At 41.7% G+C, this 57,671-nt stretch carries 54 protein-coding genes, 1 tRNA gene and 1 other RNA gene (1 of these 56 running past the window's edge); 23 read left to right on the top strand and 33 right to left on the bottom strand.

The annotated features are described in order from the left end of the window. Together BB781_RS07675 and BB781_RS07670 are read left to right on the top strand one after the other, a co-directional pair. A protein-coding gene (locus BB781_RS07675; RefSeq protein WP_094227909.1) for a lectin like domain-containing protein crosses the window boundary here: on the top strand, positions 1-3,629 show its 3' portion. Its footprint begins 103 nt before the window's first position; the window shows 3,629 of its 3,732 coding nt (coding positions 104-3,732); the start codon falls outside the window, past its left edge; its stop codon occupies positions 3,627-3,629. 301 nt (positions 3,630-3,930) lie between these two features. Beyond that, a complete protein-coding gene (locus tag BB781_RS07670) occupies positions 3,931-4,329 on the top strand; it encodes a cupin domain-containing protein (RefSeq protein WP_094227908.1) in 399 nt (132 codons plus the stop codon). 124 nt (positions 4,330-4,453) lie between these two features. Here BB781_RS07670 and BB781_RS07665 read toward each other — a convergent pair whose 3' ends face one another. The 5 genes from BB781_RS07665 to BB781_RS07645 all read right to left on the bottom strand — a co-directional run bounded on the left by BB781_RS07665 (position 4,454) and on the right by BB781_RS07645 (position 9,115). Continuing rightward, positions 4,454-5,746, bottom strand: coding sequence for a hypothetical protein (locus tag BB781_RS07665; protein ID WP_129582660.1), 1,293 nt, complete (start codon positions 5,744-5,746; stop codon positions 4,454-4,456). Positions 5,747-5,836: 90 nt separating this feature from the next. Then, complete coding sequence (locus BB781_RS07660; protein ID WP_094227906.1) at positions 5,837-6,955, bottom strand: ABC transporter ATP-binding protein; 1,119 nt, start codon at positions 6,953-6,955, stop codon at positions 5,837-5,839. Between the two features lie 9 nt (positions 6,956-6,964). Continuing rightward, a complete protein-coding gene (modB, locus tag BB781_RS07655; RefSeq protein ID WP_094227924.1) occupies positions 6,965-7,633 on the bottom strand; it encodes a molybdate ABC transporter permease subunit in 669 nt (222 codons plus the stop codon). A gap of 7 nt (positions 7,634-7,640) precedes the next feature. After that, positions 7,641-8,441 carry a molybdate ABC transporter substrate-binding protein gene (gene modA, locus BB781_RS07650; protein WP_094227905.1) on the bottom strand — a complete coding sequence of 267 codons (801 nt, stop codon included), beginning with the start codon at positions 8,439-8,441 and terminating at the stop codon, positions 7,641-7,643. Between the two features lie 242 nt (positions 8,442-8,683). After that, complete coding sequence (locus BB781_RS07645; protein ID WP_094227904.1) at positions 8,684-9,115, bottom strand: peptidylprolyl isomerase; 432 nt, start codon at positions 9,113-9,115, stop codon at positions 8,684-8,686. Positions 9,116-9,327: 212 nt separating this feature from the next. Between BB781_RS07645 and BB781_RS07640 the strand changes: the two genes are divergently transcribed. Next, the gene (locus tag BB781_RS07640) at positions 9,328-15,267 is read left to right on the top strand and encodes a VWA domain-containing protein (RefSeq protein WP_094227903.1); all 5,940 of its coding nucleotides are present in this window, start codon (positions 9,328-9,330) and stop codon (positions 15,265-15,267) included. 370 nt (positions 15,268-15,637) lie between these two features. Here BB781_RS07640 and BB781_RS07635 read toward each other — a convergent pair whose 3' ends face one another. The 11 genes from BB781_RS07635 to BB781_RS07585 form a co-directional block, all read right to left on the bottom strand. Further along, on the bottom strand, positions 15,638-16,378 hold the full coding sequence (locus BB781_RS07635; protein ID WP_094227902.1) for a DUF7289 family protein: 741 nt from the start codon (positions 16,376-16,378) through the stop codon (positions 15,638-15,640). Next, positions 16,362-16,805, bottom strand: a complete 444-nt coding sequence (locus BB781_RS07630; protein WP_094227901.1) for a hypothetical protein — start codon at positions 16,803-16,805, stop codon at positions 16,362-16,364. The genes BB781_RS07635 and BB781_RS07630 overlap by 17 nt, the downstream gene beginning before the upstream one ends. Further along, positions 16,805-17,266 carry a hypothetical protein gene (locus tag BB781_RS07625; RefSeq protein WP_094227900.1) on the bottom strand — a complete coding sequence of 154 codons (462 nt, stop codon included), beginning with the start codon at positions 17,264-17,266 and terminating at the stop codon, positions 16,805-16,807. Before BB781_RS07625 ends, BB781_RS07630 begins: the two co-directional genes overlap by 1 nt. Continuing rightward, the gene (locus BB781_RS07620) at positions 17,254-17,766 is read right to left on the bottom strand and encodes a DUF7288 family protein (protein ID WP_094227899.1); all 513 of its coding nucleotides are present in this window, start codon (positions 17,764-17,766) and stop codon (positions 17,254-17,256) included. Before BB781_RS07620 ends, BB781_RS07625 begins: the two co-directional genes overlap by 13 nt. Then, positions 17,763-18,710: a DUF7287 family protein gene (locus tag BB781_RS07615; protein ID WP_094227898.1), complete on the bottom strand. Its 948-nt coding sequence runs from the start codon at positions 18,708-18,710 to the stop codon at positions 17,763-17,765. The genes BB781_RS07620 and BB781_RS07615 overlap by 4 nt, the downstream gene beginning before the upstream one ends. A gap of 107 nt (positions 18,711-18,817) precedes the next feature. After that, positions 18,818-20,269, bottom strand: coding sequence for a DUF7289 family protein (locus tag BB781_RS07610; protein WP_242492578.1), 1,452 nt, complete (start codon positions 20,267-20,269; stop codon positions 18,818-18,820). A 17-nt stretch (positions 20,270-20,286) separates the two neighbouring features. Further along, a complete protein-coding gene (locus BB781_RS07605) occupies positions 20,287-21,063 on the bottom strand; it encodes a DUF7289 family protein (protein WP_094227897.1) in 777 nt (258 codons plus the stop codon). An 18-nt stretch (positions 21,064-21,081) separates the two neighbouring features. Further along, on the bottom strand, positions 21,082-21,561 hold the full coding sequence (locus tag BB781_RS07600; protein ID WP_094227896.1) for a DUF7266 family protein: 480 nt from the start codon (positions 21,559-21,561) through the stop codon (positions 21,082-21,084). Continuing rightward, entirely contained in the window at positions 21,558-22,442 is an 885-nt protein-coding gene (locus tag BB781_RS07595) for a hypothetical protein (RefSeq protein WP_129582659.1), read from the bottom strand. Before BB781_RS07595 ends, BB781_RS07600 begins: the two co-directional genes overlap by 4 nt. Beyond that, positions 22,439-23,047: a DUF7288 family protein gene (locus BB781_RS07590; protein ID WP_094227894.1), complete on the bottom strand. Its 609-nt coding sequence runs from the start codon at positions 23,045-23,047 to the stop codon at positions 22,439-22,441. Before BB781_RS07590 ends, BB781_RS07595 begins: the two co-directional genes overlap by 4 nt. Before the next feature lie 7 nt (positions 23,048-23,054). Beyond that, on the bottom strand, positions 23,055-23,522 hold the full coding sequence (locus tag BB781_RS07585) for a DUF7287 family protein (protein ID WP_094227893.1): 468 nt from the start codon (positions 23,520-23,522) through the stop codon (positions 23,055-23,057). Positions 23,523-23,673: 151 nt separating this feature from the next. Between BB781_RS07585 and BB781_RS07580 the strand changes: the two genes are divergently transcribed. From BB781_RS07580 to BB781_RS07535, 10 genes are all read left to right on the top strand, one after another. After that, on the top strand, positions 23,674-25,179 hold the full coding sequence (locus BB781_RS07580) for a metallophosphoesterase family protein (protein ID WP_242492577.1): 1,506 nt from the start codon (positions 23,674-23,676) through the stop codon (positions 25,177-25,179). Further along, positions 25,179-27,839, top strand: a complete 2,661-nt coding sequence (locus tag BB781_RS07575) for an AAA family ATPase (protein ID WP_094227892.1) — start codon at positions 25,179-25,181, stop codon at positions 27,837-27,839. The genes BB781_RS07580 and BB781_RS07575 overlap by 1 nt, the downstream gene beginning before the upstream one ends. A 137-nt stretch (positions 27,840-27,976) precedes the next feature. Next, positions 27,977-28,789, top strand: coding sequence for a hypothetical protein (locus BB781_RS07570; protein WP_094227891.1), 813 nt, complete (start codon positions 27,977-27,979; stop codon positions 28,787-28,789). A 27-nt stretch (positions 28,790-28,816) separates the two neighbouring features. Further along, complete coding sequence (gene smc, locus BB781_RS07565) at positions 28,817-32,341, top strand: chromosome segregation protein SMC (protein WP_094227890.1); 3,525 nt, start codon at positions 28,817-28,819, stop codon at positions 32,339-32,341. After that, on the top strand, positions 32,338-33,171 hold the full coding sequence (locus tag BB781_RS07560) for a segregation and condensation protein A (protein WP_094227889.1): 834 nt from the start codon (positions 32,338-32,340) through the stop codon (positions 33,169-33,171). The genes smc and BB781_RS07560 overlap by 4 nt, the downstream gene beginning before the upstream one ends. Before the next feature lie 15 nt (positions 33,172-33,186). Beyond that, entirely contained in the window at positions 33,187-34,299 is a 1,113-nt protein-coding gene (gene scpB / locus BB781_RS07555; RefSeq protein ID WP_094227888.1) for an SMC-Scp complex subunit ScpB, read from the top strand. A 135-nt stretch (positions 34,300-34,434) separates the two neighbouring features. Further along, positions 34,435-34,986, top strand: coding sequence for a TATA-box-binding protein (locus BB781_RS07550; protein WP_094227887.1), 552 nt, complete (start codon positions 34,435-34,437; stop codon positions 34,984-34,986). A 26-nt stretch (positions 34,987-35,012) separates the two neighbouring features. Then, the gene (aglJ, locus tag BB781_RS07545; RefSeq protein ID WP_094227886.1) at positions 35,013-35,933 is read left to right on the top strand and encodes an S-layer glycoprotein N-glycosyltransferase AglJ; all 921 of its coding nucleotides are present in this window, start codon (positions 35,013-35,015) and stop codon (positions 35,931-35,933) included. A gap of 302 nt (positions 35,934-36,235) precedes the next feature. Then, positions 36,236-37,522 carry a phosphomethylpyrimidine synthase ThiC gene (thiC, locus tag BB781_RS07540; RefSeq protein WP_094227885.1) on the top strand — a complete coding sequence of 429 codons (1,287 nt, stop codon included), beginning with the start codon at positions 36,236-36,238 and terminating at the stop codon, positions 37,520-37,522. A 129-nt stretch (positions 37,523-37,651) separates the two neighbouring features. Continuing rightward, positions 37,652-38,431: an SAM hydrolase/SAM-dependent halogenase family protein gene (locus BB781_RS07535; protein ID WP_094227884.1), complete on the top strand. Its 780-nt coding sequence runs from the start codon at positions 37,652-37,654 to the stop codon at positions 38,429-38,431. A gap of 24 nt (positions 38,432-38,455) precedes the next feature. Here the strand turns inward: BB781_RS07535 and BB781_RS07530 are convergent, their stop codons facing one another. Next, entirely contained in the window at positions 38,456-39,040 is a 585-nt protein-coding gene (locus BB781_RS07530) for a cohesin domain-containing protein (protein ID WP_164997814.1), read from the bottom strand. A 118-nt stretch (positions 39,041-39,158) separates the two neighbouring features. After that, positions 39,159-40,133 carry a radical SAM protein gene (locus BB781_RS07525; RefSeq protein WP_094227882.1) on the bottom strand — a complete coding sequence of 325 codons (975 nt, stop codon included), beginning with the start codon at positions 40,131-40,133 and terminating at the stop codon, positions 39,159-39,161. Between the two features lie 192 nt (positions 40,134-40,325). Between BB781_RS07525 and cbiM the strand changes: the two genes are divergently transcribed. Then, positions 40,326-40,976 carry a cobalt transporter CbiM gene (gene cbiM / locus BB781_RS07520; protein WP_094227881.1) on the top strand — a complete coding sequence of 217 codons (651 nt, stop codon included), beginning with the start codon at positions 40,326-40,328 and terminating at the stop codon, positions 40,974-40,976. Next, positions 40,973-41,287, top strand: a complete 315-nt coding sequence (locus BB781_RS07515) for a PDGLE domain-containing protein (RefSeq protein WP_242492576.1) — start codon at positions 40,973-40,975, stop codon at positions 41,285-41,287. The genes cbiM and BB781_RS07515 overlap by 4 nt, the downstream gene beginning before the upstream one ends. 25 nt (positions 41,288-41,312) lie before the next feature. Here the strand turns inward: BB781_RS07515 and cbiQ are convergent, their stop codons facing one another. Both cbiQ and BB781_RS07505 read right to left on the bottom strand, forming a co-directional pair. Beyond that, positions 41,313-42,119, bottom strand: a complete 807-nt coding sequence (cbiQ, locus tag BB781_RS07510) for a cobalt ECF transporter T component CbiQ (RefSeq protein WP_094227880.1) — start codon at positions 42,117-42,119, stop codon at positions 41,313-41,315. Between the two features lie 11 nt (positions 42,120-42,130). After that, positions 42,131-42,976 (bottom strand): energy-coupling factor ABC transporter ATP-binding protein, encoded by an 846-nt coding sequence (locus BB781_RS07505; RefSeq protein ID WP_094227879.1) that lies wholly within the window; start codon positions 42,974-42,976, stop codon positions 42,131-42,133. A gap of 238 nt (positions 42,977-43,214) precedes the next feature. On the opposite strand from BB781_RS07505, the gene BB781_RS07500 reads away from it, so the two are divergent. From BB781_RS07500 to BB781_RS07495, 3 genes are all read left to right on the top strand, one after another. Beyond that, positions 43,215-44,846: an ABC1 kinase family protein gene (locus tag BB781_RS07500; protein WP_094227920.1), complete on the top strand. Its 1,632-nt coding sequence runs from the start codon at positions 43,215-43,217 to the stop codon at positions 44,844-44,846. 188 nt (positions 44,847-45,034) lie between these two features. Next, positions 45,035-45,187 carry a class I SAM-dependent methyltransferase gene (locus BB781_RS15335; protein ID WP_129582657.1) on the top strand — a complete coding sequence of 51 codons (153 nt, stop codon included), beginning with the start codon at positions 45,035-45,037 and terminating at the stop codon, positions 45,185-45,187. A 15-nt stretch (positions 45,188-45,202) separates the two neighbouring features. Beyond that, the gene (locus tag BB781_RS07495) at positions 45,203-45,520 is read left to right on the top strand and encodes a class I SAM-dependent methyltransferase (RefSeq protein ID WP_094227878.1); all 318 of its coding nucleotides are present in this window, start codon (positions 45,203-45,205) and stop codon (positions 45,518-45,520) included. A gap of 71 nt (positions 45,521-45,591) precedes the next feature. Here BB781_RS07495 and rpl12p read toward each other — a convergent pair whose 3' ends face one another. The 8 genes from rpl12p to BB781_RS07455 form a co-directional block, all read right to left on the bottom strand. Then, entirely contained in the window at positions 45,592-45,894 is a 303-nt protein-coding gene (gene rpl12p / locus BB781_RS07490) for a 50S ribosomal protein P1 (protein ID WP_094227877.1), read from the bottom strand. A gap of 53 nt (positions 45,895-45,947) precedes the next feature. Further along, positions 45,948-46,976 (bottom strand): 50S ribosomal protein L10, encoded by a 1,029-nt coding sequence (locus tag BB781_RS07485; protein ID WP_094227876.1) that lies wholly within the window; start codon positions 46,974-46,976, stop codon positions 45,948-45,950. Further along, positions 46,973-47,614: a 50S ribosomal protein L1 gene (locus tag BB781_RS07480; RefSeq protein WP_094227875.1), complete on the bottom strand. Its 642-nt coding sequence runs from the start codon at positions 47,612-47,614 to the stop codon at positions 46,973-46,975. Before BB781_RS07480 ends, BB781_RS07485 begins: the two co-directional genes overlap by 4 nt. A gap of 158 nt (positions 47,615-47,772) precedes the next feature. Further along, positions 47,773-48,258, bottom strand: a complete 486-nt coding sequence (locus BB781_RS07475; protein WP_094227874.1) for a 50S ribosomal protein L11 — start codon at positions 48,256-48,258, stop codon at positions 47,773-47,775. Positions 48,259-48,294: 36 nt separating this feature from the next. Continuing rightward, the gene (locus tag BB781_RS07470; RefSeq protein ID WP_094227919.1) at positions 48,295-48,762 is read right to left on the bottom strand and encodes a transcription elongation factor Spt5; all 468 of its coding nucleotides are present in this window, start codon (positions 48,760-48,762) and stop codon (positions 48,295-48,297) included. 2 nt (positions 48,763-48,764) lie between these two features. Continuing rightward, positions 48,765-48,947, bottom strand: coding sequence for a protein translocase SEC61 complex subunit gamma (locus tag BB781_RS07465; RefSeq protein WP_394335330.1), 183 nt, complete (start codon positions 48,945-48,947; stop codon positions 48,765-48,767). A gap of 203 nt (positions 48,948-49,150) precedes the next feature. Next, entirely contained in the window at positions 49,151-50,260 is a 1,110-nt protein-coding gene (ftsZ, locus tag BB781_RS07460) for a cell division protein FtsZ (protein WP_094227872.1), read from the bottom strand. A 57-nt stretch (positions 50,261-50,317) separates the two neighbouring features. Then, complete coding sequence (locus BB781_RS07455; protein ID WP_094227871.1) at positions 50,318-51,721, bottom strand: D-aminoacyl-tRNA deacylase; 1,404 nt, start codon at positions 51,719-51,721, stop codon at positions 50,318-50,320. A gap of 195 nt (positions 51,722-51,916) precedes the next feature. Between BB781_RS07455 and BB781_RS07450 the strand changes: the two genes are divergently transcribed. Continuing rightward, positions 51,917-52,573, top strand: coding sequence for an MBL fold metallo-hydrolase (locus tag BB781_RS07450; protein ID WP_242492575.1), 657 nt, complete (start codon positions 51,917-51,919; stop codon positions 52,571-52,573). Between the two features lie 21 nt (positions 52,574-52,594). Further along, positions 52,595-52,924, top strand: coding sequence for a ribonuclease P protein component 4 (locus tag BB781_RS07445; RefSeq protein ID WP_094227870.1), 330 nt, complete (start codon positions 52,595-52,597; stop codon positions 52,922-52,924). An 11-nt stretch (positions 52,925-52,935) separates the two neighbouring features. On the opposite strand, the gene BB781_RS07440 is transcribed toward BB781_RS07445, so the two are convergent. The 3 genes from BB781_RS07440 to ffs all read right to left on the bottom strand — a co-directional run bounded on the left by BB781_RS07440 (position 52,936) and on the right by ffs (position 53,709). Continuing rightward, positions 52,936-53,154, bottom strand: a complete 219-nt coding sequence (locus tag BB781_RS07440) for a hypothetical protein (protein WP_094227869.1) — start codon at positions 53,152-53,154, stop codon at positions 52,936-52,938. A gap of 97 nt (positions 53,155-53,251) precedes the next feature. Further along, a tRNA-Ser gene (locus tag BB781_RS07435) sits at positions 53,252-53,336 on the bottom strand. 58 nt (positions 53,337-53,394) lie between these two features. Next, positions 53,395-53,709: signal recognition particle sRNA (gene ffs, locus BB781_RS07430), an RNA gene on the bottom strand. A gap of 143 nt (positions 53,710-53,852) precedes the next feature. On the opposite strand from ffs, the gene BB781_RS07425 reads away from it, so the two are divergent. After that, positions 53,853-54,092: a transcriptional regulator gene (locus tag BB781_RS07425; protein ID WP_094227868.1), complete on the top strand. Its 240-nt coding sequence runs from the start codon at positions 53,853-53,855 to the stop codon at positions 54,090-54,092. Positions 54,093-54,133: 41 nt separating this feature from the next. On the opposite strand, the gene BB781_RS07420 is transcribed toward BB781_RS07425, so the two are convergent. Beyond that, positions 54,134-55,510: an ATPase domain-containing protein gene (locus BB781_RS07420; protein WP_094227867.1), complete on the bottom strand. Its 1,377-nt coding sequence runs from the start codon at positions 55,508-55,510 to the stop codon at positions 54,134-54,136. A 97-nt stretch (positions 55,511-55,607) separates the two neighbouring features. Here BB781_RS07420 and BB781_RS15685 point away from each other — a divergent pair, with 97 nt between their 5' ends. Further along, positions 55,608-55,751: a hypothetical protein gene (locus BB781_RS15685; RefSeq protein ID WP_164997812.1), complete on the top strand. Its 144-nt coding sequence runs from the start codon at positions 55,608-55,610 to the stop codon at positions 55,749-55,751. Between the two features lie 8 nt (positions 55,752-55,759). Here the strand turns inward: BB781_RS15685 and BB781_RS07415 are convergent, their stop codons facing one another. Further along, the gene (locus tag BB781_RS07415; protein WP_094227866.1) at positions 55,760-56,539 is read right to left on the bottom strand and encodes an ATPase domain-containing protein; all 780 of its coding nucleotides are present in this window, start codon (positions 56,537-56,539) and stop codon (positions 55,760-55,762) included. Positions 56,540-57,024: 485 nt separating this feature from the next. Here BB781_RS07415 and BB781_RS07410 point away from each other — a divergent pair. Beyond that, positions 57,025-57,671 (top strand): S-layer protein domain-containing protein (locus tag BB781_RS07410; protein ID WP_277985488.1); only part of this gene is annotated, 647 nt, incomplete at its 3' end.

Raw genomic sequence — 57,671 nt, 5'->3', positions numbered from 1 at the left:
TCCCAGATTCGGTGGGATCTCAAATATCTATTGCCCCTCTAAATCCCGCATTTATCCAATATACAGAAGAACTGAATCAGAGCCGGAATAATACTTCTGTAAATACAAATACAGTTACTCTTTCTGGTCTAATATTATCTGAAAGTTCCGCAAACATTTCATCCCCGGGTATTTTTAACCCCTCTTCTCTTTTTGAGGAGGGTGATCCAACAGAGGTTTTTGTTCATCCAACCGGGCTTATTCCATCCCCTGTAGATCTATCTCATCTTTCTTCTGTGAATATGCAGGAACTGATGGCAAGCGAATATTATGGTTTCATGTCTTCAGACATCAGTCTAACTGGTATGGAGGTCTATCCTTCCCATTATGATCTGCGTGACAACAATAGTGTCACAGGGGTAAGGGACCAGGGCAATGCCGGAAGTTGCTGGGCGCACTCGACGATAGGTTCCCTGGAGTCATATCTCCTGCATAGCATGTCAGAGGACTGGGATTTTTCAGAGAATAATGCCAAGAACATTCTCGTAACTTCTGATCCTGATGGATTTGACCGTCCTCATAATGATGGGGGATTCGACCTGTTCACAGCTGCCTATCTCACCAGATGGAGCGGTCCGGCACTTGAATCCGATGACCCTTATAATTCATTTTCAGGTATTTCTCCTGCCAATGCAACTGTGGCAAAACATGTTCAGGAAATCATGATACTTCCGGGATTTGAGGGCAATGACACTCTTTACAAATGGATGATAATCAATTATGGTGCGGTTTCCGTAGCCATGTGGTTTGATGACCCCTATTTCAATTCAGAGAATAATAGTTATTATTACTACGATGAAGTTCTCAACGCAAATCATGCTGTAACTTTAGTAGGCTGGGATGATAATTTTGACAGGAACAAATTTACCCCCGCAGCTCCCGGAAACGGGGCTTTTATCATTAAGAACTCCTGGGGTGATAACTGGGGTGAAGACGGCTATTTTTATGTATCTTACTATGATACTGTGATGGGAAATAATGAAGGTATAGATGGACTGGACACTAAACCTTATGCTGGTAATTTCATGTTCACTGCAGAGAATGTAAGTAACTATGATCATATCTATCAGTACGATCCTCTTGGATGGGCTGCCTGCACAGGTTATAACAACATTACAGCATATGGGGCAAATGTATTCACAGCAAGTTCAAATGAGGCTTTGGAGGCAGTAAGTTTCTATACTGTGGATTCAAACTCCTTCTACAACATCTCTGTTTATCTGGACCCCGAAGCAGGTCCGATTAACAGTTCCGGTCCGGTTTCTTTGCAGAATGGCAGTATTTCAATAGCAGGGTACCATACGATCGATCTTGATACAAACGTTTCACTTCTTGCAGGCCAGAATTTCTCAGTCGTAGTACAGTTCACAACACCGAACTATAATTATCCTATTGCAATTGAAATGCCAATATCAGATTACAGTAGCAATGCCCATGCCGAAACAGGCCAGAGTTATATGAGCTGCAATGGTACGGAATGGGAAGACATATCCGAATCAGATAAGAACATATGCATTAAGGCTTTCACAACAGAGGAAAAAGAACCGGAAACAGCATTTGTTGCAGGTACAAGGTATGTCCATGTTAACGAGGCAGTGGATTTCCACGATATAAGTCTCTTTTCTCCAGACACATGGGAATGGGACTTTGGAGATAATTCCACGTCATCAGTTCAGAATCCATTACATGCTTATTCAAATGCAGGTGTTTATAATATTTCTCTGAACGCATCAAACTCTATAGGAAGTGACGTTTCCCTGAGAAGTTCCTTTATCCATGTGCTCAATTCTACAATTGTTGTGAACAGTAGTGGAAGCGGTGATTTCACAACTATTTTTGAAGCTCTCGATGCGGTCTCAGATGGTGATACAATACTCGTTGAACCGGGAGTTTACACTGAAAATCTCTGGTTTGCAGATGGCAATATCAGTCTTATTTCATCTACCGGCAACTACGAAGATGTCAGTATGATCTCTTCGGATTCCGGTTATGATGCAATTGTTGTTTTTGCGGACAATATTACGATATCTGGCATCAATATCTCAGGTGGAAGTGCAGGTATATATCTTGCTTTTTCAAATGGGTGCAGCGTAAATAGATGCTATGCATCAAATAACACTTATGGTATATATCTCGGCTCCACTCAGGACAGCAATATATCAAATTGCACAATAGATGGTAATGAATACGGTTTGTCTTTAGTTGGATCGAGCAATAACTACCTTGCGGATAATTCCATAGGTAATAACTCCTTCAATTGTCGTTTCGATTCGGAGCCAAATGTTGTAAGCACGAATAATACTGTGAATGGGAAACCAATTTATTACTTTGTAAACAGCTCTGATATTGTAATCAATTCCAGTTCAAATGCCGGACTTGTGCATCTCATAGATAGTTCCAATATAACTGTACAAGATATTGAAATTGAAAATAATTACTACGGGCTTTATCTTTACAACAGCAGTAACATAACTATTACAAATTGCACATCCACTGATAACAGATATGGTGCTTACCTTTCATCTTCCGGCAACAATATGATATACGATTGCAATATCAGTGCTATTGTCACCTACGGTATCTCACTCACGGAATGCAGTGATAACCTGATCTATAATAACTATTTTAACAACAGTAACAATGTTCATGTTTCCGGTGGAGGATCCAACGAATGGAACACTGTAATGACGTCTGGTGTCAATATTATCAACGGAAGCCATCTCGGGGGCAACTTCTGGGCAAAGCCGGATGGCACAGGCTTGAGCCAGGCACAATACTCTGTCGGAAATGGTTTCTGTCAGCCGTATGAGATTACGGATAATGGTAATAACACTGATCATCTTCCGCTGACAAGTAATGATGAACAATCTGAAGAAGTTGTTGCAAGCGCTTCCCGCAACGGCAATGATGGTATCCATGTCAGGATTCCAACCAGCACATCTTCGCCTTCAAATATAGCTGCAATGGATTCAAGTGTCCGGTTTGTGGGCAAAGATGCCGTGGTGGAGTATGTTTTCATAGATAGAAGCACACCAGTCACCGGCATCAGTTTTGAAGCTGAGAGCAATGTAGGGTATGTCATGGCAACTGTCAACCTGTTGAATGACCTGCCTGAAAATACCCCGGCTCCCACTTCGGCCAGAGTATACCAGAGTATGGACATTGTTTTTGGTGATGATGTATTTTCATCTTCAGGAATAGGCGAAGCAGCAATAGGATTTTCGGTTTCAAAAGAATGGTTGGGATCAAATGGTTTTGCCGGAGCTGATATTTATATGGAACATTTCTCAGATGGTATCTGGAACAGATTGCCAACTGCAGTGACAGGTGAGGATGAAGAGTATGTCTATTTTGAAGCTACGACAACAGGCTTTTCCCCATTCATAATATGTGCAGATACTATGAATGAAAATATGAATTCTGAAGAACAGAGTGCCGACCTTCTGGCATATGAGAGTGATATTTCCTCCGAAAAAGGCGGGAACATTCAGGATGATGCGAAGAAGGATATAGGTGGTAAATCATTATTCTCAATAGCACTAATTCTTCTTGTAGCAGTCGGTTTTATGTATTTCAGAAAGAGACTATAATAAAGTATGGTCTCTCTCTTTTTTAAGATCAAGAACACAGGAATAGGTGTTCTGGTCTGATTGAGGTCTGCACAATACTTATTCTTACTTTGCAGAAAACTTATTAAAATTGCTATCCATAGAATTTCTGTATTTCCCCCGATCAAACCGGAATAATCCCTCTGTTTTTGTTATTATATTTTATAAAAATACTAAAATATCGTGTTTTCATAATTTAATTTAATTATTATGTTTATTATTTAATTTAATCCAAATACTACTGCGAGTGATTTTATATGCAATAAACTCCATTTATTACGTTATGAAAGGATTTTCAATCAATATCGAAGATGCAACATTGGAAAACGACAATTTTCGCAAAGTTCTCTACACTTCAAAGCACAGCCAACTGGTACTTATGAGCCTCAAGCCCATGGAAGACATCGGAATGGAAGTTCATGAGGAAAACGATCAGTTTTTCCGTTTTGAGAGTGGACAGGGAAAGTGCATAATTGATGGTAATGAGTATGAACTTGGTGACGGAGTCGCAGTGGTAGTGCCCGCAGGTGCTCAACATAACATCATCAACACTTCGAAAACCGAGGAGCTGAAACTCTACACTATCTATTCACCGGCGCATCACAAGGATGGTATCGTGCGTGCCACGAAGAAAGAGGCCGAAGCCAATGAAGCGGACTTTGACGGAATGACTACGGAATAAGACACAAGAAGTGAGGATAACGATCTATCCAAACCAAAAACCGCTCGCTTTATGAAAATAAAGCGTTTTTACTTTTCAATTTCACAGTCTTTATCTGATCGTAGATTTTCGCACAGTTCTGATTTTAATACCTGATCTCGGTCTCATCGCCGAAAACATACCTTATATCTGAGATAAGTTTGGAGTTTATCCTTTCCATCTCTTCTTCTAGGATACCCAGATGCTTTCTTTCCGACTCTATGTCGCTGTTTACAGAACTTATCAGAGTTCGTTGTTTTTCGATATCTCTCTCGATTTCCTCTCTTTTCTGATAGGTACTAAGATCATTTAATTCCTGGTTCAAAGATTCTCTTTCAGAGAGATACTTTTTTCTCTGCTCTACAATAGAGCCCATACTTTTTTTGTCATTAAGAATCAGTATCTGTTTTAGTGCTTTGTCACACATCTGGTCTTTCAGCCCAAGCTCACCACTTTCTATCCTGTTGGTAAGTTCTGAGAGAAAAGGCCCCAGATCATACTCGATTACATACGCTGGATCTTCATTGATAGTTTTGAGTATTTCCCTGTTTTCAGGTGAAAGCACGCATCTGTCATTTTCATCCTGTTTTTCCATTCTGGAAATAGCCTTTGAAAGTGGTGTGAACAGTCTTCTTGCTTCAGAATTAAGATCTGCAATTTTAGTATTCAGGAGTTGTATCTCGGTTTCAATTTTTTGTGCCCTTTCAAAATCCCTGCTATTCTCAAATTCTGTTAGTTTTGAATCATAATCTGAAAGTCTGGTTCTTGCAGATTCATACTTTTCACCAAGGTCACGCATCTTTTTAGTGCCCAGTTCTATTTCCCTGTGAATCCGCACGATGTCGTCTATTTCCCCGGAAATTATTTGTAACTTATTTATTCTGCCATTTCCTTTCATTATTGAGGAGTAAAGTTCGTCAAGTGCATCCTCAAGATCCGCAAGTCCCTGATTTATCCTCTGGTGTTCCTGTGGATAGAGTGCTTTGATATAAAGAAGGCTCCGACGGGTATTATCCAAAACGGTCTTTAGTGTTGATTTTGAATCTGTGTAGAAATCTGAAGCTGCAGCTGGTGATGTATTTCCTGGAACTTTCAGTTTGTCATAAATGAGTTTCAGGTTATTGGCAACGTTATCCCTGTTCGAGTCACCAAGTTTTTCCCCTCGTTTGCTTGCACCTTGTATTGGGTCTGCTGCCAGAAGCTCCTTTTTTAATGTATTCAGTTCTCTGCTAGCCTGCCCGATATTCTCATATTTTTCCTTCACAACAGGTCTGAGCACATCTTCCTGCTTTCTGGCCTCATCTTTAACAATGCCTGAAAGTTCTTTGAACTCGAAAACAACTGAATAAGACTCTTCTTTTTCCTGCTTTTTTCCAAAAAGCCTTTCAATGAACTTCATCTCTTTAATCAAAAAAGGCAATCCAACTTTAAAAGTTTATTGGACACAACGCTTTTCCCGAAGCTAAATATCGTTTGTTAAAAAATGAACTCAAAAAATGACGATCTTGCTCATTTCGATTCTGGCAAGGCATTCATCTCCGGTTCTAAGATCTACATCTTCAAAGAACTGGTTTGCCATCTCAGCCAGAAGCAGGTTCTTATGTTCGGCTATCTCCAAGGCTAAAACCTTACTTGCTCCCTTGTTTACAACACTTTTGACACAGGCTTTAAAAGTATTTTCCCTGCTCTTCGCATCATCTGTAAGAGGCAATATGCGCAGGTTCTCAGGTCTTATTCCCCAAGATACCTTCTCTGCTACTATTCTATCCGGCTTATTTGTAATTACCTTCAGGTTTCCGCATTCAAGCACAAGTGTTTCAGGTGCTTCATCAACATTTAGTGCAATTGCATCCTCAAATATATTGGATAATCCTACAAGTTCAGCAACATGCCTGTTACTAGGTTGATAGAACACGTCTTCAGGTGTCCCTATTTGCTGCACTCGTCCTTCGTGGAAAATGACCACCTTGTCGGCAATTGTAAATGCTTCCACATGGTTATGTGTGATAAAAAGCACAGGAATCCTGAGTTCCCTCTGAATCTCCTTTATCTTCTCCCGAAGTTTCATTCGAACAACCATATCTAATGCAGAGAACGGTTCGTCCAGCAAGAGTATGTCCGGTTTTGGGGCAAGAGCACGTGCCAGGGCAACTCTTTGTTTCTGCCCGCCAGAAAGCTGTGAGGGGTAATTGTGCTCCAGGCCTTCTATATGAAGCAACTGCAACATTTCTATGACTCTTTTTTCTTTATTTACCTCGTTCCATCCTTTTAGTCCGTAGGCGATGTTCTTTTTAACGTCCATGTGCGGGAAAAGGGCATAGTTTTGGAATACGTATCCGAGACTGCGTTGTTGTACTGGAAGGTTGGTCCTTTTATGGCAGTCAAAGTAAACATTATCATTAACTACTATCTTGCCACCATTTGGTTCCAGCAGTCCGGATATACATTGCAGGGTTGTTGTCTTCCCGGAGCCGGAACGTCCGAAAAGCACTACAAGTTCATCTCCGAGTTCGAATTGGACATCAAGTGTGAAAGAGGCTTCTTTACCCTTTTTCTTATCACTTTTTTTATTGTAATACCGTTTTCTGAAGTCCACCTTAATGCCCACAATATCACCTCATATTTTCCAGCTATTGACAAGTTTTGCAGTTATTGCCATGGAGGCAAAAGACATTGTTATAAGTATGATTACCAGCAGGTTAGCAAGCTCGTTATTTCCTGCCTGGAATGCGCTATATATCGAAATTGACATTGTGTTAGTTCTTCCGGGAATATTTCCAGCAACCATTAGTGTTGCGCCAAATTCTCCCACAGCCCTTGCAAAGCTCAGGACAGTGCCTGCAAGTATTCCCTTTTTAGCAAGAGGGAGGGTGATAAAAAGTGCCGTCTCAAGTTCTTTTCTTCCAAGGGTGAATGCAGCGTATTCAAAATCCCGGTCCACAGCCTCAATGGCGGCAGTAGTGGTCTTGACCATCAGGGGCAGGGATACTATGAATGCTGCAATTACTGCAGCCTCCCATGTAAAGAGTATGGTCCAGCCTGTGATGTCGTACAATATCTCCCCAAGACTTCCGTTCCTTCCCAATAAAACTACAAGAACATATCCTGTCACCGTAGGAGGGAGCACAAGGGGCAAAGTAACAAGAACATCTGCAATCCATTTCCCCCTGAAATCACGTCTTGCAAGCAAATATGAAATGATCACACCTATCAGTGCGACCAAAAGAGTTGATGTAATTGCTATTTTCAGCGTGATTACAAGGGGAAACCATACCTGCTCAAGCATTTTCAGTTCATCCGTTTTGAGGAATACTGAAACCATATTGTTCCAGTATGGATTTACCTTTTTCTCCTGTGACAAAATCTATGAAGAGCTGGGATTCTTCACTGTGCATGGTGGATGAGACTACAGCTATGGGGTAAGCGATAGGCGTGCTCACAGGGACTACAGTTATCATTTCAATTGTGTCCGGTTTGGCGGATGATACATCTGTAATGAACACAAATCCTGCATCTGCTTCTCCCCGCTCCACATAGACCAGTGAGTTTTTCACCGTATCACCCGTTAACAGCTTATTTTGCACGCCATTCCATACTCCTTCCTCGCTCAGAGATTGTTTTGCATACCTCCCCACAGCTGAAGCTTCTGTATCACTGAGTGCTATTCGTTTCACTTCTGGCCGGATCAGATCCTCCATACTTGAAATATTAAGTATGTTGCCTTTTGGAACTATCATCACCAAGGAGTTCCCTGCAAGCTTTTTTTGTGAATAGTTGTAAATCAATCCTTTAGAGGCTAGGATATCCATGTGATTCGTATCTGCCGGAGCGAACACGTCTATGGGAGCCCCTCCTTCGATTTGCATCCTTAGAGAACCAGCATTCCCAAAGTTCATTATGAGATCTATTTCAGGATACTCAGTTTCAAAATCCTCTTCTATATCTGTGAAAGCCTCTGTAAATACTGCAGAAGCAGATATTGTTATCTTTGTGATCTGTGACTGTCCATAATCCTTGTCAGTGCATCCGCTTACAAATAGTACGATAGTCAATATGGCTGCAATAGCCAGAATGAGTTTTTTGTTTAGTACCATTGTTATCACTCTCTTTTTTATTGGCCGCAATTAACGCTGAAGAAAGGCTCATACTTCGTTATGTTCTATTATACATAATGCATTCATGCGTATTTCACTATAAGTATTTGTCTATTCTGCTATCTTCCAGAATGTCTCCAGTCAGATACGATCAGGTAGGGTACGCAGTAATTATTAATGTATCCTTGAAAAAGAGAAAATAGCAGTATCAAAGATACCGCAAAAAGTAGTTAAAAACGGAATTACTCTTCAACGATAGTGACCTTTCTCATCACATCTTTTGCCTTTATCCTGTTGACGACTTCCATGCCTTCGATTACCTGGCCAAAGACAGTGTGTACGCCATCAAGGTGTGGTTGTGGGGAGTGTGTGATAAAGAACTGGCTTCCGCCTGTGTCCTTTCCGGCGTGTGCCATTGAGAGTGCACCTTTGCCATGTTTGCGTGGATTGCCTTTTGTCTCACATTTTATTGAGTATCCCGGGCCGCCTGTACCATTGCCTTTCGGGCATCCGCCCTGGATCACAAAGTTTGGGAGTACCCTGTGGAAAGTAAGTCCGTCATAGAATCCTTCCTTGATAAGTTTCTCAAAGTTTGCCACAGTCTTTGGTGCATCCTTCTCGAACAGTTCCAGAACAATATTTCCTTTATCGGTCTCGATGATTGCTTTCTTCATGAGTATTACCTCTATGGAATGGGTTAATGGTCAAGCATGATTTAAGTTTTTCGTAAACCTGAGCCCAAACTCTGAACACTGGTTTTATATTATTTGTTATATAAGAAATAACTTATATTACCTCTTATATATCTATAACATAAGTCTACACTAATATTTCAATTATGATTTTATCGGGTTGGTAATTTGAAGGGTGATTTCGAGGTATTTCTATGGAGCATTTAAAAAAGTGTATATTTATATCTGCAGTTTTTCTTGCATTCTCGTTTTCAGCTTTGGCGCTGGATGTAGAGTTTATGACAATGGATGTTCAAAGTAACGCAGGAGATTCCATCAATATCAGCGTAATGATTAAAGATAACGGAACACCTGTGAACCATTCACTGGTGAATTTCACAACAGATCTGGGAATTCTGAGTTCTGCTTTTACATACTCCAATTCATCAGGGGTTGCAGAAATAAGTATCAATTCTACAGTTGCAGGAACAGCACATATTAATGCAAGTTCAGGTAGTGCCTTTAATCTGACAAACGTTACTTTCCTGCCACTGGCTGCCAGCTCTCTCCTGACAGATGTTGACTATCCTGTGAATGTTGCGGGCAACACCACAAACATTACTTTCACACCAGTGGATATTTTTGGTAATACTAATCCAAATGAACAAGTTTATCTGGATGTTGTCATAACTGATTATTCCGGAAGTGTGGCACAACAGAACAATATTTTGATATATCCGGATAATATAACATTAATTAAGATAACACTTGATGATGAAGATGACATAAACTGGACGATTTCAGAATTACCTGTTACGTCATCCTCAGGAAGTTCATTTTTCAGCCTGAATTCAACACTTGCAGGGAATGTTACAATCACATCCACTGCTGGATCAGCCACCAACTATACTGAATTGTTGGTCCTTCCCGCAGAGCCATCAAGGATGGGGGCTGTCTTTAACGATGAATATACAGTGAACACTACTAACAATATGTATGTCCGCGTTTATGATATGTTCGATAATCCTGTACCTGAAGTAAATCTGACTCTCAGCGTTACGTCCCCATCAAATACTCTTTATAATAGCCCGGTTGCATATAATTCAGCATCTCTTTTATATTATAGCGGAACCACGGATACAAATGGGCAGTTTGCTACGGTTTTCAGGACCGATAAAAGAGCAGGTGCAAATGTCATAACAGTTGCTGTGGTGAATGCCTCTCTCCAGGGTAATATTACTATAACAGGTATCGCAGATGAAATAGATAATCTGTTCCTTACTTACACCCCGGAACATGCTCTTTCAAATAACCAGGAGTCCTATGTCTTGTCTGCCAAGCCCGTTGACCAGTTCCTTAACCCTATTTTACCTCTTACAACCCCTATCAAGGAGCAGGTCCGTTTCACAACAGCCAGCAGCAATATAGTTATCGTGCCTCTGAACAGCCAGGGTCGTGCAAATACTATCGTAGGTCCGACACCTTACCTCGAATCCATTTCAATAACAGCAACCTACAAGGACCAATCCGGATATACTAATTTTAGCAATACTACAACACTCTATTTTACAGCAGGTCCTCTTACTTCTATGGACCTTTATTCTGTTCCCAATGCAGTTCTTGCCCATGATCTGAATGGAAATCATGAATCAGCTATCACTCTTGTTGCGCTGGACCAATGGGGTCATTCATTGCCAAACATCCACGTAACTCTAAACAATACCAACACAACAGTAGGCACGCTCATAGTTGATGGTATCAGTGCGATCGATCTCATCAATGCTACAACTGACCCTGACGGACGAATATATGGTACATTCACCGGCAACGTTTCGGGAAATACGACCATTGTGGCTACAAGTGGCAATATCAGTCTTTCAACTAGTATAAGTGTTAAAGCTGAACCCTTCATGAGTGTGTATTTGGATGTAAAACCGGTTTTGGTAAATTCAGGTTCAGTCGTAAATGTAACAACAATTATTTCTATAGAAGGTGAACTTCCCATAATAAGACCTGCAGCAAGTGCAATGCTGGTCCTTGACCGTTCGGGAAGTATGGATCCTGACTATTATGCTGGAACTCCTCTTGATGTTGTGCTTGTTCTTGACCGTTCAGGAAGTATGAAATTCTTAGGTAATTCTCCCGAGCAACCGATGACAGATGCAAAAATAGCTGCACAGGAATTTGTAGACAATCTTGCATCCAATTCACAGGCAGGAGTGGTCTCATTCTCAACATCCAGCAGAATAGACATAGGTATGACTCTTCTTAATTCCTATAACAATAAGAACACCGTTAAAGGTGTCATCGATGTCTTAGTAGCTGATGGTTCTACTGCCATGGGTGATGCAATGGCAGATGCGAACAGCATGCTTATAAATGGGCGCCCCGAATCAAAAAAAGTAATGGTCGTGTTAACAGATGGAGTATCCAATGCAGGTTCGGATCGCGAGGGTCAGAATGCCGTTGCAACAGCCAAGGCAAATGATATAACCATATACACAATAGGGTTGGGGGCTACGGACTATATTGACGAACCTGTTCTTCAGCGTATAGCTTTTGAGACAGGTGGTGTTTACTACAACGCACCCACAAGTGCGGAACTACGTGATGTGTACAATTCCATCGCACAGGAAATAAGCGATTATGATGTACGCTCAGTGGAGTATGGGACAGAAGGTTTTACTCCATATGATTATAGTTTCAGCGGCTCTTTAGAGTTGCAGGAATATGTGCTCAAATTCGAAGGATATGACCTGGATACTGTCTTTGATGCAGGTTCCGATTATGGTGGTTCAAGTGCAGGAGAATGTCTTATCCGAATAAACGGAGCAAATTTTGCTTTGATTCCTTCATATAATACAGGTATCAATCAACAGTGGGAGGATTATGAATACGATATTAGTAATTATCTGGAAACAGGTACCAATGCTATAACTTTCTATGACTATCATGCCTATAAAGGTCTGGGTGACTGGGAGAGCAGGGTAATGAATGTTGAGGTATTATGGAACGGTACCAGAATTGAATATTATCCTGCAAATACTGATTTGAGTGCTGCTGGCTATGATTGTTCTTTTGGTGTAATAAAAATGACAGGAGACACTTTTGAAGATACTTTCCTTATCAATGAAACTATCAATGACTTTAAGGTGCAGCTTGATTGGGAGAACAGTTCTTCGAATCTTAATCTTCAACTGACAAGCCCTTCAGGAAAGGTATATGGACTTAACAATGATACGACCGGATATTATCCGAACGGGAATACTTCCGAATACATCTGGATAGAGCCATTATCTTATCTTTATCCTGATAATGATTCCGTGGAAAAAGGTAACTGGACAATAAATGTTACAGGTACTGGCAGAGGAACTGAGAAATTCACCGTATCCACTTATATAGATAAGATCAGTGCAGCCAAATTATCTTCTCATGCATTCATCTCAAGTTTTGATGAAAGCCGCGGGGACAAAGCAGGTCTGGCTCTTTACAGTGTTGAAAGTATCTCTCTTTCCGACAGCCAGGAAAGCTACCTGCTTGACAATGGTAGCTGGTCCGGCTACTTTGAAGTTGAAACAAACGGTCTTTATGTTTTTGACATTTCATGGGATGACACTTCCGAGATGAACGTTTCTCTTTATGAAGGCATAGACCTTCTGAACTCTTCAACTACTAACGCAGGGGTTTGTCAGGTAAGTTCTCCTCTTTACGCAGGAAAAACCTATCTTCTGGAAATTGCCAAAGGTCCATATGTAGGGACTGATACTCACTTCATCATCAGTGTTTCAAGTTCTCTTCTGAATAGTATCATGACAGCTTATTACGATGGCAGTGATGAGAGTGGAAAAGGTACTCCTCGTTTCAGGACATGGGAAGGTTCACAGTGGTCCATGGAAAGTTATTCTAATTTCATAAATGGTGTGCCGAATTTTGTACTTCTGGAATCAAGCCCTGTCAGGCCTGAGATCATCATGGTTACAGGTGATGATCAAAAAGACGTCAATGCCCAGACATGGGACGGTAACTCTTGGAGTTCAGTGCAGGAACTTAGCACTGAATTGAGTCAGAGCACAAGAAGAGGTTTTGATGTGAAGTACGAGCAATTGTCTGGTGATGCTGTTGTAGTTTATATGGATTTGAACCAGCATGCCCGTATTCCCCGATACAGAGTGTGGGATGGCTCCTCATGGAGCTCTGAGGCTGCAGTGAGCTCTTCAAATACAGGTGCAGGTACTATCCAGTGGATGAGACTTGAAGCAAATCCTAAATCTGATGAGATGGTCCTTGTGACTCTTGACAGTTCATCGGACATACGTGCACAGGTCTGGGATGGCTCTTCATGGGGCAATGTTGCACAGATAACGAACACAGCCAGAACTGCAAGTTACCAATGTTTTGATGTGATCTACGAACAAGGTACTGGCAGAGCTATGGTAGTCTGGGCTGATTCGAGCTATATTAAATATCGTATCTGGAATGGTAACTCGTGGGGAAGTGCACAGAACCTTTATTCGTTCTCTAATGCTGTCTACTGGGTAAAACTCGCAGCAGACACTAATTCAAATAGGATAATTATGGCTTCCCAAGATTCTGCTTATGATGTCTATGTAGGTGTCTGGGATGGCTCATCATGGCCTTCTTCACAGTTTGGAATCGTTGAATATAGCACATATCGCACTGATGTCAGATCTGTTGATGTTGCATTTGAGCAACAGTCAGGCAAAGGGCTGGTGGTATGGGGAGACCAGAGCACCGTTCCAAAATATAGAACATGGTCTGGTTCATGGAGTAGTGAATCTTCAGCACTCGATCTGGGAAGCAGTGGCTATACCAGGTGGGCACAGCTAACCCCTGACCCAGTTTCTAATGATATTTTCCTCATGACATCCGATGGAAATACAGATCTGAATATCCAGAAATGGGATGGTTCTTCATTTGGTTCCACTTCGCAGGTTGAGCCGTCTTCTTTATGGAATTACGAATGTTTCGACATTGCGTTCTCCATACCCGACACATCAGTAGAAAGCACTCCGGTCTCATGGAACCAGTGGACTGCCAGTGTGACATCTACTCTGGAAAATGATTCCATCTCACATCTGAGCAATGCAATAGATACGATTACTGCTGACGGGCTAACAGCCATAGATGAAGGTCTGTTCGTTGCAAACAATGAGCTTTATTCGCTGGAAGGTAACTCCACAATAGTTTTGATGACGGATGGGATAGATAATGCAGGTTACCACTCCCTGTTGGAGGAGGCATACAGGGCGAGGGACAACAACACCGTTATCTATACCGTAGGATTTGGCAACACGGAATCCGAAGTCGATCAGGTGCTTCAGGAAATTGCATCCATAACAGGTGGAGAATACTACTTTGCACCAAATTCCAGTGTTCTCAAAGATATCTTTAAAGGCATAGCAATGCAGATAACTAATTTCTCGGCAAGTGGTCCTATTCTGGACCTGCATGTGCCTTACAATTATGTCACTCCCTTATCTGTGGCAAAAGCAACATATATCTCGGGAAGCAGCAACGCTACCACTGGCAATGTTACTTTGTTTGCCACTCCAAAGGCACCTCCCAGAGGAAATGCAGAGCCAAGCATCACAACAAGCAGTGGAAAATCCATACTTGAATGGCGCTTGCCAAACATGGGAGCCGGGGATAAATGGGGCATATGGTATCAGATGAGGGTAGATGGTGCAGGCTATGTGCCTATCATCATGCCAACATCCACAGTAACATATACTGACTTAAGTGGCGAGAACATCACGGTCACTGTAGGGGGAGGAGGAAGTACAAGTCTGGGTGGCGGTGGTGCATCGATGTCTTCTGTGCCGCTGGCGTTTCTGGATATAGATCCCGACAGGAATATAATTCGAATAGATAACACCACAACTGTCACTCTGACACTCACGGACAATATGGGAGATCCTGGAAATGCCCATGTATATTTTTATAGTAACCTCGGATATTTTGATGAAAACCCGATATATAATGTTTCCGGATCAGATACTGTTGATTTCACAAGTGCTATCGCAGGCAAGGTTTACATCACTGCATATGCATATAACATGAACAATGTAAGCGATATCCTTGTAGCCAGCAAAGTCTTATATGTCAGACCAAAAGGAATGATAAGTATTAGTTAAAACAGACTGCTTCGGACTTTGTCCGGAGCATATCATCATTTATTCATCTATCTCTTGTCTTTATTTTTCTTCGCTTTAGCAGAGATGTACTAGATTTGCAACTTTGTTTGCTTGTTTGTTAATACCTGTTATCAGCTAATATGAACCACAGGTTCAATCGCTGCCGCTAGCATATGTGTTTTCCCAGGATAATATCTTGCATATGGAATGAGACGATGGAGGTGGAATCTATCTGTTATTCCAGCATTGATCGTCTGGCGTTATACAAATATAAAGCAGTCTTTACAGACCATGCAAAGGCACAAAGAAATAGAAAAAAGAAGGCTACTGTCATGTCACTGTCAGGCAGCCTCTGTATATGATCCTTGCTTCAGGAAATGTCTACATCAACCACATGCTTGCTGAGGATCAGCATAGTATCATTCTTATGGCCAGTAACGGATTTTGCTGTGGTACTGGTAGTGTTAATGGAGAAACCGATCTCTTCCAGGTATTCCTCCCACTTTGTGGCATGTGCACTGTTTATAGTAACTGTAACATTTGTTGGCACGGAGGTCTTATTCATGGTACTTGAGTTATGTTGAAGGGTAACTGTGGCTATCCCCTTTCCTGATATGTAGGAATTTCCGTTTACTGAAACAAGCCCAATGGTCATCACGTCAACACCGTTGATCTTGCTAGAATATATAGGGGGCTTTGATACCATCACCGTAGCCTCACGGGGATATTTCTTAAAGACACCCCCCATCTCATAGGTCAGTGTCTTGCTGTCCTTCTGGAACTGTATCTCCCCCGTGTGGATTACCTCTGGCGGGTTTGCCCCGTAGGTGATGGTCATCGAGGATTCGTTGTTCACTGCAATTGCAGAGCTCTGGAGCTTTAATTTGAGCACCTTTACAGGTGTCTGGTCAAAAGCCACCCTGTCCATATTGCTCTGGAGTACAATAAAATTCTGTTCTGCGCTCTCGAATATGTTTGCATCGATATTTGACTGTAATGCCGGATATCCGATTGCATATATAACGCCCATTGATAAAGTCACAATCCCAAACAACAGGATATATCCCAGTGTTTCGGAAACTGCTGCATTCCTTCTATCTTCTCGAGTCATAGCTGATCACATGATTTGTGGAACTGCTCAGGGCAGTACCGTTGATCGGCATTGTCGTTGCAATTCCACCGATCGTAACTCTTACTTTCTTTCCCGATGATGAGGATATAACTTCTATTATCTGGTCTGTATATGCAATATCTGCATTAATCATGTACTCTTCCCGGCCTGCTTTTGCCGGAATCCTGTATTCTGTATCAATATAACCGTTCTCAGGGAGAATAAGGTACATGTCAGTTATCATCGTGCTCATCATGTTGCCTATATCGCTCATCTCATCCTGCATTACAGCTTCATTCGGAGTTTTCATGAATATATCATCAGAATTGGTGGTTATTATCATAAAAAAACCAATGCATATAAGTGAGAACAATATATACTCAAATAAAATAGATACTCCCTCTTCATTTTTTGACAGCTTTCTCATTATCTCACCTCGATAATCTCAGGCTGCGACACATAATGGGTACTTCCATCATTGTATGTGATATTTACAAATATAAGGTCAATATCATCAATACCGAACGTCCCGTTTGTAGAGTTAATGGAAACCAGTGAAACATCTGCTGTTTCACCATGTGATGCGTACAGGTTTTGTATCTGTGTACTGTAATTATCGAATAACTGCTCAAAGATGAAAGGTATTGTTTCGTTGCTGGTACTGTTTATCTCAAAAGAAAGGTCCTTTATTATCCTGGCATTGTCCCTTGTATGCGAGTTCAACTCGCGGATGTTCTCTTTTGGGAACTCAAGAGCTGCATTTGAGGAGTGGTATCCAGCTATTGCTGCCTGGTTTGCCAGTGCGGCAAGTCCTATGAGTATAAGTGATATGACCAGTCCTGAAAGAGCTATCCACTGTCCTTTTGTGTTCTTTCTCATACTTTCCATGCTGTCATCCTCACTTCAACAACCCTTAGTTCATCATCTTGCAGACTCCATCCACCACCCATGTTGTTTACCGTCTGATTTGTAAGTGTTACATAACGTCTGGCAACAACTGCATTAGTGCTGGGCGGTCCGTTGATAATGACCTTTTCAACATTGAGATTCCCGCTTTTTGTGTAAGCAAGATCTACATTGTAGAGTATCCCGGGTAAAAGATAGGAAAGTGCTGTGTCCAGATTATCAAGATTTCCTGTAGGGTATGTGGGTTCTGCCATATCCCAGCTTGCAATACATTCTGTCAGGTTGTACTGCACCGATGCCATTGAAGCAATATCAAGAACTGCAAGTGCGTCAGAGCTCATCTGCTCTAGCTGTACATCCACAGCCAGGGCATTCTGGGGGGTGACTATCATGGTGCTCTGGGTGATAGCAAGTATCGTCAGTGTCATCAGGACTGCCGCACCCAACCCTTCAAGGGTATGTAACTGTGCTTTATTGTTCATTGCCACACCTCCACAGTAAGATATGCAGGTTCGTAAAGGGGGCTGCTATGGTTATTATATCTTATAAAAGGAGGTCCGGGGTCCAGCGTAACATTGCTGAACCTAAGTTCAAGTTTGTAGTCTTGACTTAAGTTGAAACGGTTATGGTCCAGATTAAGGCATATCAAATCTGTACTTGTTAAGCTGCCGTTTAGTGGTAAATCTGTCCAACCAGTCTTTTTGTAAATAGTATAATCTGAAGATGGTGTTAATGTGACATTGTCAACTACTGCATTAAGGAATGAATGGTTTGCACCATTAAGATTCCTTATCTGTATGGTTATGTTCTCTTCAAATGGTCCTGTTACATTGATGATTGCTTCAGAGGCTATTTCACCTGTCAGTTCGCTTCCTTTAAGAACAGCAACGGTCCCGGTTTCTACAAGTACCACTCTTGTTATCTTTGATACTTCACGGTCCAATGGTGTTGGTTTCCCTCTCATTATGGCAGTGCTGTTCAGTACAAGAGGGACCCCTTCCTGGTTTATGGATATGTTGTACCCATAGGAAAAATGAGTGTTATCTACGTTGTTGTATAGGCCCAGATTCTCTATGAGTGTGTTTTCATTTACGAGCATGAACTGTTCGATCTTGGCTTTTGAGAGCAGATTTGGACTGTTGGTCAGCTTTGATTTTGGCTCATCGTCTGCTGCAAGTCCGATTCTCATCATATTTGAAGGCTGAGTCTCCCAGTCAGTTCCGCTACTTGTACTGTTGCCCCACCATCCGGTATCCTCGACAAGGACAGTTGCCGTACGGTAAGCTGTATAATCCAGGCTGCTCTCCCCTGCTGTTCCGGACATGAACATACCCGGAATAAATTGCACAGTGAAAGTAAGAGCGATAAGGAATAATGATATCCCCAGTAGGAAATCTACTGCTATCTGCCCCTTTTCGTCCATCATTGCAAGTATATATGTAGGATATAATATAAAAAAGATTTGTTAAAATAAATAATATAATGTGTGGTGTATATGTACTTCTACTTAATTCTAAGCACACTGTTTTTTCTCTAATTCAATGTAGCTGTGAGGTCATTTCTGCTGACATGAAGGTATGTTATGCTCCCTGGCATTCCGTCGTAATATAGTGTCAGAGTTGATTCATCATAGTCCACAGGATCCGATTTTCCTGGCTGTTGAAGGTTGAAAACCACAGCCCCATTCATTGTAATGAGCTTTAAGTAATGTTGTGTCAGGTTATAGAGAGGCAAATCCTGATCTTTAGTAAGTGCTATATCTGGGTTAATGCTTACGGATGTATTGTTTCCCCATGAAAAATCACTATTTTCTTCATAATTCATTGTTAGTGTTGTGGATAGCATATCTACAGTAGTTGATTGGTCTTCCTTTGAGCCGCTAACATCAAATACGCCATTTCCACTCCATGTTTCCACCCCTCCGCCGGGTGCTGTATCCACATATACAAGACCTATTTCAAGCTGGTTGGCACCCCCTTTCTTTGCAAGAGTGTAAGTAAGGGTCTTTGTTCCTGATGTCGTTGTTATCTGATAGTTGCTCGGGTTTAGTCCCTGCGATGCCCTTGCTTCAAGGTCAAGGGAGAAGTTGTATATGGGTGCAGAATTGAACTGGTTTACTGCTCCTACTTTAAAAGCTTGTTTGAGTGAATCTTTTCCCATAGCAGGAATAACTTCCAGTTCCACGATAGCTGTCTTGTTAGCATCATCGGTAGTGGCAGTGGCGTATGCAAGTGAATTTGCATAATCTGCCCATGCGTTGTAAAACTCACTCTTAATGTAAATGATTACTTTATCGGATGTAAGGGGATTAGTTCTTCTTGAATCAGAAGAGGGATTAGGATACAATATTACAGGCATATTATCAGAGCTTATAGTAACACCGACATCCGATTTTCCACTGTATACGGAATCTCCTTCTATTTTCATTATTGGGAGTGTCAAAGTTTCACCATTGTAATGGAATTCTGGTGGTGAGATCATGACCGATTTCCCATTAGGGTATTTAGACCATACGCCTCCCCCTTCGTATCCAATGATCCTGTCCTTATTACTGTAAACAATACTTCCCATTGAAGCATTGAACTGATTCATATCAGGGTTGCTGATGTAACTTTCCCAGGCTTTCCACCTGTGCCTGTTCTGTTCAAAACTATTATACCATGGAGCGTCAATCTCAACTGAGATGACAACAATCTTGCTTTCTTCATAGGAGGTGTTATCCCCATTAACTCTTATGTTTCCATCCATCATAGAAAATGAAGTTGTCTGGCTTGGGGATTCTCCCAGTGCAACCTTACTTGTCCTTGAATCAAATACTGTAAATGCCTGTTCGACTTTCTGTGCGTTTGCCATATCCTGCATTTCATATATGGTCGGTACCCCATAAAGGAAGATTATGCTTACAGATGCAATTGTGAGTGCCAGTATCATTATCATTCCAACTACAGCTGAAACGGCGTTTTCTGATCCAACAAACTTTTTCATAATATGGTCACCCATTTTTACTCTACGGTTACACTCATCGGAGATGCTGTTATGAATACATCGATATTAGGATTGTAATTTTTTCCTGCTTTTACAGTCCTGGTGCTTGTGTTGATGTCTATGATCTGCATCTCCATTGAATCATCCAGATATTTTTCCCATGCTTGGTAGTAATCACTTGATATTGTAATTTCCACTCTGGATACATTCTCATAACTTTCAACAGAAAGCTGGCCACCGTCTGCTACCACACGAATAAGTCCTGCTCCGGATATTCCTTTGCTTCCCGTGATTGTCACCATCGGTATTACTAAAGAACTGTTATCATACACAAAAACAGGTTTTGATACTTCTACTGTTCTTCCCTGTGGATATTTGGCCCATGCGCCGGTATTCTCATAGGCAAAAGATGTCTCTTTATATTCATTTTGGACCATTCGCAATTGTCTCTCAAAAGTAAGAGCTTCAATTGAGGAAGAGGAGCCATTCCACGTATCCATGGTAACATTGATGTAACTGTTCCCGGTGACAGAAACTGTGCCGTCGTGCATCTTCAATTCGATAGATTGGGAAGGGGCTTTACCAGCTACTATTTTGTTCATGTTGGGAGTAAGTACTGCAAAACTCTGGCGGATATTCTCCTGATGCCCTGTTTCTTTCATGTGCTGTACCAAAGGATATCCTGCAACAGCTATGATGCCAACAGCAAGAAGCATCATTCCAAGTGTTATGCTAAAGTCCACAACTTCCGAAACCGCATCATCGGAAAGTAATACTTTCTTTTTTCCTGTCATTTTGTTGTCTTCAGATGTTCAGAATATTTGTATTGTGTTTGTCGTGGGTTCGTATGTTATCACATATTCTTCCTTCAGGCTGTACAATGTTGTTGAAAGGACTGCCACGTTGTCTGTATAATATGGAACTTTTACTATCGTTTCATCTCTTTCATCCGACAAGAACACAATATCTTTTGTGTTGTTGTCAAACTCTATTGAGTATGGTTTTCCTGCAATCTTGCCGGGAAGGGACAGTTTGTATGTTATCTCCATGATCTCTGACCCAGAGTTAGTCGCACTCCCAACTATGGTGTCAATAGTTGCAATACGTACTGTAATATCAGTTCCATGTATCTCGAATTCGTCCCGGGTCACAGTTTGCTGTGCCTGGTCCATTAGGGAATAAAATGAGCTTAGGACTGTTACAAGCATGAGAACTGTAATCGAAAAAGTCAGTATGAATCCAATCGAGATTGAAACTGCATTTTCATCAGGGTGCAAGTTCCGGAGTTTCATGTATTCCTCCCTGGCAATGTTATTGGTAGATTGCGTTTGATCCTCATCTCGCTGGAATGCATGGTGATTACAGGATTGCCCACCCAGTGCCGTACAAATGTGAACTGCTCCCCGGATGTCATGTGTCCTGCAAAAGTGCAATATCCCACTGCATTGCTGCCATTGAGGATATTTATGGAATAGTTACTCCCTGCTGTATGGTCTGAGAACTGGAATGAGGGACTTGGGGTTGTAATGAAGTCTATTTTATTCCCGGTTATGTTGATCTGGCTGGAAGCTATATATGTTCCTATTTCAGAGGACTGATCTGACACGGTTACATTTATAGATCCACTTGAGCTGAACAGTTCAATGGACCACAGAAAGCCGGAACTGTTCGTTATTGTTATTGTCATGCTGTTGGAGCTGTTCCCCAGTTTTGAAGTATCGGGTATTTCCAACACAAAAACATCTGTAGTGTTGATGTTACTGGCAATTGTCCAGTTGTCTTTTCCATTGGCAAGTCCGTTCTGTGAGAAATATGGTTCATGCAATGTATTATTCTCAAAGTTAAATGTCAATCCTGATATTGCATAGTTTTTGGAAGCCAGCTTTGCATATGAATCCAGGTATTGCTCAAATGATGTGCTATTGAAACTTCCATCTTTCATTGCATACCTGTAAGCATCCTCATAAGTTTCTGAAGTCATCTGGATCGCATTTGCCATATCATAACGTGAAGTATCGATGCTTGATTCTGAGGCGATGTTGCTGGCATATATTACATTGTTCAGCATGATGGTAAGTACTACTATGCCGAGTCCGACTGCAAATCCTGCAACCAGAAGCAATTGCCCGTGTTCATCTGACTTTCTCATTCCACCACGTTTCAATATTCTCACATTCTCCAGAGTGTCATTTTGACATTGACTATGTTGTAAAAATCACTACTAATGTCGGCATCAGGTATGCCTGTATTTGTTATGAACTGCGTTGTATTCCCTACTTCATGATCTGAAAGAGCTACTTTTTTTGAGATAATTACAGCATTGTCGGATGGGTCGCCGTTATAGATGTAAGGACTGGCAACAGTGACACCATCATCATTTATCCATGTAAAATGAACATTATGGGCAATTCCTCTTGGAATTGCGACAAACAAAAATATCTCCTCAAAAGAGCTGTTTACCAGTTTTGTCTTGTTGTTGTCTCTTGACTGGTACGCTGTCCCGTTCCACACATACTCTTTTCCCTCCCAGTTACGTACGTCGTTCTTGAGGTCAGAGTCATGGCCATAAGGGGCATAGGAGAGTGTGTTTAACATGTCCTGTCCCATGGTCTGTAACTGGGCTTCAATATGAGCGTTTGCAGTAGATGATGTAAGGGGCGTGAGAGAAGTTGCCTCAACAGTGAATACTATAACTCCAAGCATTATCAGTGCTGCCATTACTGCTTCAAGGGTGTGCATCTGGGCACGTGTGTCCCTGTTTATGTAAACGAAATGCATGGCTATATTACCACACCCTGAATGACATGATAGCAACTTCTGTATTTCCGGTATTGTCGTCTTTTAGTAAGACTATCCTTTTTGTCTGGCCTACATTAACACGGGATGGTATCGTCTTCCCGGCCATACCGATGATTCCTGTTTCATTCTCTAATGTGACATTAAAGTCGTATCTAAGGAAAGAACCACTCAGGCCAAGGTAATCAACGGTTCCTTCATAATTAGTGTCAAGTTCTGTAAAGAACACACATATCTTTGTCTTGCTCACCATGTTAGGAGCATTTTCATCTTTTTCACTCAGGATCTTTTCCACAAGGATTGTTGAAGTCCTGTCCGCGATTAGTGTAGTTTCATCTGAATTGGATTGAAAAGGTGTGAATATTCCTGCAGTATAGTCAAATACAAAGATAATTGCGAACAGGAAAATTGTGATGCTGATAAGATAATCTATTGTGATCTGGCCTTTACTATCCATAATGCCCCACATTTGGTTAGTATCCAATTATATAAAAAACAATTGTATAATATTATTTATCGGAATAGTACATTTTTTGGACTATCTCTTTGAAACATTGACCCATATACCCCAAACAATTAAAAACTGCAAAAGCATACCATACTCCCTGATGGATGAGATAAGGATAATCCACACAGGGGATACTCACCTTGGATACAGGCAGTATCACAGTGATGTGCGAAGGCAGGATTTTCTTAATGCTTTTTCCGATGTGGTGGATGATGCTATTAGTATGGGAGTGGATGCTGTAGTTCATGCAGGTGACCTGTTTGATTCCAGGAACCCTACCCTTGATGATATTCTTGATGCTATGGAGCTTTTCTCAAGGCTGAAAATCGCAGGAATTCCTCTGCTTGCAATTGTTGGTAACCATGAGAGCAAACAGAGTACACAGTGGCTTGACCTTTACAGTAGCCTTGGTCTTGTAACACGCCTTGGCACTGAGCCTTACAGGCTTGGTGACGTAGCATTATATGGCATTGACAGTGTGCCCAAAACAAAGATTCCTTTATTCGATTTCTCTGTATTTGATGGCAAGGCAACAGACGCAAAATATAATGTGCTTGTGATGCACCAGCTTGTAAAGCCATTCTCCTTCGGTGACTGGGACATAAAAGAGGTTATTGATTCTATTCCTTTTAGTGTGCATACCGTACTTCTGGGGGATAATCACAAACAAGAGATAACAAGGGTTAATGAGGCATGGGTCACCTACTGTGGCAGTACCGAAAGGAACAGTACTTCTGAGCGTGAACCAAGGTCATACAATATTGTCACGATAGGGGAAAGTGGGATAGAGATAAGCAAACGAGTAATTCCGACACGTGAATTCGTTTTCATACCTGTTACCCTTACAGAAGGTCCAAATGCCTACGAAGTTGTATTTTCTACAGTTATGGAGCATGATATTGCAGAGAAAGTTGTCTTCCTGGAAATATCAGGTGATGTTAAGGCAAAGCTGGATTTCAGCGAGATAGAGAAGCTTCTCCTTTCAAGGGGTGCACTGGTGCCGGGAATCAAAGACCTTCGTACAGGAGTTGATACGCTGGCAGATCTCTCGATGAAAGTGACTTTTTCAGATCCTGACGATGTTGTTAAAGAAGAAATCAAGAAAATGGACCTTACAGCTGGTGGACTGCTGCTTGATGATATAATACGGAACCCTATGATTGTGAAGACAAGGGTGGATGATGAAGCAGAGACCAGATTAGGGGAGTTGCTTGACAAGATTGATTTTATTGATTATGTTCCTGCCAATATTACCTATGTTCCTCCCTTAAATACAGGAAAAGAGAAAGTAGCTCAGTTGAATGAAGGTGATAGTGTGGTGGACGTGGAAGGTACAGAAGAGGAAACGGTGAAAGAGGGCATATCAGTTGAGGATCTTAAAACTGCTGTTTCTGAGGTACCGGATTCTGCAGTTGCTGAAAATGTAAATGGGTCCGTTCCTGCTAAAACAACTAATAAGGCAGAAGTTACTGATAATTTGTCTGTGGCAGAGAATGAGGAAGTTTATATTAAAGAAAAAGATGATAAAAAAAAGCCTGTAAGTGAAACAAAGAAAGGGCACGATCCTGTTAAACCCCGGCAGTACAACCTTGGTGATTACCTGTGATGTTGAAACGTTTGAAAGTTGAGAATATCAGGAGCTACAAAGGGCTTGATCTCTCATTTAGAAACGGTGTCATGGTGGTTTCAGGTGTTAACGGTAGTGGCAAGTCAAGTCTTCTTGAAGCATGTTTTACAGGACTTTTCGGAAGCAAGACGCTGGATAAGGAGTTTGTGCTTTCCGATATAATTACCAAGGGCGCTTCAAAGGCGTCAATATTGCTTGAATTCGAGCAGAACGGCCATAATTATTCTGTGGAGCAGTCCTTCAGGAACGATCCGGAAAAAGGAAGGGCTTCCAATACGAAATCTGTATTCAGGAAGGACGGAGAAATAATATTCGACCAGGCAACAAGGGCATACGAGGCTGTAACCTCTCTTCTGAATATGGATGAAGAGGCTTACAGGAACTGCGTTTACATACGACAGGGTGAGATTGATATCCTGATCAACTCCAAACCCAGGGACCGCCAGAAAATGATAGATGGTCTCCTGCAGCTTGGTAAACTGGAAGAGTACCGGGAGCGGGCATCAAGTGCCAGGGTTGGAGTAGGAAGACATCAGAAGGATAACGAAAGGCGTATCAAGGAAGTTGCCGTGGAGATCAGGCTCATTGAGGATTCCAATCCAGGCGGCAGGCTGGCTGCCCTGCGGACAAGGTCTGTGGAAATTGATACAGAAACTTCTTCTCTGAATGAGAAAAGGGACAGGACACGTTCTCTTATTGAGGAGATTACAAAAAAGATATCAGAGCTGAACGAACTTCACGGCATGAAAGAATCAGTGCAGCAGCAGATAAAGGAACTTACGGACAGAAAATCCAAATCATACGTTTCTATCGACTCGATGTCAAAAAAAATCCGTTCACATAAGGAAATTCTTGAAGCAAAGCAATCCAGGTTATCTGAAATTGAGTCACAGCTAAATACCGATCCTAAAGATGTCGACTCTCTGATTTTGAAGGTGGATAAGGATGAACGTTCTTTGAGAGACTCCCTCAGTGATCTGAAAAGCAAAAAGGCAGTTTATGAAAAAGATCTTCTTAACATAGGTCAGTCTGTGAATGATACGGATAAGCAGGTAAAGTCCGGCGAGGGTTCAGTGAAGGATACAGGCTCCAGGCTCCAGGTGTTTCGTTCTGAGATTGAGACGCACAAGGGTCGCATTGCAGAACTTGAGGATCTGCGCAAAGGTGTCATATCAAAGATAGTTTCTCTTGGATTTACCCTCGAAAAGCTGGTAAATATCGATGAAGTTCTCGATCTTGTTAATGACCAGCAGAAGAGATTCCATGGCAGGGAAGCGGAACTTACTGTGAAGATCTCCGAACTTAAAAGCAGGCTGGAAAAGTCAAAGCAGCTTCTGGCGGCAGGTAAATGTCCTACTTGCGGTCAGGATCTAAAAGGTTCATGTATGGAGGAGTCAAGTGTTTCTGACAATGAAACTGTGAACAAATTGGTTAAGGAATTATCAGAACTTAAGGTCAAACAGGCTGAAACCGAATTAAGGGCGGAGAAGGTCAGGTCTGCACGAAGCTGTAGAGCTGAGATGGATATTGTTGTCAGGGATATGGACTCTGCTAAAGAAGCCATCAAACGTGATGAAAAGATGATTGAGGAATACAGTCTGCGCATTAAGGAAGATGAGCTGAGGATTAAGGAATTGCTGGCAGGTAAAGAGGCTCTGGGAAAGTCCCTTGATGAGACAAAAGCAAAGGTCCTGCAGATGAGGCAGGAGGAAGAATCAGTCTTAAAAGAGCATTCAAAGGTCCTTGAAAGGCTTGGTCTTGCCAGGGAAATGCAGAAAACAGTGGCTGAGTTTGAAAAGATCAATTCTGAGATAAGGCAGATGGATGACAAAATAAAAAGCATTCAGGAAATGGTTTCACTTTTTGACGGGCAGATCGGTGAAAAGAAGGAATCACTGAAGGATATTGAGGATAAAATAGGTAAGTTCGATAAGAAGGAACTTGAATCCCTTAGTAAGAAATACGGTATTGCTTTTATTGCCATAAATTCGGAAATTGACCGGTTGAAACTTGAAAAAGATGAAGTTATGAAAAAAGCCGGAATGGCTGAAAGTGACAGGGTCCGGCTTTCTGACCTTAAAATGAATATCGAGGTGCTGAAGAACCGGGCAGATTACCTTAATACTGTTTATTCAGATGCTGAAAATCTTGAGAGCATGTATATGCGTATACGTGCGCAGCTGCGCTTAAGTAATATCCAGACACTTAACATGCTGATAAACGAGATATTTTCGTTCATGTATTCCAATAATGCATACTCTCATGTTATGCTGGACGCAGATTACAATCTGACTGTGTTTGAAAAAGATGGTACTGCTCTTGAGCCAAAGCTTCTCAGTGGTGGAGAGCGCGCATTGTTTAACCTTGTACTCCGTTGTGCTATATATCGTCTGCTTTCACTTGGTACATCTTCCCATGATGGTGCAGGTTTACCTCCTCTTATTATGGACGAGCCTACAGTATTCCTTGACAGGGGGCATGTGCACCAGTTAATAAAGCTCATAGACATGATGAGGGACATTGGAGTGGCACAGATCCTCATAGTTTCCCACGATGAATCTCTTATTGACTCGGCTGACTATGTATTTGCAGTTGAGAAAGATCCTGTGACCAACAATTCCAGTATATATGCCATGTGAGTAAATTAAATAATTATTTATTAGTTGAAACAAAACACACCTGATGACCATAAGGTATATTATACTTTTGTTCATATAATAACATAGTATTTTCGCATAACGGCGATGAGGGACTGAATGGATTTACGAGGCTTTTCATGAACACTGAAAACAGGGACTTTGTCATTGAACGCCTTGAGCGGCAGCTTAAGGAAAAAGAAGCAGAATTAGATGATATCAAGAGCAATCTCCGTGAGTCTATACTCCGTGAGATCAGAAGTGACCTTAAGAATGACCTTGATTTTAACAACCGTATCGTGCAGCTTGAACGCAAGGTCCAGGCTATGAGCAATAATTTTAATGGTATCATGGACGAGCTCCTTGATCAGAAGTCAATGATACGTTCCCTTGGTGAATTATCTGTTTCCCGTGAAAAAAAGGTAGGCCAAAGAGTTCCAGTTGAGCCGCATATGACGGAAAACACAGCTTCTGCGGTGTACAGGCCAGGGCCTAAACCCATTGCACCTTTAACGTCTTCTTTACAGGCACAGCAGCCTATATCCCCGTCTTCAGTAAATCCCCCTTCTATTCCCTCAGTTCCAAAAGAACCCGCATCTCCTGTAAAGCCCTTCAATTCAAAAGTTTCTGTAAGGTCTGCTGATTCCGGATCAGCTTCAGGATTAGTTCAGACTCCTCCCTCATCAAATATGCGTTTCAATGTAAGGGAAGTTCCTTATGTAAAGCGGCCTGAAATACCCGAACCGGAACACAGGTCTGAATACATTATCGCAGAAACGGATGATGAACGCAAGCTCCGGCTTAACAGAACCTCGCGTCAGAATATGGATTCCTGTAAATATATCGTTGCAGAAGAGGACAAACCACCATGCGCAGATGAAGATGCAGAATATGATTCAGTTGAGGCGCGTGAAGACGAAGATGCGGTAGTGATCACCACCCGAAGAAAATAATCATTTTTATAAAAACTGAGGAATCGCGTGCATATAAAGGAACTTGAGTTTGTAAACTTCAAATCCTTCGGGAAAAAGGTAAAAATACCTTTTTTTGATGGTTTTACCACGATTTCCGGTCCAAATGGCAGTGGTAAATCTAATATCATAGATGGTATCCTCTTTGTGCTGGGGCTTTCAAGTTCAAGGACCATGAGAGCTGAAAAACTCACGGACCTTATTTATAATGGGGAAAGCTCTAAAAAACCTGATTTTGCACAGGTGACTATCCGTTTCGATAATATTGACCGTGAAATGCCATATGATGCAGATGAGATTACTATTACGAGGAAGATACGAGAAACGGATTCCGGGTATTACAGTTATTTTTATTTTAACGGTAAGGCTGCAAGTCTTACAGAGGTGCACACTTATCTTGCAAAAGCCCGTGTAACTCCGGAAGGTTATAATGTTGTGATGCAGGGTGACGTTACACGCATAATCAATATGACTCCAACTGAGAGACGTAAGATAATTGATGAGATCGCCGGTGTTGCTGAGTTTGACAGTAAAAGGGACAGGGCATTGAGTGAACTTGAGATCGTGCGTGAAAGGGTTGAAAGAGTAGATATCATCATCGAAGAGGTCGGCCAGCAGCTTGGGAAACTAAGGAATGAGCGTGATCAGGCCCTGAAATACCAGTCTCTTAAAGAAGAAAAGATGAAATTTGAAGGTTTTGTCCTGCTTGCAAAGCTTAAGGATGCTAAGGTAGAACTCTCATCTGTTGCTGGCGACATCCTCGCCAAGGAAGATGTTCTTGGTAAACTGGAACTGGATCTTGAGACTAAACGGCTTAATGTGGAGAAACTTGAGCAGGATCTCGAGGAAATGACCCTGAACATCCAGAGAATGGGTGAAGATGAGCAGATCAAGATCAAAAAAGAGATAGAGGGGACCAGGGGCGAGGTTTCAAGGTGTGTTGACACCATCGAGCTTTCGGAAAAGGAAATGGAAGACCTCGAGTCCAGGCGCAGGAAAACTTTTGTCGAGATAGATGAAATAAAAGGCAAGCTTGAGGGGCTGGATTCTAAGATATCGGAAGAGTCAATGAGAAAGGAAAGCATCCTGTCCGAGATGTCTGACCGTAAGACTGAGCGTATGCTTCTCCAGAGTAAGATCGCCGATGTCGACGCAAAATTTGCACAGACCAGGGATGAGCTCAGCACTCTGAAGTCTAAACTTGAGATTGTGAAGAACGAGAAAAATGAGCTGATGCGTCAGGAAGACCGTTTGCTTGATTCGCTGAGGAGAAAGTCTGCGGAAGTCAGGGACATCGAAAGTGAGATCGCAGATGCAAAATCAAAATCCGAGTCTTCAGGTAGTGATACGCTTTCAGTGCAGTATGATATTGATAAGCTTAATGAGAAGATAGATGGCCTGACAAAGGATATTGATGATCTTGAACTCAATCGTTCCCAGTTAAAGATCATTGTGAAGGAAATAGAAGATGAGCTTCGCAAGTATGAGAATGATTATGCCCGGATAGAGGTCCGTGTGCGTGCTGCAGAGGACCACAGCAAGTATTCCAAATCTGTGGACATGGTGATGAATGAGAAAAAACACCATGGTTTGCCGGGTATATATGGTACTATAGCAGAACTTGGAAGTGTTGACCAGAAATATTCCAATGCACTTGGAATTGCTGCAGGCGGGCGTATGCAGGCAGTTGTTGTCGAGAATGATGAGGATGCTGCCAGAGCAATATCTTTCCTCAAGCAAAGGCAGGGTGGCAGGGCTACGTTCCTTCCATTGAACAAAATGGAATCCCGAAGGCCGTATAAAGATCTTTCCGACAGGCAAGGTGTTGTTGGTTATGCAATTGACCTTATTGATTTTGATAAGAAATTTGAATCTGCGTTCTGGTATGTTTTCAGGGATACTCTCATTGTTGACACGCTAACAAATGCCCGCCGTCTTATGGGTGGTCTGCGAATGGTCACTCTTGAAGGCGAAGTTATTGAAAAGAGCGGAGCAATGGTGGGCGGTTCCCAACAGCAGAACTCCGGTGTTTCTTTTGCTGCCTCTGAAAAGGATAAGCTTGTAAAGATCGCTGAGAAGATCACAGAATATGATTCAAGGCGCAGCAATGCAATCAAGAAACTTGATCAGGTTGAGGGGCATATTTCTCAAGTCAATCGTGAGATCCATGAACTTGACAAGGAAATATCCAAGAAGCAGATGTACTTTGAAGAGATATCTGGAAGGGGTGAACGTCTTTCTCAGCTTATTGATGCCAAGACCCAGGAACTTGTGACTATAGAAGAGTCACGCAAGGAGCTCAGGGATGAAATGGACAGGACCATTGTCCTGAAACAGGAAAAGGAAGAACTTGTCCAGTTGCTTGGAAAGGATATTGAGGCACTGGAAAAGAAACTTGCAGGGTCTGAGGTTCCAGAACTTAACAGGCAGGCAGAACAGCTTGATGAGCAGATAAGACGCTTGGATGGTCGTGTTCGAGATATTGATTCCTCTTTGAATGCGCTGAATCTCGACCGCAATTATGCATCTTCAAAGATCGAGGAGAACAGGGAACTCATCAGATCAATGGATGAGAAGAAAGCTATACATAAGCAGCGTGTGGCTGATCTTAAAAATAAGATCACTGAGCTTGAAGCCTCTCTCCTTGAAAAGCAGCAGCGTGAAAATGAGCTTACAGAAGAGTTAAAGGAACTGCAGCAGGAACGTGCACTTCTCCATGAGGAACATGCTTCTGTAAAGAAAGAATTTGAGAAGACAAGGATCCGGTTCGATGACAGTAACCGGCAGATGATTGCCTTGAAAGCCACAAAGGATGCACTTGCTGAACAGGTGACCGAACTTGCAGAAGAGATACAGAGGCGTGGCATTGAGGAGCCGGAGGAAGTGCCAAATTATGAAACCGTTCGAACAAGGATAGGTTCTATTGAGAAGGCAATGGAACGCCTTGAACCTGTGAATATGCGTGCAATAGACGAATACGCTGAAGTTGAGGCAAGGCTTGATGAACTTGTTACAAGGCGCGATACCCTGTCAACGGAAAGAGAACAGATACTTGAACGTATAATGCAGTATGAGCAGCTTAAAAAAGATACTTTTATGGAAACTTATGAGGGTATAAATGCGCCTTTCAAGGAAATATTCCATGAACTTTCCGACGGTATCGGTGAGTTGGTACTTGATGATTATGATGACCCGTTTTCAGGCGGCATGACATTGAAGGCACAGCCCAAGGAAAAGACCCTTCAGCGTCTTGAAGCTATGTCCGGAGGGGAGAAGAGTCTTACTGCTTTGTCATTTGTGTTTGCTATCCAGCAGTACAGGCCTGCGCCTTTCTATGCGTTCGACGAGATTGACATGTTTCTTGATGGATCGAATGCGGGAAAAGTTGCACAGCGGGTTAAAACCGCAGTTGCAAATGCACAGTTCATTGTTGTCTCTCTCAGGAAACCAATGATCGAGGCCGCTGAACGAACTATTGGAGTTGCAATGCAGGAAAATAACATTACAAGTATTACGGGTGTGAAACTACGTTGAACGAAATAGCAGAAGAAATGGAAATTGTTAGTTCAGTCGACATTGCCCAGGTAGCTGATATTTCGTCACTATTCATTATTGATCCGCAGTTTGTTGAGACTTTAAGGGGCCTGGGTGTGGATGAATCTCTTCTTGCATTTCCCGAAGACGTACTTAGTGAACCTGTGGAAATTCTCATGAATCTTGCAAAGGATGGTGCTATCAATCCATGGGATATTGATATTGTCAATGTTACAGACATGTTCCTTGAGCGTATTGAAGTAATGGAGATGATGGATCTTCGTATCTCCGGCAGGACACTTCTCTATGCATCCATCCTGTTACGCATGAAATCTACCGGGATCGTTCAGGAAGTAGAAGTGGATGACTGCTTTGAGATGCTTGATGATGAACTGGATTTCTACGAGATAGATGAGTACCCGGTGCCAAAACTCCCTATCCGGCGCAGAGCCACACGTCCGGTTACACTCCAGGAGCTAATTCTGGAGTTGCGCAAAGCAGAAAAAGTTGAAACACGCAGGAAGGATCGCAGTATCTACCGTAAACTGGAAGAAAAATCTGCGGTGACAACAGATGAGGTTCTGGGTATCGCTCATGAAGAGGACATACTGGGGCGTGTCAGGGACATGGGTTCAATGTTGAAGAAATCTTTTGAAGAACATGAATTTGTCCTTTTTTCAGATATGATGACTGACGACAGGTCTGAGAATATTATGACTTATATCTCTTTGCTTTTCCTTGCTACCGAAAAGAAGGTATGGTTGATGCAAAAGGAACTATTTGGTGAATTGTATGTTTATCCGGCAGATGCTGCATATGAAGCTGTCTGAGGGGTGCAACCAGTTATGAGTGATCGGGAAGTTATGGAAGCAGCTCTTTTTGCTGCCGGGGGAGCACTTGATGCGGCAACCCTGGGAAAACTTATGGGTAAGCCAAAGAAACATGTTATTTCTATCGCACTTGATCTTGTAAAGGAGTATGTTTCAAGGGAGACAGGTATTGAGATAATAGATCTTGGTGAGCGCTATGTTATGCAGGTCAAGCCAAAGTATACTGATGTGGTGAGGCCGCTTGCTCCAAAGGAACTTAGCGCGCCTATGCTGCGCACACTTTCGATGATAGCATATCATCAACCGCTTGTCCAGTCCGACCTTGTGGACATGAGGGGCAACTCTGTTTATGATCACATAAGGGAACTGAAGGAAAGAGGTTTTGTAGAGGCTGTACCGCATGGAAGGACCAAGGTTCTTCGCACCACTACCATGTTTGCGGATTATTTTGGTCTTCAATCCAATGACCCGGAACTTGTTAAACAGAAAATAATTGAGCTTTCCCGTCTCCAAAGTGGGCAGAGTGGCCTTAACAAGTGGCTTGGCAGGAGGTTCATAGGAGTTACTCCTATGTATGAGTCCCTGATGGGAATGTGCGGCATACGGGAATACAAGGTCATTAATGCCTACGATCCAACAGAAGAAGAGCTGGATGAGCTTGAAGATGTGTACAAACTGGTCATTTCCAAAGGTTATGCTGAAAAAGTGAGCAAATACTATGACGGAGAGATCATTGAAGTCAGTTCCACTACATTCGATGACCTTATCAATTCTGTCAGGCTTCTTGAAAATGTTGGTGATCCTGAGAAGGCCGAGTCAAGTATTAAATCAATAACCGACCTCAAGGAAAGGTATGTATCAAGGGCTCTTGTTATAAGCAAGAGGGTCCGGCCTGCAACAGATATGGTTGCGCGCATCGTCAGTGACCTGCGGCTGGGCGTATCAGCTACGGGGATTTTAATAGCTCCGGATTATGGCAGTTCAACAGACGGCGTTGAAGTTTCAGAAGGTGCCGATATTCTGATACCGACTCACAGGACTATGGAGGGTAATCTGCTGGAAAGGGTATGTAGTAAATATGATGCTGTTATCGACGGACTTAAGATGTTTGAAAATACTTCTAAATAAGCAGTTTTATGGGATAAAACCAAAATTTTTTCTCATTTTATGGTTTCTTTAAAAACATATATAAACGAGAGGGTATAAGTTTATATACTGAATTGTTGAATATAACCCACCCGCTTTAAATATGAGGATTATACTATGTCAGATTACAACATCAAAATAGAAAATGTGGTCGCATCTACAAAGCTTGCAGAGGAGTTCGATCTCACAAAGATAGAAGCTGAATTTGAGGGCGCCGAATATAACAAACAGAAGTTCCCTGGTCTTGTTTACCGTGTTACTGACCCTAAAGCCGCATTTTTGGTATTCACTTCTGGTAAGGTAGTATGTACCGGTGCAAAGAATGTGGCTGATGTTCACACTGTCATAGGCAACATGGCCAAAAAACTCAATGGCATTGGAATTAAGACACTCGATAACCCTGATATAACTGTTCAGAACATTGTCGCTTCCGCAGACCTTAAGGCAGTACTGAATCTCAATGCTATTGCTATAGGTCTTGGTCTTGAGAACATCGAATATGAGCCGGAGCAGTTCCCGGGTCTTGTTTACCGTATAGATGATCCTAAGGTCGTAGTACTTATTTTCAGTTCCGGAAAGCTTGTGGTCACCGGCGGAAAATCTCCTGAGAATTGTGAGCAGGGCGTTGAAGTCGTAAGGCAGCAGCTTGACAGTATGGGTCTGCTTTAAGACCTTTTATTTCTATTTATCTTAAGATGACAAACGATAATGTCTGTATTTTATTGCCCGTTCTTAACGAAGAGGCTACCATCGGGCAGGTAATCAGGGACTTCCGGTCAGAAGGCTTTGATAATATACTTGTTATGGATGGAAACAGCAAGGACAGTACACGTCAGATCGCAGAAGCTGAAGGTGCCAGAGTTGTAGTCCAGACAGGTAAGGGAAAGGGGCAGGCAATAAAACAGGCCTTTGAGCTTATTTCAGAAGACTACGTTGTAATGGCAGATGGTGATGGTACAAATCTTGCCCGGGATGTGCATGCAATTCTAGGTCCGGTTCTTGACGGCAGGGCAGACCATGTAATGGGTGACAGGATGGCAAATTTTGAGAGGGGTGCATTCACAAGGCTCAATCTGATAGGCAATAAGATAATCAATAAGATGTTCGGGATGGCCTATGGTGTATGGCTTAATGATATTCTCACAGGGTACAGGGCATTTAACCAAAAAGCCATAAAGTCATTTAATTTGAAAAAATCCGGGTTTGAGGTTGAATCCGAGATTACTATCGAAAGTGTAAAAAATGATCTGAAGATACTGGAAGTTCCGACTACATATCTTGCTAGACACTCAGGTGGTGCAACTAAGCTGAATCCCCTGCAGGATGGTTTCAGGATTGGTTCTACTATTTACAAAATGGCAAAGCTTCACAATCCGATGTTCTATTTTGGTATAATTGGCGGGGCTTTTATTGCATCTGGATTGGTAGTTGGTACTTATGTCGTAATCCAGTGGATCCAGGGTGTAACACGTATTCCCCTGAGCATTTTTACTACCCTGCTTATTATCGCAGGTTTCCAGATGTTTGTTTTTGGAATGCTGAGCGACCTTGTTGTATCCCTTCACAGGGAGAACATGCGTATGCTCAGGAATATGAGTGAAGACAAAAAAGACTGATCATTGGGTATTTTTTATCTTTCTTGTCTTTCATCCTTCTTGATCAACCCTCTTCTTTTATTAAACAAAAGCAACTTTAGTTGTTAAGTGCATCAGGAATATTTTATCCCTCTTCTGGGTATTATTGGTATCATGCCTTCAAATACTGTTTATCTGTTACATTTATGTGCAGATATAATCTATTATATTTTGAAAATCCCTCTCTGTCAAGTTAACTTGACTTTATCTCAAGTTAATTTTTTGACAAATGTTATATACGATTTAGTTCTTGTATGGTACAATCAAACACAGAGGTATATACAATGACAATAGTAACAGATGCAAAAAATGGTCAGATTACAGAAGAAATGAAGATTGTTGCCAAGAACGAAGGCAAAGACCCTGAGTTCATAAGGCGTGGAATTGCTGCAGGCAGAATTGTAATCCCAATGACTCCTTACAGGGATATCAGGATATGTGGTATCGGTGAAGGCTTAAGGACAAAGGTCAATGCATCAATTGGAGCATCATCAGATATCGTTGATGAGGAAATGGAAGTTACAAAGGCAAAGGCAGCAGAGGCAGCAGGTGCAGACACACTTATGGAGCTTGGAACCGGTGGGGACTTCCTCGGTATCAGGAAAAAGGTATGTGATGCGATCTCCCTTCCAGTAGGTTCAGTACCACTCTATCAGGCATTCATCACTGCAGCAAAGAGAGATGGTTCCATTGTTCACATGACAGAAGATGACCTCTGGTATGCAACCGAGGAGCAGGCAAAGCTCGGTACGAACTTCATGGCTATCCACACAGGTGTCAACAACATTGTACTTGACAGGCTGAAGGCACATGGCAGATATGGTGGTCTCTGTTCCCGCGGCGGTGCATTCATGAGCACATGGATGCTCCACAATGAAAAGGAAAACCCACTATATGCAGAGTTCGATTATCTATGTGAGATCCTCAAGGAGCACGAAGTTACCCTCTCAACAGGTAATGGAATGCGTGCCGGCGCTATCCACGACGCAACCGACAGGGCACAGGTCCAGGAACTCATCATCAACTCCGAATGCGCACAGAAAGCACATGACAAATATGATCTTCAGGTAATCGTAGAAGGTCCGGGTCACGTACCACTGGACCAGGTAGAAATGAATGTCAAGCTCATGAAGGCAATGAGCGATGGAAAACCATTCTACATGCTCGGTCCTCTTGTATCTGACATCGGTGCAGGCCGTGATCACATCGTAACAGCTATCGGTGCCGCAACTTCCGCAGCAGCAGGTTGTGACTTCCTCTGCTATGTAACACCAGCAGAACACCTTGCACTTCCAAATCTCGAAGACGTTATTGAGGGTGTCAAGACATCAAGGATTGCAGCTCACGTCGGTGACATGGTAAAGTACAAGGAAAGCCGTGACGTTGACCTTGCAATGGGCAGGGCACGCGCAAAACTCGACTGGGAGGGCATGTACAAGCTGGCACTCGATCCAGAACTTGCAAGGAGTGTCAGGAACAGCAGAGCACCTGGTGATGAAGATGCATGTACTATGTGCGGTGACTTCTGCGCACTCAAGATCGTCAACCAGAACTACGACCTTTGCAAGTAATGCCTCTGGCATTACTTTTTCCTTTTACATTTTTTAAATTCTCTTGTCTTTATTTTTCTAATTTACTATCTATGGAAAGTATGTTTGTTTCCATCTATCTCTTATACTAAAAATTGCAAAAATGTATTCATGTCTATAATTACTCTTACAACAGATTTTGGCTCCATTTATCCTGCATCCATGAAAGGTGTAATACTCAGTATCAATCCAGATGTAACAATTGTAGATGTCACTCATTCGATACCACCTATAGACATCAGAGCAGGTGCATTTGCACTGTTTTCGGTAGTTAAATATTTTCCACCGGGGACGATTCATGTTGCTGTAATCGATCCTGCCGTGGGTACTGAGAGAAAAGCTATAGCTATACGTGCCGGAGGGCATTATTTGATAGGTCCTGATAATGGTGTTCTTATTCCTGCAGCGACTCTTCTTGGGGATGCAGAGGTTTTCGAAATTACAAATAATGAGATTTTGAACGATGTTTCCTCTACTTTCCACGGCAGAGATATTTTTGCCCCGATAGCTGCTCATATATCAGGGGGAATGGGTCTTCAGGACATTGGTAGGATTACAGATCAATATATAGGACTTGATTTTTCAGGTTCTGTTATACAAAAGGACTTCATAGAGGCAAAGGTAATATATGTGGATGAATTTGGTAATATTGTTACTAATATTCTTCAGGAACATATTCACAAAAATATACTTCCGGGAACCATTCTTTCAATCGCAGGAAGGCAGATGCCTTTTTTGATAACATATGGTGAAGTACCAAAAGGAAGAATGCTATCGCTCATTGGGAGCCATGGTTTTTTCGAGATAGCGGTAAATCAGGGAAGTGCTTCCAAATTGCTGCATTTGAACAATGGGAATGATATCAGGATAGGAATTATAGGTGGCCGCTAAATGCCATCGATCCTAAAACCTGTTTCATTTTCGTGTAAAATAAAGGCACATCATTGCAAATGCTAGGGGTATAAGGCTGTTCTGTCCTGACTGTTTACTCTCTTTTTCTGCATCGTCCTGGTTGGCTGCAACAGCTGTTACATCACCAACAATTACTTTTGCATTTTTAACTGTTACTTGCAGGCTTTCTCCTGCAGAATTGGTGATGACCACGTTCCTCAGTTCTATGTCTGTGATTCCTGCAGTGTTTTTTGAAATGAGGGTGACGGTTGCAAAGGTGCTGGGTTTAAGAAGCATGTCATTTCCCATTATGACTGAATATATGCCGGTAACAGTACCAAGCTCATTGTTAATGCTTCCTCTTGAAAATATTGTGCTTTTTCCTCCCTGTTTAAAAAAGCTGCCTTCTACAATAGTTGTTATATTGACAAGTGCCGGATCAAATAACAGTTCAAGTTCAGCTCCGGACACGTTTACATCTGACTCAATCGTGATTGAAAGTGTAAAACTTTCTCCTTCGTTTACGCTGGTCTTTTCCGGAGAAATGCCTATAATTACTTCCGCACCTGCAAGGCCTGTAAAGGACAGGAAAACCAGTATTGTGTACAAGATAAAAAATGATGAGGGTCTGCGTTTCTGATTGCCGGACATAGATAATACCTTTTAATTATAATTTGTGGTGTTAATATATTAAAAGTATCGCATGTCAATTTTATCCTGGCAGACGTTACATCCATTCGTAATTTTGTGCAACTTCCAGATTGAAATTGTACATCAGGCTGTTCTCGACATAACCAAAAAAAAGGCATTTACGGCAATTGTGTGCTGTATCCTTCCGGACTTTTTTTGTTTTCTCCCACACCGTTCCAATTCCTTCACTGATATGACCTATGGGGTTACGGTGAACCCTGCAGTTCTCAATACTTCCATCTGCAGTTACATCCAGTATTATGTCATTTGCATGGCACACAAATTCTGTCTTCAGGTCCCGGACCATTTTTAGGTACGTATAAGAATTGATGATTGGGTAACCTTCCTTTTTCATTTCGATTATTCTCTCCACGGTCCTGTGATATTTATCCATCTCCCTGATTCCCATATTGTTCCATGTGTCTTCTCCGATTCCCTGGAACTCATACATAGGTTCAAATGAAATTTTCACATCAATGTCCTTTGCCATGGTGATGAGTTCTTCGATATCATCAAGGTTCTTGCCACTGATCACGCAGTTCATCAGGAGTGGATTTTTGATGATGCTCTTTGCTTTTATTATCCCCGGCATTATCCTGTTCAGGTTTATTCCCCTTATTTCCTCATAGCTGGTTGTTCCGTCTACTGATACGGAAAGGTAATCTAGGTTCTTCAATTCATCTATCCTCTTCTCCAGCAAAAGCCCATTGGTTATGAGCGAAGTCATCATACCAAGCTGTTTCGCATGTTCAAGTATTTCTGGCAGGTCATTTCTAAGCAGTGGTTCTACTGTCCATGCATTGTATACAAGTATTCCAAAAGCTCTTGCTTCTTCAAGGAGTTTAAATATGTCGTGTAGTTCCATTTCTTTGCCATCAGTTTTCCAGTATTCGCAAAAAGAGCATTTCATGTTGCATCGGGAGTTGATGGCGTGGGACAGGACAAAAGGACGTTTTCTTATCCGCATCTGCCAGACGGCCTTTGCGGCAATAAGGGGGGAATATTTTGCCATATAGTTTCATCCGTTTTATTTGTTCTATCACTTTCTCTTTTATATATCTTGGTTTTGTAAATCCTCTGTTATGTAATACGATTTATCATATTCTTAGTTCATTACATATATATAGTTCTTATTACGTATTCACAAGTGTTACGAAAAGCTTCAATTTTCATATTGATACTTATAACTTTATGAGGACTTAAAATGCATATACCCGATTCATTTGTACCCATGAGTCAGGCAATAGTCTACTGGCTGATTGCCCTGCCTTTTATATTTATGTCCCTTAAATGGGCCAGGAAAGATCTTGATGACATGAAAGTACCTATTCTGGCGGCACTTGCTGCAGGAATATTTGCCATACAGGCACTCAACATTCCCATAGGTATGGGAACAAGTGGGCACATGGTTGGTGCGACTCTTGTTGCTATTATATTTGGAAGTCCTATGGCCGGTGTTCTTGTACTTACACTTGTGCTTCTTGTCCAGGGTTTTGTCTTTGGTGACGGCGGCATAACAACAATGGGTGTCAACATCCTGAACATGGGTGTCATTTCCGGTTATATAGGATACTACACTTTTGTGGTTCTAAAAAACAAGGCAGGAATTAAAACGGCAGCCTTTGTTGGTGCATGGCTTGGATTGTTCATATCTGCTATTGTATGTGCCGTTGAGATGGCCATTGCAGGCACGTTCCCTCTGATGGCAGGACTTGCAGCAATGGGGCTTTACCACCTGATAATTGGATTCATCGGTGAAGGTCTCATCACAGCTATGGTTATCACAGCTATTGAAAAGTCAAGACCTGATCTGCTGGATACTTCCCTTACAAGTACACAAAAGGTGAAAGCATGAGTCTGAAAACCAACTCCCGTATGAATATGAAATTCCTGTATGCGGGAATTGTAATTGCTTTGATTATATCTGTCCTTGCTCCTTTCCTTGCTTCTCCTGACCCAGACGGTCTGGAAAGTGCCGCAGGGGGAGTTATAGATGAATACACATTCTCAGCGTTGGAAGAATCAGAACCTTTTATGGAATCTCCAATGCCTGATTATGCAATTGAAGGTCAGGGAAAGATGGGTGAAGTACTTGCCATAGTGATAGGTACTCTCCTTGTATTGGGAATCAGTTATACGCTAGGGAAAGTTGCAAAGAAACAATAATCCTTTTTTTCTTTATTTTTTCTTTTCACGTTACAATAGCTAAGAGCAATATTCCAGTTGTTACCACTGAGTAAAAAAGATCTGCAGCTTTTATCTTGCTTTTATGCATATATATGTTGTTTTCACTTGAATATCCTCTACAGAGCATGCTGATGTATGTTCTTTCTCCTTGTTCATAAGAGCGGATGAACAATGAACTTATCGTGTATGCAATCTGCTCAAGGATCCATTTACGGGGCACTTTTCTGTTCCATATATTGAACAGTCGCGTCTTCTGTGCCACTCTTATACGTTTGAGTATTATCCAGAATACGAAAAGATATCTGACCATCATTGAAAGTATCAGGGTGAACTCTGCTGGCATTCCAAGGCGTCTTGCAGAAATTACCATGTCGCTCATTTTCGTAGTTGAGGACATTAGTACAATAGCTGTTATGCAGACTATGTATTTTGCAAAGAGCATCATCCCGAAAAATATTCCCTCGTATGTAATTGTGATACCAAAGGGCAGTTCAAGAGGATATACTGTAAATGAGTCAATGAATGGTTGCCTCACAAAAGGTTGGACCACGATAATAGCAAATCCAAATGGCAATGTGGAAAGAAATCTCATGAGTGTATAAACAGGGTTGAGTTTTGCAACTACAATGAGGCATATCAGATAGAACTCAATGATTGCCAGTTTCATAAAATTTGCTTCACTCATGCGGGGTAGGCTAACAGCAAAAATGATGATAAAAATGGTTGCAAGTATCTTCACTCTCCCGTCAAGCCTGTGGACCGGGCTGTCTTTGTATGCTTCCCTTTCAATATCAGTGAGTGTGATCTCCATGGGCCGGCCTTTTATTTACTGTTCTCTACAAGTCGTATGATCTCATCCCTTGCATCCTGGGGTGTTATCTTTATATCAGCATCTAAGCCCGATTCTTGCAGGAGCTCAAATACCTCTGCTATCCGTGGCATTCGAAGGTGTGCATTTTCAAGTATTGCGTGTTTTTTGAATATCTCTTTTGCTGTTCCGCTTGCTTCTATTTTTCCGTGGTGCAGAATGTAGACGACATCTGCAAAAAGAGGGACTATATCAACGTCATGTGTAGACAGGATAACAGTTATACCGAATTTTTTGTTCATTCCATCTATTATTTCCATTATTTTCTCAGCACTGAAGGGATCAAGTCCTGCGGTGGGTTCGTCAAGAACCACTACTTCCGGTTGCATTGCCAGCACCCCTGCAATTGCAACAAGTTTTTTCTGCCCCCCGCTGAGATGATGGGGCGAACGTTCTTCATAACCGGAGAGGTTCACAAGTTCCAGTGCTTTCTTTACTCTTCTTTCAACTTCATCTTCAGCAAGTCCCATGTTAATGGGGCCAAATGCTACGTCCTGCTCGATAGTGGGTGCCAGTATCTGGTCATCTGGATTCTGGAATACAATCCCTACAGTCTGACGTACACTTCTGATATTCTTCTTTGAAATCAGTTCACCTTTTACAAGTACTTCTCCAGATGCCGGTTTAAATATTCCGTTGAGGTGTTTGAAAAGTGTTGATTTGCCAGCTCCATTTGCCCCGAGAATGGCTATCTTTTCTCCGGGATATATATCAAGATCGATGCTATCAAGGGCTCTTATCTTGCTGCTTGCATAGAAATAGGATACTCTTTTTAGCTGGACAATAGGTTTTTTGGTCATTGTAGTCACGCGTTGATTTTACAGCAGGCCAAAAGCCTGTTTTTGACAGGTAGCTTTTCATTCTACATAAGAATCCTGTTATAAATACTTGTTTAGTGTTACCAATCACCAATTATTTTTTATTTTCTGGATTTGAATGATATTTTTTCATGCTGGGAGTCTTTTTGTTTCTATGTGAAAAGAAGTATTATTAGAATGATACATATCTATATTTACTAACAGGACAGACATGGTATTGATGTTCAGGAAAATCCGCAGGTACATTACTATTTTCAGAGTATTTTCAAAATACAATCTTTTCAGTCTTCTGTATAGTGAGGTCAACCAGTATTATGTTTCCAATCGGAGGACTCCCTGCGTATTGGATGTTAAGAACAGGGAAAATGCAGTAAAACTAAGAAAGGCCCTGGAGGAGCTTGGCCCTACTTTCATAAAGCTTGGCCAGATCCTGAGCAAAAGGCCGGATATCGTTCCTGCTGTTTATATAGAGGAGCTCGGAAATCTTCAGGATAATGTCAATCCTCTTGACTTTGACACGATGAAGGTGGCATTTGAAGGCTTTAGGTGCAGTATAGGGACTGAAGAAATATCTGAGAGTCTGGGAAATCCTGATTTTGACATACTGGACATATTTGATGGTTTCAATACAGAACCAATTGCTTGTGCCTCTATAGCACAGGTCTATGAAGCGTCTTTGGATGGTAAGAAGGTTGCTGTAAAGATAACAAGGCCCAATCTGATAGACACTATCAATCTTGACCTTGCGATATTGGATGACTTCAAGCCTCTTATTGTGAGGGTTATTGGCCTTGGGAGCAATTTTGACATTGATGCCTTCCTGTATGAGTTCAGGGAATTACTCAACCGTGAGCTTGACCTTAGCAATGAGGCAAGGAACATCAAGCGCTTCCAGGAGAACTTTGCAGATGTGAAGGAAGTGCATGTGCCAAATGTCTATGATGAATATTCAAGTGAGAATATTCTTGTCATGGATTATATGGAAGGTGTCACTATCAGGAAACTCTCACAAATTTCTCCGGAAAAGAAAAAATGGTATGCTAAGATTATCAGTACCAGTTACCTGAAGCAGGTGTATATCGATGGTTTCTATCATGCCGATCCTCACAGTTCCAACATAATAATTCAGGAGGACGGTATTGCCTATATCGACTTTGGAGCTGCAGGAACTATTGATGATGAGCTACGACGCAATATGCTGAACCTTTTCTATGGTATATACAAGAAGAGGGTTGATGTTGTTTTTGAGGCCTTCCTGAAAATAACCGGTATAAACCGAGAAGATATAAATGTGCGACGCTTCAAGCTGGATCTTGATGATATTATCTCTAAACAGAATTATTCTGCTGGTGAGAGGCAAAGTGACAACTATGCTACACTGGCACTGAAATATAACCTTTCCCTCCCAAGCGAGTTCTCAACTCTAGAAAGGGCTTTGATACTAATTGAAGCAAATTGTCTTGAACTTGATCCAAGATTTAACCTGCTGGAAAATGCAAGACCTGTTATTACAAAGGTTTTGATGAAACGCTATTCTCCTTTTGAGGCATTTGAATACCTGCAATTGGAAGGTGACAGGTATCTGGATATAGTGAAGAACCTGCCCGAAGGGGTAAATGATGTCATTGAAACAATAAGAGGTTACAGGATCGAAAGACTGGAAAAGAAGACTGATGAGATAAGGAGGTATAAAACCTTTGATTCAATTGCGAAGTATCTTTTCCTGTTGATTATTCTGATATCATCTGCGTATCTGGCCGTAAACGGTGATGGTTATCTGCTAATGATGGGTGCTATAGGTTTCATCAGTGCTATCCTTCTTTTTGCAGTGATGTTGCTGAAGAGGTCTTAGAAAATATCAATTGGTGTTGTAAATTATAATTCAACATATCTGTAGTGGGGGGTTAGAGATCAATCATAAAAAGGGAAATAATTTCGGTTGGTTCTTCGGGGGAAAACATTATACTTTTTCGCTACAATCTTGGTTTTGGAAAATCTTATTATAAACATGTAGTTTCTCTCCTTCCTCTTGAGAAGGGTATGTCTATTTTGGATCTGGGATGTGGGACAGAATCTCTGGGAATTGCAGTTTCAGAACTTCTTGATGGGGAAGTGAGTATACATGGACTAGATCTCTCCGATATGCAGCTGGGATATGCGGCAGATAAGGGAAAAAAAATGTTTCATCTTTGAATCTTTATAGGGTCGATGGATATTTTACCTTTTATGGATGAGATTTTTGATATTGTTGTGACATCAGTGGCATTCTGTGAAACAACATTTTATGTACGCAAGGGTGCTATCATGGAGGTATCCCGTGTGTTGAAGAACAACGGTTTTTTTGCGATTGTTGACTGTGCAAAACCGATTCTTGGAATGGATACTGTAATGTTGCCTCCTTTTTTCATGTTCAAGGAAAATGCAGACAGCTGGAACGATCATTATCCAGATATTTGCAGGAACAATGGCCTTAAGCTTGTAAAAGATATATATATATATATATATATATATAATATCCTATGTTAAGTGCCAGCTCTTTAGAAAAGCTGATTTAAAAAAAGAATAAGGATGTCCGCAAAGGCGGACATGAAGTTTGATTATCCGAAGAGTGCTCCAAGACCGGCCATGCCGTTCTCTTCTGAGTGGTCTTCTTCTTCTGGTGCTGCTTCCTCTACAGGTGCTGGTGCTGCTGCGACTGGTGCTGCTGCTGCTGGTGCTGCTGCGACTGCTGCAGTTGCCATTGCTTCCTCGATGTCGACGCCCTCAAGAGCTGCAACGAGTGCTTTTGCACGTGCATCGTTAACTTCTACACCTGCTGCCTGAAGTACGGCAGTAACTGTTTCTTCTGTTATGTCTTTACCTGCTTTGAACAGTAAAAGTGCTGCATATATATATTCCATGTAATATCACCTTTTATTTTATCAATGTAAATGTTATAGTTTGTAAATTCTGATCATCCAAAGAGTGCTCCAAGACCGGCCATGCCATCCTCTTCTGAACTCTCTTCTTCCTCTTCCTTCTCTTCAACAACTTCCTCTACAGGAGCTGCTGTGACTGCGCTGGCAGCAGCAGATGCGGCTGCACCAAGTGCTTCCTTCAGTTCTTCGTCAACTGCTTCTTCATTATTGGCAGAAGCCGCTGATGCAACTGAGAACATCTGTAACTGTGCTTTTCCAAGCAATGCATCGATAACGCCTGGCTCCAGGATCACTGCTTCGACACCAAGGTTGCGTGATTCTGTTGCAGCCTTTGAGATAAGTGTCTTGATATTCTCTGCAGTTGGATATGCTGCAAAGACTGACATGTTGAATGCCTGTTGTACTGCCAATACGATATCAGAGAAGTATTTACTTTCGTCGATAGCGAGTACATCTGGTGTGAAGACTGAACCGTTCTCAAGAGCTGCCCTCATGTCAAGACCTACTACCATTGGGTAGATCTCAAGTCTTGTAAGCATTGCTGCAAGCTTCTGAGAAACTGCTTCTCCTTCCTTTGCGACAGTCTTCGTTTCCTTGATAGTCACTTTTCCGGCTTCCATTCCCGCAGGTATTCCTGCAGCCTGCATTTCTCCGAGAATCGGTCCAGGTGGGAATGATGTTGGTCCTTTTTGGACTATAATATCGCGAGGTGCGATAGTGCCTGCTTTAATAGGTGAAGGAGTCTTGCTCTTCTCCATTGATTTGTATAGCTTGAAAGGATTCTGTTCGGTAAACACCAGGGCGGTCTGTACGTCTACGTACTTTTCCATCTCCTTTACGTCGCCGGATTCCTCCAGCGCTCTTCTGATAAGGGTGTTTCTTGATACTTTCAAAACCGCATTATCTTTAAGGTCCCTTCGCATTTTTTGAAGTTGCTTTGCAGGAATTCCTCCAATACCTACGACAGCTATTATCGGGTATTTTTTTATAAGTTCCTTTATTTCTTCAACTTCATCTTTTTTCCACTGAGGGATGTGGCTGGTGTGGTGTTCTTCTTCCATTATAGCACCCTCACTGATTTACCCATGGTGGTTGTAACATAAATAGCTTTTATGTTATGCTTACCCTTTTCAAGGGATTGCTCCACTCTGCTAAGGACTGTTTCTATGTTCTCTGCAATTTTCTGGATATCCATGTCCCTGCGACCAACAGATACGTGGAATGTGAGCTTGTCTTTTGATCTTATTCTGATGGTGTTTCTTGAACTGTTAATAAGATCGGCAACGTTCTTTCCTGGTTGCAATGGAACTGGCATTTTTCCTCTTGGACCCAGTATAGCACCAAGGTTTTTACCAATTTGTGCCATATACTGTACTTCCGCAATGAAAAAATCGCACTCATTGGCGATAGTCCTTGCACGTGCTTTATCTGCTCCGATGTCTGCAAGATCTACATCTGAAAAGACATATTCTGCACCTGCTTCTTTTGCCTGCAGTCCAACCTCACCTTTCGCAAAGACTGCGATCTTAAGGCTTCTTCCGCGACCGTGTGGAAGGAATATCTCTTCATCAACACGGTTTTTAGGCTGACTCATATCCAGATTCTTTAAGTTGATAGCTAGGTCAACGCCTTCGGGGAACTTCCTCTCAGGTGACTCCGCTAATAACTTTTCGATAGCTTTTATTATATTGTTGTCTGCCATTCTTTACCTCCCGTAGTGTCGAACATGAATGTTCAGGCAGGACCGCTTCGGTCTACTACGGCTGTATTTAGAGTACTAGGTCAAAGACCTGAACTCTGTCTATAATGACACTCCAATAAGAGGTATTTGTTTTAAACTTATTGGTTAAAGCATGGAATTTACCATGCTTCCTGTGCCAATACATCATCGAACTGTCCTTCATCGATAGCTTTCTGGCATTCCTTTGGAGGCATACCTTCAGCTGTCACTCCCATGGGGACGCAGGATCCGAGAACCTCTTTCACAGCAGCTTTCAAGTCATATGAGAGGATATCATCTTTCTTCATACGTGCAATCTTTGCTGCCTGGGCGATTGTAAGGTTTCCGACAATCACTGTTTTTGGTTCTCCTGATCCTTTTTGGACGCCTACTTCTTTAAGTATGAGCGCTGACGTTGGTGGAGTTCCGACTTCTATCTCAAAACTCTTATTGTCTGCGACAATTACTTTTACAGGGACTTGCATCCCATTGTAATCTCTTGTTTTCTCGTTGATCTTCTCTATAACATCTTTGATGTTAATTCCAAGAGGACCCAAGGCTGGACCAAGTGGTGGTCCTGGATTTGCTTTTCCTCCTGGGACCAATGCTTCAACAACATTTACCATTTGAATATCACCATTAAATTGAATATGTAAACTATCTCAGGAATTCCCTTCCTCTTCTTTCCTGAGGACTCTTACAGTATCTCCGCGAATAGTTATAGGTATCGGTACAACTGCATCGAATAGCTCTACAGTTATCTCCTCGTGACCTTCATCGACTCTCTTTACGCGAGCTCTCTCGCCTTTGAATGGGCCGGATGTGATCTCGATTATCGCACCCTCTGATATTCCGGTAACCGTTGGTTTTGGTGTAAGGAAATGTGATATCTCTTCTATAGATGATTTTCCTTTCACTACGGCCCGGGCATGAGGTACGGTCTGTATTGCCTGTTCAACATCTCCTGGGGATACAGCTTCTATAAGCACGTATCCTTTCAGTTCATCAGGAGCAAGGATGGCTCTGATGTCTAGATGATCTTTTCTTGCAACCTGTGTAATCATATTTGCAACCGAACGTTCCTGATTCGCAGTTGTTTTTACTACGAATATCACAGACTCTGCGGTCATGATTACACCCATTGCGGCATCTCTACCAATAGCAGATATATAAGGAACCCTACAAAACCAATTGCAAGTATTCCCAGCCCAGCAACCTTGGCTATGGTCAGGAATTCCTCTCTGGATGGTTTCTTTGTAAGCTTGAGGACCCTTAAATATGTCTTCAAGGATTGGTTTATGCTAGTTCTATTGATTTTACTTAGATCAAATGAGTTTTCTGCCAAAGTACTTCACAACCGGTTATGATTGATTATATTGCATGCGTATAATAAAATGCCAGACCTTTATTGTCTGCTAATATATGTAGCGCGACCAAAACAACGTCTTTGATAAAATACCTTTCGATTGAATCGCACATGCGATCCAACCAAAAACACATTATTAAAAAAGGGTTAGTTTATTTAACGAAATCGATTCCGTATTTCCTTGTTACGTTCTTGGCTCCGCCGTGACCGTATATCTGGGGTGATTTCACTCCGGTTACGACTATCATGGTGCGCACAGTGTTCTCAAGTTCATCATTGATCTGTGCTCCCCATATGAGCCTTGCTTCCGGATCTATCCTATTGTATACTTCCTGTACAACACTTTCCGCCTCAGCAATTGTCATGTCAGGTCCACCAATAACGTTGACTAGAGCGGATGTTGCTCCGGATATGTCGACGTCAAGAAGCGGACTGCGAAGTGCCTTCTGTACAGATTCAACTGCTTTCATCTCGCCTTCGGCCTCTCCTAGCCCTATCATTGCGACACCACCATTCTGCATGACAGTCCTTACATCTGCAAAGTCAAGGTTCACAAGTCCTGGTTTAGTGATAAGTTCGGTAATTCCTTTCACTGCTCTCATGAGGACTTCGTCGGATACTTTGAACGCAGCCTGCAATGGAAGTCTTGGAACAACTTCAAGAAGCTTATCGTTTGGTACAACGATTACAGTGTCTGCAACGTCTCTTAGTCTCTCAAGGCCAGCTTCAGCATTTGTTCTTCGGACCTGTCCTTCTACGCTGAATGGTAAAGTGACTACAGCAATAGTAAGCGCCCCCGCATCTCTTGCAGCTTCAGCAACTATGGGGGCAGAGCCTGTCCCGGTTCCTCCGCCAAGACCACATGTGATGAACACCATGTCGCTACCATTCACTACGGCAGCAATTTCATCCACACTTTCCAAGGCTGCATCTTCTCCGATCTGAGGAAGACTGCCAGCTCCCAAGCCTCTTGTCTTTTTTCTTCCGATGAGGATCTTCTGGTCTGCCCTGATGGTCAGGAGATGTTGTGCATCGGTATTCACAGCAATGAATTCTGCACCTTTTATTCCTTCATCGACCATTCTTTGAGTACTGTTCGAACCGCCGCCGCCACAACCAATTACTTTGATGTTGGTGTGTAATTGGCGCAGCATTTCCTCTAATTCTGCGTTTATGTCTTTGTGCTCCGGGCTGGTAGCTGAACCGCGAATACGTGTCTCCTGTTCAGACCTTGCCAGTGCCTCTTCTACTATGGATCTCATTCTTTTTCTCCCTCAAATGAAAATCGTATGTTGGATTACAAGTATGAATATTTAAATTTAATCGGACAGTATGATTTCCTTTATTATCCTTTTATGGACCATATCGGGTTTAATTGTCCGTCCTTCCACAACAACAGAATTCCCTTTTGCCAGCTCACCCAACATTGGTCCTGGGGAGATGCCAAAATTCTTTGCTGCGTTTGGATCGAATTTTTTACTTATTACGTATAGTATATTCTCATCAGGAATATATTTAATTTCATAATGCTCTTTTAGTATTTTAATGCATTCATTTGTAACGTTCTGCATAGCATTTTTAGTATCTTTGCCAATTCCCAGTATGTAATTTGATATAGTCCCATTTTTCCTCTCAATGTAAATAGGTGCAAACTGTTCAAATATATCTATTGTTTTATCCCTGTCTGCATTAATGGTTTGCTGAAGCAGTTCTTCATTGATTGTGCAAACAGATAATGCTGATTCTGCATCATTTTCGATTGATATGTATGCTTTATCAAAGGATGATATGAAAACGTCTGTAATCTTCAGTCTGCTCTCAGGACAGAGCTGATCACACTTTTTTTTAATATTTAAAAAATACTTCCATGGAAGTCCCTTAATTTCTTTAATTTCACTCTCTGTTAAGATGGGGTATCTAAGTTCTTTTATAATTCTGTAAAGTCTGTCTCTTTCCTTAGAATTCATGGATTTCTTGTCAAAATAAATGAAATCGGCCTTTGATTTTTCAAAAGCTTGCAAAACCATGCTTTTATCTATATTAGGCAATTGGAAATCCGGGAAATTATGCCCGAATGTTACGTTTGCTTCCATTATCAATTCTGTTTGCCTTGAAGCATAATGTCCTCCTCCAAAGCCGATTGCTACAGGTACTTTTTTAGGACGTGCTTCCAGTATTGCTTTTGCGACAATATCTCCTGCAACATGATCATTCCATTGCTCTTCGCAACTGCCTATCTCTGCATAGACCATTGGTGTTCTCAGGTCTGTAGGTCCATGGTGGGTTGATTCCATGTTGATTGCATAACGGGTGCCTTTTGCCATTTCTTCCATTTTCTTCAGGATAGAACACATTATCTGAGGTGCAGGTATTGACAGTTCCTGTGGCCTTCCTCCAAAATCTGCATTCATCGGATTGCCTGTGAAATGTGTCGTAAGCACCGATCTTCCATCCTTGCTTTTATGCTTTGAAGCCACGATTATCAAATCGCTGTCAAATCCGGAAGCTTTCATCTTATCATCTATTCTGTCCTGGTAAATATGGTGTTCTTTGATCTCTATTATCCGATGGGTTGGATTTTCGTAAACTGACGCCAGGTCTTTCCATTCCTTTGGAAGTTCATCAATCTTGTTCCATTGCTCATTTCGGAGCAAATGTTCTTTTATATTCTGGCTGGCTCTGTCCGCAACTGAGCAAAGTATATTGATTTTCTTATTTCCCATGATATCTTCATCTGATTGTTTTGGCACTCATCTTTTTCTTTTTTCAGGTATATATCTGCTACCTTATGCTAGCCTAATGTCCCTTTCTCTCAGTAGTTTTAATGCCTATTATGTTGTCATCTGGTTAATTATAAGGAAATCAACATTATTGCAATAGTGGCATTACGATTTATGATCTAATAGCGATGTGATATTTTGGGTAGCATAACAATTGACGGAGTTTTGATTAAATGGCTGGGAAACACAGGTTTTATGATAAAAGGAAACGGCATGGTGCTCTATATAGATCCTTGCAACTTACATCACGAGGTTCCTGTTGATGATATGGCGGACTTGCTCCTTATTACTCATGAACACTTTGGTCACTGTGATCCGGACTCCATTCGTAACGTTCGTAAATCCGAATGCACCACTCTTATACCTGGTAATATGAGTTTGCAGTTCAGGGGTGATGCACGAAGGGTCATGGGGGGTGATTCTCTAACTGAGGATCTCAGTATTAAAGATGTGGATATTGAGGTTGTCGCAACATATGAGTGTCATGATGATACTACTTCATTAGGAGAAGGTGTCGGATACTTCTTTGTATTGGGGGGGTTAAAGGTCTATCATGCAGGGCATACGTGCGTTATTCCTGAATTGGTATCTAATTCCGTCGATGTTGCTCTTCTGCCCATTGGTGTTCATCAGGTTATGGGCCAAGCACAAGCAACAAATGCATTAACGGTGCTTTCTCCAAAAGTAGTGATCCCGATGGGTTATGATTCAGATGATGAGGCAGGCGGGAATCTGGATACTTTTATAGGTATGGTTAATGAAAAGTTCCCTTCCGCCAAAGTAGTGCTTCTTTAATTTTACACTGGGTGTCATAAGATGGCGAAATTCAGGACAAAAAACAAGGCTATATCTAAGACAATTGCTCAGGAGCGCATTCAGTATCTCTTTGAAATCGCCAAAAATGAGCTTTCCAATGATTCCGGGCGAAGTGAGCGGTATATTTCTCTGGCACGAAAAATAGGAATGCGACATCGCGTAAGTATACCTGCGGAACTTAAGCGTAATTTATGCAAGAAATGTGGGTCCTTGCTTGTTCCGGGTAAAAATTCAAGAACCCGGCTTAAGGATAGTTATGTTATTATCACATGTCTTGAATGCGGTGAGGTAAAACGATATCCTTTTAATAAGGTATCAAAAGTAAAATGATCACCCATTGATCATGTCATGAGTTTCATTATCAGGTATGCTACCGTGAACATTATTATTCCCATGGTCATGTAAATGAATATGTTCCTGAAAACAACTTCTTTCTCAGAACCTGCTTTAATCCCAAACCCGCCACAGCAGCCTCCTGCTCCGCAGGATGAGCATGCGCTGTTATTTTGGGTTTCAGGTTCCTGGGTGTTTAGTAGTGGAATAATGGTTTTTTCAGACATTTTGGTAATATTTGCTCTTATTATATTAGGAACTTTGCTATTGCAGCCATCATCGATAAGCTGCTAGAAGAATTAGGATTCATCTTAAAAAAGAATACGACGAGGGGGGGATTCGAACCCCCGAGACGCAAAGCATCACAGGATTAGCAATCCTGCGCCATACCGGGCTTGGCTACCTCGTCACAGATAATGTTCGTTCCTAAACGCAATTCAGGTATTTAACGTTTTTCCAGATTAAAGTGGCAGGCACGCCTAAAGTCGTTGTCTATTCCATTTCCAGGTGGTCTGCAATCTCTTCTCCGCCCCGCAACCCTCCAAGCGACGATTGTCTATAGTTGGTTTGCTCCCTTCCGGGCCTGGACTGGTTCCCACAGTTAAGATATAAATACAAGTTCTCCAACAGGCACTTATATCAACATCATCCAAGCAGGACGGGGTTTCTCAGTTGAAATCACAGGTTTGAAAATGGTCCTTACATCTTCCTCAGGCTTCGTCTCCCGCATATCGGCGATTTCGGGTTACAGGTAACGCCGGCCTACCCAGACTAGCCTGCCACCCTTACATATGCATGACAGGTAATAAAAGTATCCTTTGCACTCTCTTTGAAAAACAGTGTTTTTTCTCCGAATCACATGTATAGTAAAATATGTAAAAAAGTAGTTATAGAATGTAACCTAATAATGCATTGGAGGCAGAATATGGAAGAATTAATAGGATTTGTGACCGGTAATAAAAATCGCCAGAAATTACTTGCTCTGTTAGGTTCCAAACATCAGCTAACTGCTGATAAGCTGGCGAAGAACATGCATATTGCTCGTCCTTCAGTCGATAAAATAGTAGAAGAACTCCTTGGAAAAGAGTTAATAGAACACGAATGTGATGTTTATAAACTGACTGAACTGGGCGAAGCTTTAGAACGCAAAGTTCAGAGCATCTAATATTATTTTTTTTTTGTTATATTTAACTGATTTCATATTTCTTATATAAGAGTGTCTGTTCTAAGTTTAATCCCGCTCTCTGTGATGGCATATTCTTTTACTGAGCGCATGTGTTTGGTTCCTCTGGATTTGGTAACACACATGTATCTGCGGTCTCTTGCTCTTGAATTGTGCAGTACGAGCACAGAATCCATTATCGTTGCGGCATCTATATTTTCATGTCCGGGACATTCTGAAGGAGCGATATCTGTTGTAAACAAAGATGTAATGTTGCGGCTTTTCAGATAACTTGTCATTGAGTGGAGGTATCCTTTAATTTCTAAGTTGTCAGATATTGACAATTCAAGGTGATTGGTTCCGTCAAAGAAAACTCTTTTGATATTCATGGCTTCAATGGTTTCCCTGATTCTGGCAGCATGTTCTGCCGGGTATATCTCACTTGGGTTACAACATATGAAATTTAAAAGCCCTTCAGTAATATATCTCTCAAAGTCCCATCCGAGTCTTCTGGCATCAAGTATCATTTGATGTGGCGTATCCTCAAATGTAATTACGATTCCGGGTTCACTATTCTCCAGGCCATGTAGTATGAATTGCAATCCGAACAATTTCTTTCCGGTTCCTGGACTTCCGGCTACAAGAAGACTGTTGTATTTAAAAAGCCCTCCTTCAAACATACTATCTAGTCCAGGGATTCCCGTCTCTACTCTGGTATCTTCCAACTTCATATCATTTTCAGTTTTCATGTGGGGGTACACAGTAAAGCCAGTTGAATTTATATCGTACAAATACTTGCGGGAAGTTATCTCTGAACGTTTTCCAGGGTCTATGCCTCTCATCTTGATGAATTCCAGACGATGATCTGCTCTTGAATTCCTGTCCCCACGCGTAAGATAAATGATGCCATCTGAGAGGTGGCTTATTACTGAGTTATGCAGTTCTGTCTTTAATAGTTCGCCGACAAGGAATGTAAGCATGTTCCTTTCCTGAAGCATGGAATCAAGTGTGTAAAAAAATCTTCTTTTCTCCTGCTCAATGAACCCAAAACCAAGTGGTGTAACAGGATCTATTACCAGTCTGTCAGGCTTGATGGATTCTATTATATTCCCGATCTCTATCAAAGTTGTTAATGGGTCTTTCTCGGCAAGTTGCCTGTTTATCGGGTGTACTTCAAAGGATTTTTCAAAGAAATCAAGTGTTGAATTATACATCGTCAGTTTTTCAACACTTTCGGTTGTAATTGGTATGTAGAGTGCTTTTTCCCCTTCTTTACAAGCGTTTGAAAGCATCTGAAGTGACATTATAGTCTTTCCGACTCCTGCTGTTCCTGCCACCAGGATGGTGGAAGGGGATATCATTCCACCTAGTATTGTGTCAAGCCCTTTGATACCACATGAGATATGTTTTAACTGGTCCATTCTATCTTCTTTTTTAGATTTTGGTTCAATTGGATTGATATTTTTCTATTCGTTAATTTAATATACATTTTTATATAATTACCTGTTGGTGATAATGATGAATTACAGATGTCCGCTTTGTGATGGAAAAATGAACCGTTGGAGATATCCTGCTATCAAAAGACATGATCAGTTTGGCCGCGCACTTATAATCTATAAGTGTGTGGAATGCGGCCATGAGGAGACATTCCCTGATCTTTGAACCTGTTTTTAGAACATGGAATACACTTCTTCGTGCGGGTGAATTATAAATCCGCTAGGTGTTATATCATAGGGGTGGATCTTCTTGCTGTGGTCTGATCCCCTCATTTTGTATATTTCCATACTCCTCATTCTTACGTTCTCGTATCTCTTGTAATATAGTACTATAGTACCGTCTGTGACGAAGTTCTCCACTCCGAACCTGGATGGTTTTGACTCGTCAATGAGTTCACATGTCATCATTGATGTCAAGCCTATCACCTCAAGTGTAGTGCTGAGCTTCAGGAGTTCTATCCTTATTTTTGCAGGGTCCTGAAGATAAAAACTAACTGATGTCGTTGAATCGATAAGTGCGCGTTTAGCATTGATCTCTTCCTGGGTGGCTATTATCTGGTCCATCATTGACCGGATCTCAAATGGTCTTGAATCGACGTATTTTTCCTGTGATGGTATGCCTATCTTGGTGGAACAGGCATCAATAATCACAAGCTGGTTCTCATCTTCAAGTGCCTGCAGGTCCCATCCAAATTTGAGAACGTTTTCTCTTATCTGCTCCGGCCTTTCTTCGGTTGCAACAATTATTCCGTTCTCGCCGTATTTCGTAATTCCATTATATATGAACTGAATAGAAAAATTTGTTTTACCGGCACCTGATGTGCCTGATATCAGATATGTCCTGTCCCGGATAAGCCCTCCGCCGCATAACTCATCAAATCCTGGTATGCCTGTTTTTACACGATTTGCTTCATCGTCCATCGATATTTCTTCAGAAACTGCACCATCGAACATCTTGTTATTTCTCTCCTTGTGATTAGTAATCTGATAAGTGGATTGAAAAGTTTATCATATATATTGACTTTTATTTTATGTCTATTTTATGTTATAATATATATAAAGATGTTGAATTATTCCTATTGCGATGGCACTGAATATAGTTGTTTTTGTTGAAAATGCTAATCGACAATCTATTAACTTTATTCTCTTATTTTCTTGTGTTTTCCTTCTTTATTCCCCATTAAGTTCGACATTTACCGTCAATTGCATCGATATTTGCCAATGCAACGCGATAATAGTTTAAGATTTGACCACAAAAGATTTAATACGGCAATTGTTTAATAGAACACTTGTAATCCAATATGACGGGATTAGGAGGGTGATGAAGTCTCCTTCGGCAATAGACGAATCGTGTATTTGCTTATTATCCGAAGGCAAATAAAGTTATTACGCTTTATTCTTTGATTCTCACCTTAGATCATAAAATACGGAGGAAAATAATGAAAAGATTTACAACAATTGCACTGATTGCTCTTGTTGCAATTGCAGCTTTAATAGTGCCTGCAACTGCAGCTGTGCAGTCCGTGGAAGTACGCAGCAGCGTATATGATCCAGCAATTGATGGTGTTAATATCGTCATCAATGCTACTACATTCGCAGGATTCTGGTATGACATGGATGAAGATCTTTCCAGCGAGGAAATGAACATCACATTCACAACAGCAGCTGACCGTTCAATTGCAGACGGTAACCTTGAATATATCACTACGGTCCAGCAGACTGGCTATGACCAGGGCGATTTTGATCTTGAGCCTGATTTTGCGACCAACCTGGATAACGACACTTATCCTGTAATCGGTCTCTTTGCAGACAAATATGTACCTCTTGATGACAATGAAGCAGATGAGCTTGTAAAACTTCTCCTTGACACTGATGACAAGTACACACTCAGAACCGGTTCCGCTCTTGAGCTTGCAAACGGTTACGCACTCACTGCAAAGCAGATAGACGTTGAAGGTAACAAGGTCTGGATGGAACTTTCCAAGGACGGCGACTTCATAGAGGATGAGGTAATCACTCCTACGGCAGCTGGTTTCACATGGACCTACGACACTGATGTAGGCGACAAGGAAGATGTCATTGTATT

The sequence above is a fragment of the Methanolobus psychrotolerans genome (assembly GCF_002243045.1).
Taxonomy (GTDB): Archaea; Halobacteriota; Methanosarcinia; order Methanosarcinales; family Methanosarcinaceae; genus Methanolobus; species Methanolobus psychrotolerans.
The sequence above is the reverse complement of the archived record's forward strand: the minus strand, read 5'-3'. Positions and strand labels throughout refer to the sequence as shown.

What these genes read in the sequence shown, in the direction of transcription:
- BB781_RS07670 (WP_094227908.1), top strand. Translation starts at nt 3,931, where the DNA reads ATGAAAGGATTTTCAATCAATATCGAAGATGCAACATTGGAAAACGAC.
- BB781_RS07665 (WP_129582660.1), bottom strand. Translation starts at nt 5,746, where the DNA reads ATGAAGTTCATTGAAAGGCTTTTTGGAAAAAAGCAGGAAAAAGAAGAG.
- modB (WP_094227924.1), bottom strand. Translation starts at nt 7,633, where the DNA reads ATGCTTGAGCAGGTATGGTTTCCCCTTGTAATCACGCTGAAAATAGCA.
- modA (WP_094227905.1), bottom strand. Translation starts at nt 8,441, where the DNA reads ATGGTACTAAACAAAAAACTCATTCTGGCTATTGCAGCCATATTGACT.
- BB781_RS07645 (WP_094227904.1), bottom strand. Translation starts at nt 9,115, where the DNA reads ATGAAGAAAGCAATCATCGAGACCGATAAAGGAAATATTGTTCTGGAA.
- BB781_RS07640 (WP_094227903.1), top strand. Translation starts at nt 9,328, where the DNA reads ATGGAGCATTTAAAAAAGTGTATATTTATATCTGCAGTTTTTCTTGCA.
- BB781_RS07635 (WP_094227902.1), bottom strand. Translation starts at nt 16,378, where the DNA reads ATGACTCGAGAAGATAGAAGGAATGCAGCAGTTTCCGAAACACTGGGA.
- BB781_RS07630 (WP_094227901.1), bottom strand. Translation starts at nt 16,805, where the DNA reads ATGAGAAAGCTGTCAAAAAATGAAGAGGGAGTATCTATTTTATTTGAG.
- BB781_RS07625 (WP_094227900.1), bottom strand. Translation starts at nt 17,266, where the DNA reads ATGGAAAGTATGAGAAAGAACACAAAAGGACAGTGGATAGCTCTTTCA.
- BB781_RS07620 (WP_094227899.1), bottom strand. Translation starts at nt 17,766, where the DNA reads ATGAACAATAAAGCACAGTTACATACCCTTGAAGGGTTGGGTGCGGCA.
- BB781_RS07615 (WP_094227898.1), bottom strand. Translation starts at nt 18,710, where the DNA reads ATGATGGACGAAAAGGGGCAGATAGCAGTAGATTTCCTACTGGGGATA.
- BB781_RS07610 (WP_242492578.1), bottom strand. Translation starts at nt 20,269, where the DNA reads ATGAAAAAGTTTGTTGGATCAGAAAACGCCGTTTCAGCTGTAGTTGGA.
- BB781_RS07605 (WP_094227897.1), bottom strand. Translation starts at nt 21,063, where the DNA reads ATGACAGGAAAAAAGAAAGTATTACTTTCCGATGATGCGGTTTCGGAA.
- BB781_RS07600 (WP_094227896.1), bottom strand. Translation starts at nt 21,561, where the DNA reads ATGAAACTCCGGAACTTGCACCCTGATGAAAATGCAGTTTCAATCTCG.
- BB781_RS07590 (WP_094227894.1), bottom strand. Translation starts at nt 23,047, where the DNA reads ATGCATTTCGTTTACATAAACAGGGACACACGTGCCCAGATGCACACC.
- BB781_RS07585 (WP_094227893.1), bottom strand. Translation starts at nt 23,522, where the DNA reads ATGGATAGTAAAGGCCAGATCACAATAGATTATCTTATCAGCATCACA.
- BB781_RS07580 (WP_242492577.1), top strand. Translation starts at nt 23,674, where the DNA reads ATGGATGAGATAAGGATAATCCACACAGGGGATACTCACCTTGGATAC.
- BB781_RS07575 (WP_094227892.1), top strand. Translation starts at nt 25,179, where the DNA reads ATGTTGAAACGTTTGAAAGTTGAGAATATCAGGAGCTACAAAGGGCTT.
- BB781_RS07570 (WP_094227891.1), top strand. Translation starts at nt 27,977, where the DNA reads ATGAACACTGAAAACAGGGACTTTGTCATTGAACGCCTTGAGCGGCAG.
- scpB (WP_094227888.1), top strand. Translation starts at nt 33,187, where the DNA reads ATGAGTGATCGGGAAGTTATGGAAGCAGCTCTTTTTGCTGCCGGGGGA.
- BB781_RS07550 (WP_094227887.1), top strand. Translation starts at nt 34,435, where the DNA reads ATGTCAGATTACAACATCAAAATAGAAAATGTGGTCGCATCTACAAAG.
- aglJ (WP_094227886.1), top strand. Translation starts at nt 35,013, where the DNA reads ATGACAAACGATAATGTCTGTATTTTATTGCCCGTTCTTAACGAAGAG.
- thiC (WP_094227885.1), top strand. Translation starts at nt 36,236, where the DNA reads ATGACAATAGTAACAGATGCAAAAAATGGTCAGATTACAGAAGAAATG.
- BB781_RS07535 (WP_094227884.1), top strand. Translation starts at nt 37,652, where the DNA reads ATGTCTATAATTACTCTTACAACAGATTTTGGCTCCATTTATCCTGCA.
- BB781_RS07525 (WP_094227882.1), bottom strand. Translation starts at nt 40,133, where the DNA reads ATGGCAAAATATTCCCCCCTTATTGCCGCAAAGGCCGTCTGGCAGATG.
- cbiM (WP_094227881.1), top strand. Translation starts at nt 40,326, where the DNA reads ATGCATATACCCGATTCATTTGTACCCATGAGTCAGGCAATAGTCTAC.
- BB781_RS07515 (WP_242492576.1), top strand. Translation starts at nt 40,973, where the DNA reads ATGAGTCTGAAAACCAACTCCCGTATGAATATGAAATTCCTGTATGCG.
- cbiQ (WP_094227880.1), bottom strand. Translation starts at nt 42,119, where the DNA reads ATGGAGATCACACTCACTGATATTGAAAGGGAAGCATACAAAGACAGC.
- BB781_RS07505 (WP_094227879.1), bottom strand. Translation starts at nt 42,976, where the DNA reads ATGACCAAAAAACCTATTGTCCAGCTAAAAAGAGTATCCTATTTCTAT.
- BB781_RS07500 (WP_094227920.1), top strand. Translation starts at nt 43,215, where the DNA reads ATGTTCAGGAAAATCCGCAGGTACATTACTATTTTCAGAGTATTTTCA.
- BB781_RS15335 (WP_129582657.1), top strand. Translation starts at nt 45,035, where the DNA reads ATGTCTATTTTGGATCTGGGATGTGGGACAGAATCTCTGGGAATTGCA.
- BB781_RS07495 (WP_094227878.1), top strand. Translation starts at nt 45,203, where the DNA reads ATGGATATTTTACCTTTTATGGATGAGATTTTTGATATTGTTGTGACA.
- rpl12p (WP_094227877.1), bottom strand. Translation starts at nt 45,894, where the DNA reads ATGGAATATATATATGCAGCACTTTTACTGTTCAAAGCAGGTAAAGAC.
- BB781_RS07480 (WP_094227875.1), bottom strand. Translation starts at nt 47,614, where the DNA reads ATGGCAGACAACAATATAATAAAAGCTATCGAAAAGTTATTAGCGGAG.
- BB781_RS07475 (WP_094227874.1), bottom strand. Translation starts at nt 48,258, where the DNA reads ATGGTAAATGTTGTTGAAGCATTGGTCCCAGGAGGAAAAGCAAATCCA.
- BB781_RS07470 (WP_094227919.1), bottom strand. Translation starts at nt 48,762, where the DNA reads ATGACCGCAGAGTCTGTGATATTCGTAGTAAAAACAACTGCGAATCAG.
- ftsZ (WP_094227872.1), bottom strand. Translation starts at nt 50,260, where the DNA reads ATGAGATCCATAGTAGAAGAGGCACTGGCAAGGTCTGAACAGGAGACA.
- BB781_RS07455 (WP_094227871.1), bottom strand. Translation starts at nt 51,721, where the DNA reads ATGGGAAATAAGAAAATCAATATACTTTGCTCAGTTGCGGACAGAGCC.
- BB781_RS07445 (WP_094227870.1), top strand. Translation starts at nt 52,595, where the DNA reads ATGGCGAAATTCAGGACAAAAAACAAGGCTATATCTAAGACAATTGCT.
- BB781_RS07440 (WP_094227869.1), bottom strand. Translation starts at nt 53,154, where the DNA reads ATGTCTGAAAAAACCATTATTCCACTACTAAACACCCAGGAACCTGAA.
- BB781_RS07425 (WP_094227868.1), top strand. Translation starts at nt 53,853, where the DNA reads ATGGAAGAATTAATAGGATTTGTGACCGGTAATAAAAATCGCCAGAAA.
- BB781_RS07420 (WP_094227867.1), bottom strand. Translation starts at nt 55,510, where the DNA reads ATGGACCAGTTAAAACATATCTCATGTGGTATCAAAGGGCTTGACACA.
- BB781_RS15685 (WP_164997812.1), top strand. Translation starts at nt 55,608, where the DNA reads ATGAATTACAGATGTCCGCTTTGTGATGGAAAAATGAACCGTTGGAGA.
- BB781_RS07415 (WP_094227866.1), bottom strand. Translation starts at nt 56,539, where the DNA reads ATGTTCGATGGTGCAGTTTCTGAAGAAATATCGATGGACGATGAAGCA.